Consider the following 57,671-nt stretch of genomic DNA (forward strand, 5'->3'; position numbering starts at 1 on the left):
GATGACATGGCTGGCCTGACAGCTCCGATACATCCGGCAATCCCAGACCTACTGCATGGAAAAACAACTCGTTACCCATACCGCCGCACTGATCCAGCGCTATATCGCCAGCCGCCCCGATGCTGCGGATACCATAGAGGGCATCCATCTATGGTGGATAGACTGGCCGCAATCGCCAGAGCAACCGGCGGTCACCCTTGCCGCGCTGGAACAGCTGGAAGCTGCCGACCTCATGGAACGCGTGCAGATCGGCGGCCGCGAGCTGTGGCGCGCCAAGCGGAGCCGCTAGCGGATTCTGCCTTTCTAGCCTTCCGCCTTTCTAGCCTTTCTGCCTTTCTGCCTTTCTGCCTTTCTGCCTTTCTGCCTTTCTGCCTTTCTGCCTTTCTGCCTTTCCGCCTGCCGCACATCCCCCAACCTCAGCGCCCTTTGTTCTGCTTGCGTGCCTTTTGCTCACCTGCCTTGAAATCCGCGTTGGCCCGCTCCCATTCCGGGTCAAATCCGACCCTGCCGGGAAAAAAACTCCACCCTTCATACGCAGCGATCACGTCCTTCCGTCCATACATAATTTAAAAATACCTATAAAAATCAATTAATTGAAATCAAATATCACGCTGGCATGAATATTGATTAGAGGTTATCCCGATGACTCCACCTTTTGGCCCAGGCCGCACTGCAACGTGGAGTCAGTGAGTGGCTAGCCCGATCCACAGCATCCCGTGCTGCCTGGAAAGTGGTTCCGCGTGAGATGTGTGGCGGTGACGTGCGCAAATCGCGCAGGCCCCCATTCTGGTCATGGAGCGATGAATAGATGAATTTGACGAACGACGACAAGGTTCAACAGAAGCTGACCCGGGTACGCCCACCCAGGGTCAAGATCACCTATGACGTGGAAACGGGGGGCGCAATCCAGCAAGTCGAAATCCCGTTCATCGTCGGTATTTTCGCCAACTTGTCGGGCGATACCCCCATCGGGACCGCTGTCCCGCCCAGCACCAGCAGCATCACTGCGGGCGTCAGCAGCCCGGGCGCAGCGCTGCGCCCGCTGGCCGCGTACAAGAACCGCGATATGGTGGAAATCGACCGCGACAGCTTCAATACGGTGCTGAGCAACTCGTCGGCCAGCGTTGCGCTCAGCAATGTCCCGAATACCATCGATGTGCTGCATACCGCCTTGAGCGTTTCACCGGCCGCCAGCGGTTTGCCTCCGGAAGAAACCCTTTCGGGCACGCTGCCGTTCACCAGTTTCGATGATTTCCTGCCCGGCAACGTGGTCGCCAACATCCCCAAGCTCAGCGAATACGCCAAGGCACGCGCCAGCATCCGCGAACTGCAGTCCAAGGCAGATGCGGATGAAGATCTGGCGCAACTGCTGGATGCCGTCGTGCTGTTCAACAACACGGCGACATTACGCAAATCCGTCACCGCCCAATTGCCGCAGGCCGGTCTGAAAGACACGTTGGGTACGCAGGCATCGGCCTGGGGCAGCACAGCCAGCAGCAAAAAGGGCAACGCCACCGTTTCCGCCGCGGTGCGGGCCTCGGGCCAGGTCAGCGTTCCGGTGACTGGCAGCTTTGCGGTTTCGGGTACTGGCGTGGTCAACGTCAACGGCACTGTCAGCTTTACCGTTTCCGGCACTGCCAATGGCAAGCTCACCGGTACCGTATCAGGTTCCGGCATCGTCAATGGCAGCGGCAACATCACACTGCACGGCACTGCCAACGGCACGCTGACGGCAGCCGGCTCCGGCGCGGTGAACGAGGTGCTTACCGGCCAAGCTGCGGTCACCGCCACGCTCATCACCCGCGTCACCCCCTCCACCGATACCGGCAGCCTGCCGACTTCCGGCACCATCTCTGCGCAGTTGCTCGGCCAGTTGACCGGCGCACCGCCCGCCAGCGGCACCGATCAGACGGCCTTTGTGCAGCAGGTAGCCGCAGCGAGCACCCTGCTGGGCTACTTCAGCCAGCAGGTGCTGGCGCAACCGGCCAATGGCGCTGTGTCGCTGCGGGCCACGCAACTGATCGACCAGCGCGTGGCGGCTATCGACGCCGCACTCAGCACCCAGGTTTCCGCCATCCTGCACAGCCCGAATTTCCAGGCGATCGAAGCCACCTGGCGTGGCCTGCAGGGGCTGGTATCCACGTCCGAAACCGGCCGGATGCTCAAGCTGCGCGTGTTCAACGCCACCAAGCAAGACCTGATCGACGATCTGGATCAAGCGGTGGAGTTCGACCAGAGCAAGCTGTTCAAGATGATTTACGAAGCGGAATACGGCACCTACGGTGGCTTCCCGTACAGCCTGCTGATGGGCGATTACGAATTCGGCAGCGGTGACGCCGATATCGATCTGCTGAGCAAGCTGACCCAGGTTGCAGCCGCCGCACACGCGCCGTTGATTTCCGCCGCATCGCCGCAGTTGTTCGGCCTGAGCGATTTCAGCAAGCTGGCCAACCCGCGTGATCTGTCGCAAATCTTCGAAGGCATCAGTTGGTCCAACTGGAACGCCTTCCGCGATACCGAAGATTCGCGCTACGTCACGCTGGTGTTGCCGCACATGCTGCTGCGCCAGCCCTACGACTACCGGCTGGCCGACGTGAAAGGCTTCAAGTTCGTTGAAGACATCACCGACAGCACCAGCACGCCACTGGACGCCACCATCAATAATCCGGGCGAGCCGCAGACGGCCATCCGGCCCACCAACAAGAAATTCCTGTGGGGCAATGCGGCTTATGCGCTTACCGGCCGCATCACCAATGCCTTTGCACTGTATCGCTGGACGGCAGCGATCCGCGGCGAGGAAGGCGGTGGCCTGGTCGATGGCTTGCCGCTGTACATCTATCCGTCCGAGCTGGGCGCACCGGTAGCACTATGCCCGACCGAGGTATCGATCACCGACCGGCGCGAGAAAGAGCTGAACGATCTGGGATTCGTTGCACTGTGCCATTGCAAGAACACCTCGCACGCGGTGTTTTTCGGCGGCCAGACCGTCAACCTGCCCAAGCGCTACGTGAGCGATTCGGCCAACGCCAATGCGCAGACCTCGGCCATGTTGCCGTACATGCTCGCCGCCTCGCGCTTCGCGCATTACATCAAGGTGATGATGCGCAAGAAGATCGGCAGCTTCCTCACGCGCGGCAACATCGAGTCGTACATCAACACCTGGATCGCCCAGTACGTTCTGCTCGACGACAACGCCAGCCAGGACGTGAAGGCGAACTACCCGTTGCGTGCCGCCGAAGTGATCGTGACCGAGGTACCGGGCGAGATCGGCTCCTATAACGCCACGCTGTTCATCAAGCCCCACTTCCAGCTCGAGGACCTGCGCGCCTCGATCCGTCTGGTGGCGGATTTGCCGAAGGTATAACGCGTATCGCTTGTGGACCCGCCAGCTTGCTGCGCCGCTGAAACGATCATGCGGCGCAGCCGGCAGGCTTGCTCCAGCATCCCTATCCAATACAAGGAAGCATCATGGATCTGATCCTGTTACAACCGGGTAACCCGGAAATCTTCGGCGGCGCAAACAGCTGGACCAATGGCGGCAGCCTGATCGACAACACCTGGCGCGATAGCGTTCTCAACCTCGGGCAATGTATCGAGCTGGTGTCCATCCACCACGGCATGAAGCAGCAGGTCACCACCGACGTCAGCAACTCCGCGCGTACATCCGGCCGGCCGGTGATCACCGAATTCACCTGCGTGAAGTACGTCGACAAGACCTCGGTGAAGTTTTACGAGTATTGCCTGCGTGCCGAGCCGCTGGGCAAGGACAAGGGCAACCCCACCAAGATCTACATCGCGCGCAACTCGGGCGACAAGACCGCCAACATCATGACCATCGCGTTGCGCGACGCCATCATCAGCGAGGTGCAGTTCCAGTCGCACCCCAACGACATGCCCACCGAGCAATTCAAGCTCAGCTTCACCGAGGTGGTGTGGACCTACACCGTCCAGCTGGCCGATACCGGCACTGCAGGCAACCTCTCTGCCGGCTGGAGCGTGGCACGCAACCGCCCGATCGGGCAGTTTACCGATTGATCATCGCCCGCCCTCTCCCGGGTACGGGAGGGGGCATTGCACAGGCCGCTCCCGGCATCGGGCAGGCCCGCACAGACCATACAGGGGAATCGTCATGCATTTTCTGCTGGAACGCCTGGCCAGCAGTCCGCAAGGGCTGCGCCCCCTTGCCATGCAGGGGGATGAAGAAGAAGCCTTGGGCAATATCGAGGCGCTGATCGTGGCGCAGATCGAGCGCATCGTCGCCAACCGGCCGCGCGCCAAGGATGACGCCACGCTGCTGTATGCGTTCGGCATGCCCAGTGTGGTGGAGCTGGCGAAGTACAACGGCGACGAGCTTGCCAGCTATGCACAGCGGCTGGAAAACATGATCCGCAATACCGAACCACGGCTGGAAAACCCGCGCGTGCGCGTGGTGCCCGGCGCCAGCGAATGGCTGGGCAAGGAGCTGTTGATCAGCGGTGACGTGCGCATCGCCCGCAACCTGCATCCGTTCACCTTTACCGTTCAGCAAGATGGCGCAGCAGCATGAATGTCACTGATGTCTCGCTCAAGGATTTCTTTGTCCGCGAGTTGCAATCATTGCGCGACGATGCCAGCGAATTCGGCCGGCTGAACCCGGCTGCCGGCCATGCACTGAGCCTGGGGCGCGGCGCATCCGGCGATCCGCAGGTGGAGCTGCTGTTGCAATCCTTTGCCTGGCTGGCCGGTCGGCTGCGCTACCAGGTAGAAACCGGCCTGGCAGCAGTACCCAATTTCCTGAATGCATTCATCTATCCTCACCTGTCGCTGCCCATTCCGTCGATGCTGATCGCGCAGTTGGAGATCAAGCCAGACGGCGCCAACTTCACCCGCGAGAACCTGCTCAAACGCGAACGCATGTTCGGCGCAATGGCGCGCAACGACCTGCATGAGCAATACAAATGCCGCTTCCGCACCTCGTGCGATACGCAGCTGCTGCCGCTGCATATCAGCCAGATCCAGTTGCTGGGCCGCGAAGACCTGCCGCTGGGCGTATGCGGTGACAACACCGCATCCATACTGCGCGTGCGCGTGCAGCGCAGCGCTGCCGAAAGCCTCAAGACACTCAACTGCAATCGCCTGCGCATCCATATCAAATCAGATCGCAACGACGCCTTCCGCCTGTATGAATGGTTTGCGCTGAACAGCTACGAAACCGGCGCCAATACCATCGCCATCTGCCCCGATGGCAACAGCGCTGCCACACAGCGCCTGCCGGTTGGCAGCTTCAGCTGGGCGGGGTTCGAGGATGACGAAGCGCTACTGGAGGTGAACCAGAACACGCACCCGGGCATGCGTTTGCTGCAGGAGTATTTTGCCTTTCCGGAGAAGTTTTTCTTTTTCGACCTGCACCAGTTGCCGCTGGATACCGCGCAGGACAGCTTCGACCTGCTGTTTTTCAGCACCATCCAGGTAGACAAGACGCTGGGTATCCGCGCCGACAGCCTGCTGCTCAACTGCGTGCCGCTGGTGAACCTGTTTCCGCAGCGCCTCGAGCCATTCCAGCTCGACCATACCCAGTACGAATACCGGCTGCAGGGCGATGCCCGCTTCCACCGCTATTGCGAGGTGTATTGCATTACCAGCCTTACCGCCACCCGCCCCGGCGGCGCGGCGCGCGACATTGCCCCGTACTTCTCGATGGATGGCGGCGGCGAAGCCGGCGATTTCTTCTATATCTCGCGTCTTGCCGAAGATCCAAGCGGGTCCGTCAACGGCACCGAAACCTATGTGTCCTTCCTCGACGAAGCGTTCAGCCTGGAGCAGACCGTCGACGAGGTGGTTGGCGGCACCGCAGTCTGCACCAATCGCTGGCTGGCAGAACAGCTACGCATGAACGACCCGCTGTGGATCGAAGGCGCCGCCCCGCTGGCAGGCACGCGCATCATCAGCAAGCCCACCGCCCACCAGTCGCCGCACATCATCGGTGAGCAGCCTTGGGCGCTGGCGGCGCAACTGGCGCTCAACCACCTGTCGCTCAGCGATGGCCCGCAGGCGCTGGCCGCGTTGCAGGACATCCTGCGCGTGCACGTGCCGGCGAAGAACACGCAGGCGCAGCGGCAGATCGATGGCCTGGTGGACCTGCAGTGCGAGCGCGTGCGCCATCATCGCAATGACGACGCATGGCGTGGTTTCCGCTCCGGTATCCGCATCACGCTCACCGTCGATCACAGCCAGTTCGTCGACAGCAGTGCCGTGCTGTTCGGCGAAGTGCTGCACCGTTTCTTCACGCTGTATTGCCCGGTGAACATGACGGTCGAGCTGGTACTGCGCACTACTGAAATCAAAGAGGATGTAAAAGCATGGCCTCCGCTGTCCGGCTCGCAACACCTGGTATGAGCGGCGGCGCAGCCGGCCAGCCCGGCGCACCGCAGCTCGACCTGCTGATGCGCAATCATTTCATGCGCTTCAATGCCTTTCAGCTGGTGCGCCTGCTGAACTGGCAGAACGCTGCGCCGGGCGCCGGCAAGGTGCGCTTCCATGCCGATTGGTCCCCCGCGTTTCCGGGCGTGGAAATCACCACGCTGCAGCCGGACCCCACGCAAGGGCACACACCCGAGCGCTGGCGCGTGAGTACACCCAACTATTGCGTGGGCGGCGAGCTGGGCCCGCTGCCCGATACGTTTACCGAATGGCTGCGCGAACAGCAACGCATGGGCAGGCCTGCTGGCGCGCGCTTCCTGGATCTGTTCAACCATCGCTTCAATGTCCTGCGCCACGAGATCAAGACCGCGCAGGACATTGCGCTGAACCGCCTGCCGCCCGCGCAGTCACCGCAAGCGGACTATCTGGCCGCGCTGGCCGGCCTGCACTCGCCGCATCTGCAAGCGCAGATTCCCATGCCGCGCCGCACCTGGCTGGCATTGGCTGGCATGCTCACCATCGCACGCTACAGCTCGGCAACGCTGACGCGCGCGCTGCAGCACTACCTGGGCGTGCCGGTGCGCATCGAGCAGTGGGTGGGTGGCTGGTTCCGGATCGAAAATAGCGAGAAACAGCGGTTGGGAAAGCGTAACCATGCACTGGGCCATAGCGCACTGCTGGGAAGCCGCGCCTGGGATGACCATGCAGGTATCCGCATCCACGTTGCAGAACTGGATTACCCGCGCTATTGCAGCCTGTTGCCCGATTCGGCGCAAACCGACCCGGACGCACGCACGCCATTCAATGGCCTGGCCGCCATGCTCAACCTGTTGCTCGACCGCCGGGTGGATATCCACGTGCGCCTGCAGGTACGCGGTGATACCTGCCCGCCCTCGCGGCTGAGCGCTACGGCAAAGCGCAGCGACGCCTATATCGGCTTGCGGCTGGGACAGACCGCGTGGCTGGCTGGTGCCAGGCCGGACGATCCGGGTAGCGAGCGCGAAACCAGTTACCTGCTGCCTGCCTTTGCCGGGGAGCTGCCAGCATGAACGCCACGGTGACAGGGGCTGACGTGCGTGCACCGTTGCACCGGAATGTTGCGGCAGCGCCCGCCAGCGCGGAGGTGCTGCAATGAACCTGCCCAGCACATTCCTCGGGCGCACCGCAGTCGAGCAGATCGGCCTGCCGGTGCTGTTTCTGCATGTCGCGCTGTTCTTGCCGGGCCGGCGCATCATCAGTGATGAAACCTTCCGCCTGATCAGTTTTTCAGGCCAGGAAAGCGTATCCAGCCCGTTCGAATACACGCTGGAGCTGCATGGCGCCAGTACCGCTGCACCCAACGGCATTGCGCTGCAATTTGCCGATGTCATCGGTAGCAGCGTCACGGTGGGCATCCAGTACCCGTGCGACCAGACGTCGGCTGCCATGGCAGATCGTTTCCGGAGTGCGGTTCGCGGCGGCAAGGCTGTGGATGGCCTGGCGCTGTTCAACGGCATCGTCACCTCGTTCTCCAGCGATATTCCGGGCGTTTACCGCATCAGCATGAAGCCCGCGCTGTACCGGTTGACGCTGACCAATGCCTATCAGGTCTATCCGCAGATCAACATCAGCGACCTGATCGGCAAGCTGATGAAAAAGCACCAGATCGATTATTCGGTCGAAGGTATCAGCAGCGGCGCGCAGGGTGGCAACCAGGCGATCAGCCGCGTGCAGGACTGGCTGCAAGCCGGCGAGAGCGATTTTTCGCTGTTGCAGCGCTTGCTGGGCAAGGCATCGATTTATTTCTACATCACCCACAGCGCTACCGGTCACAAGGTGGTCTTTGCCAACCAGCCTGACTACGTGCCGGTGTATGCCGATGGCCGGACACTGCGCTACACGCATACCGGCGAAGACGAACTGGGCCTGGTGGAAGCCGATACCGTCACCAAATACACCTATCAGCAATCGCTCACCAGCAGCAATGTACTGAGCACTTTCACCCGCCAGGAAGAAGCATGGGATGTGGACCCGATACCGGTATTCCACAGTTACGCCGCAGGTAGCGGCACGCCCGGCACCTTGCCGTTCAACCAGTACCGGATCTATCAATACGGCTGCAGCCATCAGGAAGTTGCGGATGCGGTGGCGTTGACCGGGCTGTCATTGCAGACGTCGGCCAGCAGCCTGTCTGGCAGCAGCCACTGTGCATTCTTCCGCGTGGGCGCGCAGTTTGCACTCAGCGGTGCCGATACCCTGCCCGCCCCGATGCAACCCATGCTGGATGGTCAGCCCTTCGTGCTGACCGAAGTAAAGCATGAAGCCAGTGCAGATGGCGGCTACAACAACGATTTCCAGGCGGCCGAAGCCGCCGGGCTGATTACGCCGTTTTCCATCGAAAATACCCAGCAAGGCACCGTACTGGCGCAGGTGGTGGCGCACGCCAGCGCCAACAATCCGAGCGACTGGCGCTACTACGCGCCGGACAACTTCGATCCGGAAAGCAGCGCACTGGTCGATACGCTGGCCCAGCCCGATACCCTGCAGGCCAAGGGCGTATACGTGCGGTTTTCCACCGCCGATCCGCAATCTGCTCCCGTGTGGATAAAGCTGTCTTCCAGCATGCAGACCGTGCCGGAACTGGGCGTGACCGTGATCGTGGCACGCGCACAGGATGAATCGGAACTGCCGGAAATACAGAACATCGTGCATGCCAACGGCAATATGGTGGTGACCCCGTCCGGCTGGACCGCGGATACCCGGGTTGGTAGCAGCTATTCCACCAATTATGGCGACAGCAAGAGCATCCGTTTCGGCCGCAGCTCCACGCCGCAATTGCAGACCGCCATCGACATCGTCAGCAATGCCTACACAACCGGGCAGTTCCGCGATGCCAGTTATTCCCAGGGCGCCAGCTACAGTTTTTCCACCTCGGACACCAGGCAGGAAGGCTTGCTGAACCAGGCGTATTCCTATGGTTCTTCACGCAATTTCAGCTGGGCGGCGTTCAATCGCAGCTTCAGCGCGGTCGGCGTCAGTTACAACGAATCGGTGATCGGCCGTTACGATCCCGCCAGCCAGCAACCCGGCAGCTACCCGCAGGCCGCCGCTGCCGTGCAAGCCAACATCACCACGCTGTACGGCGATAGCTACGGCAAGACCACCAATAATGGCGCGGTCAGCAACGACAGCTATACCAGCGGCGCCACCACCAACACCACCGTCAACGACGGCAAGGTGACCAACACCAACACCAATAATGCAGACGTGGTTTCCACCAATACGGTCAACGGCAATTCGACCAGCATCAACAAAACCAGCGGCAATACCAAATCGGACAACACCACCGGCACCGCGGAAAACACCAGCATGACGGGTGCCCAAGTCAGCAACACGCTGCTGGGTGCCTCTACCAGCCAGAGCATGACTGGCGCCACCAACGATATGTCGATCACCGGCGCCAGCAACCGGGTCTCCATTACCGGCGTGGGCGTGGATACCTCCATCAGCGGCTCATCCACCCGTATCAGCATCGTGGGCAACAACAACGTGATCGATATCGCCGGCCCCGGCTTCCGCCTTGCCGAAGAGGCGGAACGGCCGGTGGTGGAAATGGCGGATGTGAACATCACCATCGTGGCACTGGCGCAGATCTATCTATGAACAACGTCGCCGCCCTTTTCCCGGCCTTGCACCGCCACGCCAGTTGCCCGGCAGGTGAGCGGGCGCGCACCGTTGCCGGAGCATGGGCATGAAAGCGATCAAACCGCTCAGCCTGGGCTTGCTGCATCGCCCTTACCGCATCGGCGATGAATACCGCTTCGTCGTTTCCGCGCTGGGGTTTTTCCGGTTGGGTACGCAGAACGAAAGGTTCCTGATCGACAACCTGCAATGGCCGCTGGTCGCCAAGGCCTTGCCCGCTGGCCAGATGCTCGATGAAGTGATGCCCAAGCCAGCCGGGGAAGTGCTGCTGGCCGGCAGCGCCCATGCCCCAGGTGGCGAGCCTGTCAAAACCATGACGGTATCGATGCAGCTGGGCAAGTTGCAGAAAAGCCTGCGCATCGTCGGCAAGCGCACGTGGGCGTACGGGCTGCTGCCGTGGTACCGCATCAGTGCGCCAGCGCCTTTCAGCAGCATGCCGATCGATTATGCGCATGCTTTCGGCGGACCCGGCCTGAAGGCCAACCCGGCAGGCATGGGCTATAGCGGCAACCCCTTTGCGGCGTTCTGGGGCAGCAACACGGGTGTCTTGCCCAATATCGAACTGCCCGGCCGGCCGGCCATCCGCCACTGGCGGCGTTACGCACCGGCAGGCTTTGGCGCGATACCGCTCAGCTGGACGCCCCGCATGACGCTGCTGCGCGCCATGCCGCGCCCGGATGAAAAGCAGCTCACGGCCACTTCACCCTTGCCGGGGCTGGCTGCCCGTGTTGATCGCTCGCTGTTCCAGATGGCGCCAACCGACCAGCAGCTACCGGGCGATGTCGGCAGCGGCGAGCCCTACCGGCTGACCGGCATGCACCCGCAACAGCCGGTGATCGAAGGCCAACTGCCTGCACTGGCAGCACGCGCCTTCATTCAGCGCCGGGGCAGCGATGCGGCGGAGGAAGTACCGCTGCAATGCGATACCGTCTGGTTCTTTCCCGACCTGTTGCTGGGCGTGATGATCTGGCATGGTGAAGCCGCCATCAGCGACAGCCTGGCGCAGGATGTGCAAACCGTGATGGTGGCGTACGAGCGCGCCGGCAGCCCCAAGCCGCTTGCGCATTACCAGCAGGCGCTGGCGCGGCGTACCAACCCGGCCACCGCCGGTCATGATGCATTCAATGAATCCCAGCTGGCAGCCGAGTACTCGCCGGCCGAGCAGGCACGACGGGCTAGCGCGCAGGCCATGGTCCAGGCAACGGAAACGGCCCGCCAGCAAGCAGTGCTCGACGAACACACTGCCGATTTCTGGGCCAGCAGCGGGCTGCAGCCCCCGCCAGGATACGTGCCGCCGATCATCCCTGCACCGCCGCTGCCACTGCCCAACCCGCTGCAGATACGCGAACGCGATTTCGACGTCGGTGCGCTGATCGACGCTGCGCGGGCAGTAGGCAATACGCTGCAGCAACAGGCGGCCGTGCAACTGGCGGATGCCCGGCTGCAGTTGGGCAAGCTGGCACCACCCCCCGTCCCCACGGTACGCGAACAACAACAGCAGGCGCTGGCGCGGGCCAGCGTGGCTGCTGGTGATCTGCAGCCGGTACCGGCCGCGTTGCCGGCACAGTTGCAACAGGTGCTGGCGCAGGCCAGACAGTATCAACCCAGCCAGCCCGGCTTGCAGCCGCTGGCAGTCTCGCCCGCACGGCTTGATAGCGCAGCCGCCCAGTTGCCGGCATTGCAGCGGCAAGCCCGGCAAATGGCGCCGGAAGGCAACAAGGCAGCTGCGGCGCTCGATCAGGTGGTGGCCGCCTGGCTGGGCCAGCAACTGGCGCTGTGGCACGCTGGCGGGGCCCTGCTGGCGGGCCGCGATGTGGCTGGCGCCAGGCTGGCCGGCATGGACTTCCGTGGTGCGGATTTACGCGAGATCATGCTCGATTACGCCGATCTGAGCGGTACGTGTTTTGCTGGTGCCGACCTGCGCCGCGCGGTACTCACCGGCGCCAGACTGGATGGCGCCGACTTTAGCGGTGCCCGGCTGGACGGGGCCAACCTCAACCTGAGCCACGGGCAGGCCATCCGCTTCGATGGCGCCACGCTGAGCGGTGCGCAGGCAGACCAGGCCCGCTGGCCAGCCGCCCGCTTGGGCGGTTGCAAGCTGGACCGCTGGCGCGCCACCGGCATCGACCTCAGCGGCGCCATGCTGAACGGGAGCGATCTCACCGCCGCGCTGCTGCTGCAAGCCATTGCACCACATAGCAGCTGGCAGGAGGCCCGACTGGACAAGACCGTGCTGCTGCGCGCCAACCTGAGCGGCGCGGACTGCCGCGGCGCAGTGCTGAACCGCGCCATGCTGGTGGAGGCGCAACTGGCGGGCAGCGACTGGTCCGGCGCCAGCTTCATCGCCACGGTTGGCAACGGCGCGAAGACCGACTGGCGCGGTGCGCTATTGCGCGGCGCACGCGGCGAACGCAGCAACTGGCAGGGGGCAGCCATGGCCGGGGCCGATCTGCGTGGCGCCAACCTGCAGCGTTGCGATTTCAGCTACACCGACCTGACCGGCGCCACGCTCAGCAATGGCTGCTTTGCCGGCAGCCTGTTCCTGGCCACCGTACTGGCCGACTGCGTTGCCGATCATGCCGATTTCTTCCAGGCACTGCTGCACCAGGCCCGCTGCAACGGTGCCGACCTGCGCCATGCCAGCTTTGTGCAGGCAGACCTGAGCGAAGCGGATTTCACCCGTGCACAACTCGATGCCATCCTGCTTGAACCCGCGCGGAGCATTGCCCGATGACCACGAGTGCATCCTTCGACTGGGCCGGCATCGACAAGGCGTTGCGCTTGCAGCAGCCGATCGAGCGCATCTCGCTGGCGGGCGTCGACGCGCGTGGCCGCTCGTTCAGGGATGCGGTATTCAAGCAGGTGGACTTCCAGCACGCGCAACTGGCTGGCGCCAATTTTTCCGGCGCAAAGTTCATCCAATGCACTTTGCATGGCGTGGACCTGAGTGATGCAACGCTGGCAAAAAACAGCTTCATCCAGTGCGACTTGTCTGCCGCCACCTTGCCTGCCGGCCCGCTGCATCTGCTCAGCCTGGTGGCGTGCCAGTTGCAGGACAGCCGCTGGCGTGATGCCCAACTCACACTGTGTGCATTTGCCAATTGCCCGATGGGCGGCATGCACATGCAACAGATCACGCTGGAGCGCTGCACGCTGACAGGCTGCACGCTGGACGGCGCGCACTGGCAGGACCTCGCGCTCACGCACTCCGCCATCACCGCTGCCGATTTGCGCGGCGTCAGGCTCGACGGTTTCAGTGCCGAGCGCGCGGTGCTGATGCAGGCCAATTTCGCAGGCAAGGCCATGGCCGGTGTGCAGTTGTGGCAGTGCCTGCTGCAAAACGCTGTCTTTGATGATGCCGACCTGAGCGGCGCCGACCTGAGCGAATCCAACTGCCAGGGCGCGCAGTTTGCACGCACGCAGGTTGCCGGCCTGATCGCGCCGCGTGCGCTGTTCATCAACGCAGTGCTGAGCGAGCTGGATTTTCGCGGTGCACAGCTGGAAAGCGCGCTGTTCAAAGGCGCGCAATTGCATGCTTGCCGCTTCGATGGCGTGGCGCTGTCGCAAAGCGTCTGGCACGACAGCCAGCTCGACCAGGTGTCATTCGTTGCTGCCGACCTGCGCTATGCGCAGTTCGACCATGCGCGCGGGCAACAGGTGGATTTCGAGCGCGCTCAGCTCGATCACGCCAGCCTCAACGATGTGTGCATCAAACAGATGTCGCTGCGCAATGTGCGCCAGAGCACGGTGCGTGGCACCGATCCATTCCTGCTGGCCGCGCGGCAACCCAGCCGCGCAGCCAGCACCACCCCGGAGCCCCGTTGATGCATACCTATCGTCAGTCGATCCAGACCCAGTCGCCGGCAGTACCCGCCTGGCATGAATCCAGCGTGGCCGTGGCGCTGGGTGAAGGACGCTACCTGCTGGAAGACGGGCGCATGGCAGCGCAAGCGGTATCGTGCGTGATCGAGGCCGCCGTCGGCGATCGCGTGCTGGTGGCCGGCTGCGGCGATGGCAACGCCTACATCGTGCATATCCTGGCGCGCCCGCAACTGGCAGACGCCACCCTGTCCGTCCCCGGCGCCAGCCGCCTGCAGATCCAGCAGGCCACGCTCGATCTGGCCAGCACCGGCGATATTTCGCTGCAGACGCTCAAGGACGTGAAGATCAGCGCCGGTGCCGGTGCCATACGCCTGACCGCGCAAGACCTGTTCCAGAACGTCAACGGTTCGGTGGTGGAAAACGCCCACCACTTTATCGGCCAGGCCGAGCATTACCTGCTGGAAGTGAAGCAGCTGCTGCGCCAGCACGGCCAGCAGGTGATCGTTACCGCGGAAAGTGATGTGAAGGTGGATGCAGAACGGATCTCGATGGGATGAACCGTTGCCATGAACGAGATGCATTGCGTGCTTGCCCTGCAGATGCACCACACCCGAGACACCCACCCGCTGCGAGCCGCGGGCCGGCAAAGGAGTAGCTGACGATGTTCGCCAATACCAACCTCGGCGTGATGAATTTTGCCTTTCCCGATGTCTGCAAGGTGCCGACACCGGTCGGGCCGATTCCGCTGCCATTTCCGAACATCGCGCTGTCGTTCTTCCATATTCCATCGCAATTCCAGGTGATCATCGATGGCGGCCTGGCAGAGAACCTGCTGACCGAAGGCACCATCAGCCGGGGCGATTTCCCCGGCGTGCTGGGCGGCATCATTTCCAACGTGTTCATGGGGCCGGATCGTCAGGTGCTGGGCAGCTTCAAGGTGCTGATGGGCGGCATATTCGGTACGCGCCTCACCACGCTGACGCTGCAGAACGGCGAGGTGCCGAATGCCCCGGGCCTGTCGATCACGCCGGCGCAGTTCCGCGTGATCCTGCTGGGTTGAAGCCATGAAACACCTGCTGCCCCGCCTGCTGTGCACACCGATCATCATCCTGGCACTGAGCCTGCCCGGCTGTGGCCTGACCGCCGCGCTGTTCGGCCCGCCAACCACTTCGCTCAAGTCGGTACAGATCAACAGCCTGCCCGACGCCAACCAGAACACGCCCGCCACGGTGGACGTAGTGTTCATCTACGACAACAGCGCGCTGGCCTTGCTGCCCAATACCGCAACAGACTGGTTTGCCAACCGCCTGGCGCTGCAGAACACGCTGGGCGGCAACATCGATGTGGCATCGCAGGAAGTGCCTCCCGCCAGCCAGGTGAACGTGGTGATGCCGGCGCGGCATGGCAAGGCCCTGAAGGTACGCAGCTATGTGGCGTACGTATCGGGCAATCAGGCCGCTGCCGACCTGACGCTGTTCCGCAAGGTGCAGATCGAGTTGCAACCGGCCAGCGTGGCCTATTCGAACCAATAACATCCAGACATGGGCCGCCGCAGTAGCGGCTGTCAGGGAGAACGCGATGCCGAACGAATACCTGCCAAACAGCCTGCAATGGTCGGACGGGCTGTTGCTATCGCCGCAGCATCTGCAGCAGAACGACATCTACTGGCATCAACGGCTGCACTACACCGCGCAAAGCCTCGACCCTTCCGGCTGGGGCATCCGCAGCCTGAGCCTCGATACCGAGCGCCTGCAGCACGGGCTGGTATATATCGGCACGCTGGAAGCCATCCTGTCCGATGGCTCGGTCATCCAGTACCCGGGCAACTTCAGCCAGATCCAGCCCGCGCAGCCGCTGGCACTGGATATCGCCAGCGTGATCACCACCGGCACGCCGCTGCGCATCTGGCTGACCCTGCCCCAGCGCGGCAGCATGGCGGCGGCCCGCAGCAATCCGCAGCGGCGCTTCCTGTCTTACCGCGATGACAATGTCACCGACGAGAGTGCCGAAGCGGCGCAGGAAGCGGTCGCGGTCGATCGCCTGGTGCCCAGGTTGACACTGTATGCAGGCGTCACCCCGCCGGCGCTGCATGACTGGTGTCCACTGCTGGAGGTGATGCGCGATGCCGATAACCGCTATAGCCTCACGCCATACCACCCGCCGCTGCTGTGCATGGGCGCGGCTGCATTCCTGGGCGAGGCGAGCCTGCAAAAGCGTGTGGTGGCGCTGAAGAAAACCATGTGGGAAAAGCTGCGCGAGCTGGCACGGGAAAGCGGTGCCGACCAGGTATCCGCAAGCGAGCCCGCCACCGAACTGGCCACAGACCAGTTGATCGTCGTGCGCCATCTGGCAATGAGCTTGCCCTTGCTGAGCATCATGGCCGACTCCGCCTGGTCGCGCCCGCTGGACATGTATGCGCTGCTGGCGCAGGTGGCCGGCCAAGTTGCCCCGATCGGCGACAACCCGCTGCCGCCGATGCTCGATGCTTACGATCATCAGGAATGCTACGCGCAGTTCGATACGGTGATCCGCTACATCAGCCGCAAGATCGAATCGATCAATACGCAGTACATCACGCTGACTTTTGCCAGATTGCGCCAGCACGCCGGGTTTGGGCTGCGCCTGCCCGGCTTTGCTGGCGACGAACTGGTGATCGAACTCAAGCCGCGCGACGGGCAATCGCTGCAATCGCTGTCGCACTGGCTGGATGGCTGCGTGATCTGCGCGGTGGAGCTGAGCAAGGAATTGCTGGACCGGCGCGTATCCGGCGCGCATCGCCGCATGCTGGACCCGAAGGAAATAACCCGCCGCGGGCTGCGGCGCGGCGGGCTGTTTTTCGTACTGCGGAATGAACGCGTGCAACTGGGACAGCAGATGCGCCCGGTGTTCAGCGCCGGCGATACCCTGCTGATCCGCAACCACGATCACCAGCGCCACGCACCGGCAGACATCATCCTGCATTGCCTGCGCCAGCAGCAGGCCACGGCCCACACGAGCACGATGCAAGAAGATGACGACGAAGATGCCCCGGTGCTGTTCGAGGTGAGCGATGCACGCTGAGTGCCTTGCCCCAAGCCATCCTGCCACGGCGCAAGCGCCGCAGGATGCAGCAGTGGACGCCGATGCACGCTCGCTGTTCGGCACGTTCTGCGCATTTTACGAGCAGATCGCTGCCATGCGGCTGGCGCAAAGCCAGGGCCACCTGCCTGCGCTGCTGGTACAGGGCGACGAGGCCCCGCCGACCACCGCGGAGGATATGGCCACACGTGCATCGGCACAGCTTGCCGGTTGGCTGCGTGCCGATGCCGCGCTGACGCGCAAGACCGGTACCGATGCTTACATCCGCGTACACAAGATGGCGCAGTACGTGATGACCGCACTGGCCGATGAAATCCTGCTGCTGGAGCTTGACTGGGCAGGGCAGCGCGCATGGCCGGCCGTGCTGCTGGAAGCGCGCCTGTACCGCACCCGCATGGCCGGCGAGCGTTTTTTCGAACTGCAGCGCCGCTTGCTGGAAGTACAACGCCCGGCCGAACTGCATGTCGAGCTGGGCATGATCATGCTCGCAGCGTTGCAACTGGGATTTCGCGGCATGTTGCGTGGCGATCATCTGCAGCGGCAACTGGCGCAGGTGCAGCGGCGCCTGCTGCATTTCGTTGCACGGCAACGCCCGGCGCCCGATGGCGAACATGCGTTTGCACAAGCGTACACACAACGCAGCACCGGCAGCAAAGACCAGCGGCTGGCGCCGCTGAAGCCATGGTGGCGCTCGCTCACGCTGGCACTGCTTGGCGTGGGCCTGCTGTCGATGCTGATCTGGCTGGTGATGGTGCAAACCGGCCTGGCCGCCTTGAATGCCGCCAGTTAGCCAATAAGGAGCCGTGACGTTGTCATTCGGATTCATACTTGTGCTGCTTGTGGCCTTGTTGCTCGGTGTTGCTGCCGTATGGCTGATCTGGCGCGCGCGACTGCCTGCCGGCATCGCCGGCCGGCTGGACAAGCTGTTTGCGCCACTGAGCCAGCTATCCGGCGCTGCCGAAGCACGTTACCGCACGCCCTGGGTATTGCTGCTGGGCGAACATGGCGCGGGCAAGAGCAGCTTCACCGCATCGATTCCGTCCTGGCTCGGGCAGGCGGCGCCTGCGCACCGGCTGACGGCGAGCGGCACGCAATGGTGCTATTGCAATCGTGGCGTACTGATCGATCCGGATAGCGGCCTGCCGGATGCAGTGCCCGGCAGCACGGCAGCAGGCAAATGGCAAACCGCACTGAACGCCATCCGCCGGCTGCGCCCGGAACGCCCGCTCGATGGCGTGGTGCTGTTTGTGTCCGCCCGCACCTTGCAGGGCGACAGCGGCGCAATCCAGGCGCAAGCAGATGCCGCCTGGCAGCAGCTGTGCCAGTTGCAAGCTACCTTCGAGTTTTCACTGCCTGTTTACGTGGTGGTGTCGCAATGCGATGCACTGAGCGGCTTTGCGCCGTTCTGGCATACGCAGGATGCGGTATACCGCGAAGAAATGTTTGGCTGGTCTGCCCCGGCCGCCAGCGAGAGCGGTAGCCCGGCACAATGGAGTGCCGCAACCTTGCTCTCGGTAACGCGCAGCCTGGAAACACTGCAACTGCGTACCGAAGGCGACCCTGCCGGGCAAGCTGCAGATCAGGCCACCACCGGCCAGAATGCGGCGGATAACGACGGATTCTTCCTGTTTCCGCGCCAGTTGCTCAAGCTGCAGGATGCGCTGACGCAATGGCTGGAAACGGCCTTCCGCAGCAGCGCCTGGCAGGCCGGGTTTACCTGCCGGGGGATCTATTTCACCGGCAGCATCGAGGCTGCCGGGGTCATCACCCCCAAGCCACGCAAAGACCTGGCTTTTGTAGCCGACCTCGTCAACGACAAGATCCTGGCAGAGCGCTGGCTGGCCACGCCAAGCCGGCAAAGCATCTGGTCGCGTGACCGGCTGATCCGCAGCCTGCAGATCAGCGGCATCGCGCTGATCGCCGCGTTGAGCCTGGGCCTTGCTGCGGCCAGCCTGGGGCTGTATCGGCAAACGCATGCGCTCACGCACGGAGTGAGCGAGCTGCAACATGTTGCCAGCCAGGTTGCCGCCGATCGTTGTGCCGGCAAGGAAGCGGTGTTCCGCTTGCTGGCCGGTACCGCGCAACTGGACGGCACATTGCCGATGCCGCAGGCCTTGCTGGATCACCGTATACCGGACCGGGCGGCCGAGCTGGTGGGAGCGGATGTCTTCCAGCGCGCCGTGCTGCCCAGCCTTGCCTGCCATCTGGACCAGCGTGCGCAAAACTTGCGGCAAGCCGGTGATACCCTGCCCGGCTCGCCGCTGCCCGGTGTGTATCCGTACCAGCAATACCAGCGCGCGTTGTTCTCGCAGATCGCCGCGGTGCGGCAGCTGGAAGAAAACGTGGCGCGCTATCAGGCCCTGGCACAACCTGGCAGCGCCCGCTCGGCCAGCGCACGGGCGCACGACTTTGCGCTACTGCTCAGCTATGCCTACGGCGTGCCGGAAAAAGAGGTCGCCGCCTATCGCAAAGGGTTGTTCGACGACGTGCTGGCCAGCCTGGACCATGTGCCGGCGCTCAAGCAAATCGCACTGGCCCGCCCCGGCTATGCGCAACAGATCACGCAACTGGGTAATGGTTTGTCGAAACAGCTGTATGACGAAGTGGTGGTGGGCAGCAGCCTGATCGACAACCTGAACCATAACCGCGAGCCGATATTGCAGCAGGCGCGCCATCTGGCGTGGTGGCTCAACTGGACGCGTGATTCTTGGCTGTCGATGGATGCCAATCCTTGCCTGACCAATGCAACCGGGCTGCAAGAAGGCATTGCGCAATTGCAGCAGTTCAGTACCGCCTATACCAGCCTCGGCAAGTTGCCGCAGCAATTCGACGCCAGCCACTGCGCAACGCGTGCATTCCAGTCGCTCGATACGCTCAAGCTGGCGCCGTATGGCCAAGTATTCGTGCAAGCCAACGGCGTGCGCACGCTCAACCCTGCATTGGCACCGGAGCTTTCCGGGCTCAACAGCATGCTCAACCTCGGGTTCATGCAGCTTGACCCGGTCCGCCCGTTTGCCTGCATTTCGCCGATGGCAGGCTGGCGGGAGGATGCACTGGGGCAGGCATCCGGCTTCATTGGGCAGTACCAGCGCTTCATCAAGCAGCAGAACCTGCCCGCGCTGGGCGGCAATGCAATGTCACGGCCGCTGTACCAGCGCATTGCGCTGTCGCAACTGGAGCGGGCGCTCAACAGCACCATGAACGATGCACAGGTCTCGCAAGCCGGGCTGTCCACGCTACCCGCGGTCAGCAATATCCCGGTCAGCGACGACGATGCAGAGCTGGCTCAGGAAAGCAGCAGCTTCGCCCGCACTGTCACGCCCTTGCTGTCGATACGCGATACGTACACGCAGTTGGGGTTTGCCGCCAGCAACACCAGCCTGACCACCTGCATGCGCCAGATGGCCAGCGGCCGGCTGGCCGCCGTGGATGCGCTGGCAGACGACAGCCAGCTTTATGATCCCTCCACGCCGCTGGGGCAGACCGCGTTCTTCTCGCCGGCCGGCACGCCCGCCATCAACGATTACCTGAACCGGCAAGCGGAGCGCAGCCAAGTGCTGGTGGGGTACGCCAGCCCGTTCGTGACCTTGCTGCGCAATACCGGCGGCGTCAACGATGGCAACGCCGCCAACAACCAGATGGTTGATTACTGGGCCAATACCATAGGCACGCTGAACCGCTTCGTCCAGGCCAAGGATCGCAGCGGCAGCATGGGGCAACTCGACAGCCTGCTGGTCAATATCAATGGCATGACCGAACAGAATTGCCGCAGCCTGCTGCAAGCCAATCCGCTGGGTGCCAGCAGCAACGACCTGTTCTATACCCGGCGCGATTACCTGCTGGGCCAGGTCAGCAGCCGTTGCAGCGGTTATGCGCAGGCCAGCGCCCAGGATAGCTGGCAAGACTTCACGCGCCGTTTCCGCAAGGATCTGGCCGGACGCTACCCGTTCGGGCCGCTATCCAGCTCGGATGCCGATCCGCTGAAGGTCAGGCAATTCTTTGCCGACTACAACACCAGCAGTGCCATGCTGCGCAGCGCGGCGGCGGCGCTACCCGGCAGCAATGCCGGCAGTGCCAATGCCTTCCTGGACCAGCTGGATGACTGGAACGCATTCTTCAGGACCACGCTGGCCGCGCCGGGCGACATGCAGCCGGTACACGTGGTGCTGACTTTCCGCGCCCAGCCCGACTATTCGCATGGCACCGAGCAGATCGTATCCTGGGCACTGACCAGCGGCACGCGCATGGCCGGCTTTCCCAACCAGCCCACCACGCTGGATTGGCCATACGGACAGATGACAGTGCTGGACCTGAACTGGGCCGATCACTCGCTGTGGCAACCCGGCAGCGATGTGCAACAGCGCGATCTGCAGGTGCAGCAACGCTCGGCGTCGTTCGTGGCGCTGGGCAACTGGGCGCTGTTGCGCCTGATCGACCGCCATGCGCCTACCAGCGCGCTGCCAGCCGGTGCCGCCGGCAAGGGGGTATTGCTTGAATTCAATGTGCCGGTATCGACCGCCCCCGTCGGCAAGGGCAGCCAGCAACAGGATGTTGCCCGCGGCTACCTGGGCATGCTGCTGCAAGGCACCGACCCCGCCAGCAAGGCGCTGCAGACGCTGAGCAAGCCGGCCACCGCCCCCTACGCTGCCCCACCATACAAGCCGGTGGTGAGCACCGTACCCGCCAGCACGCCCACCAACAAGCCGGCAGCCAAACCGGCCTCCGGCGCGGCCGCCAAGACCAATGGAGCCTGACCCGATGCACCCACACCTTTTTGCGCTGACCGAAACCTACTGCCTCGATCATCTGGGCGTGTCCTTCGAGGCATTGCTGGCGCCGATCAGCGCCCAGAGCCCGGCAGGTGCGTCATTGCGGGGCAGCCCGCTCTACCGGGCCATCCAGCAGGCGCGTGAACACGATGACCCCAGCCTGCCACAAGGACAGTGGGAGCGTGATCTGAAGCGTGCCGACTGGGACAAGGTGAGTGCACTGGCGCTACAGGGGCTGACCCAGCAAAGCAAGGATCTGCAACTGGTGGCCTGGTTGATGGAAGCGCGCCTCAACATCACCGGCCTCGATAGCCTGGTGCCCAGCCTGGTGCTGCTGGACCGGATCTGCGTGCGCTACTGGGATGATCTTTTCCCCAACCTGAAAGACGGCAGCGCCACCCATCGGGCCAATCTGTTTGCCTGGATCAACGAAAAGCTGCTGCCCACGGTGCGCCAGCTGCCGCTCACCGCAAGCGGCCAGCAGGAATACAGCTGGGCGGACTGGGAACAGGCGTGCCGCAATGAAACGATACGCAGCGAGGGCAACCGCAACAACCCGCCACAGCTGGAAGGCGCCACGCTGGCGCAATTCAATGCCGCAGCCAGCGCCACCACGCGCGAAGCCTACCTGTGGCTGCACGAAACCATGACCTGCGCACTGTCCGCCATCACGCTGCTGGGCGATACCTTGCGCACCTGCTTTGGCGACGAGGCACCCGGCCTGCCCAAGCTGACCGCGTTGCTGGAGCAATTGCGCAGCCTGGCCGAGAGCGAACTGCAACGCCGCGGCTGGCGACCCGGTGCAACCGCCGAGGCGGACGTGCCTGAAGCCGTTGCTGCCGTACCCAGCGCCACACTGACCGGCGCGATTGCCGGGCGCGACGATGCGTATGCCCAGTTGGCTGCCGCCGCTGATTTCCTGCTGCGGCTGGAACCACACAGCCCCGTGCCCTACCTGATACGCCGTGCCATCGAATGGGGGCAGCTCAATACCGTCGAGCTTTACCAGGAGCTGTTTCTCAAGTTCAACGGCCAGATCAACATTTTCGAGTTGCTGGGGCTTGAAGCCCAGCAAAGCAAGTAGGCGCAGAAGCGCACGAACAACAGTTTGCCGGCTTCCCGGCAACAAGCAACAGGAGCAATGGCATGGCATGGCGTGCATTAACGAGACTGGGGGCACCGGCAACCTCACGGGCAACCGCGGAGGGTGTTGGCTCTGCCCTGCAACAGACACGGGCCTTTTCCCAGTTTGCATTGTCATCCATGCAGCATGCACCGTCATTTGCCGGCACCTCTGCCACAGCGCTGCATTCTTGGCTGTCCCCCCCGTTCGCGCATCTACCCAGCCGTACTTTCAGCACAACGAGTGGCTATCATGGCGGAGCCGATGACTGGCGACAGCTGAGCAGCAGCGGCCCATCCGGCATGGGAGGGCATGGCGGGTTCGGTGGGTTTGGCGGAACGGGGCACCCCGGCGGCGGCGATGGCGGCGGCCGGCGTGGTGGTGGTGACGATGATCCGGAAACCAGGCGGGGCGCTGCCAGCGGGCATTCGGTCAATGGCAAGGCCTTCACGCCGGTCCACGATACACCCGCCGTGGTGCGTGACTACGTGTCGCAAAACCACATGGGCCTGCACCATGATTCGGAAACGCAGTTGCACCGCCGCGCAGCAGCCACCCAGAAATACATGCCGGCCGAGAAAGCGATGCTGGACGACATCGGCCAGAAACTGGACGACGGTCATTCTGCGGAAATGCGCCAGAGCAGCTGGATGGCGCATGTGCAGCGCGGCGATCTGGGTAGCCTTGCGCTGTCTGACGACGCCCGCGCCCACCTGGCAGCGGAATTCCGCAGTGGTGCCTCGAAAGCAGTCCCCAAGACATCCGAAGCCGCACGCGAGGCCATGGCCATGGCCGTGCAGGGCCAGCATGGCCCGCTGACCTTGGAGCAATCCCGGCAAGGTGCGGAAATGGCCAGCGTATCGCAAATCCTGCAAAGCAAGTTCATCAAGGCGGAAATGGGCCCGGCAGATCTGGCCAGCCAGTTGCAGGCACGCAAGGCGCTCAGGAGCGAGCGGGTGGAAGCGACGCGCGAGCTGGATGAACATGGCAAGCCCAGCCATCAGACCCGCTCCGAACATGGCATGAACCTGGCAAACGACGTGGGTACGCGGATGCGCGACCGCGTCGGGCTACCTGTCATGTCCGGCACTTCCGGTACCTCGTCCGAGGTCGTATCTTCGCATCGCTTTGCGGCACAACGGCAAGGGGTATCCATGCATGCGCCAGGTTTTGGCGACGACAGCGGACATACACCCGAGCACAACCCGGGCCAGACGTTCGAAGCGACCACCAACCTGATGTTCCACCAGATGCGCAGCGGCGCGGTGCCTCAGGAAGTCGGCCGGCAAATCAATGCCCAGCGGGCCAGATTGGGGCTGCCTGTCAAGGATGTGCCCGATGCGCACGTGCAAACCCACAGCTATCCGGAAGTTCGCGCTGGCGTGGCATTGACCCTGGCCAAGGTCAACCCGGCCGACGAAGCCCATACTGCGCGCAAGCTTGCCAGCTCGACGATCGCGGCCAAAAGCGTGCTCGACCGGTACCTGCCCAAGAAAAGCTAGCAGACCAGGCATCACCCGGGCCCCGCAGTTTTGCCAGGCAAATCGATAGCGTACCAAGGAGGCGTCGTCATGAATGGACCGAGAGCGCATCGGCATGCTCACCGGTGGCCTGCGGCCACAGATCAACACGCGGCCGGATCAGGTTCAGCCGGATATCTACCGGGACATGCAGTGAATACGCGGCCTCCGGCACGCAAGCAAGGTTGACCATGGCATCCATCACAAGCCGCGCGCAGCGCACCCACACGCTGGCCGACCTGCTGGCGCAAAGCCCGGATCGCAGCGATATGCTGGCCAGCCCACGCATGGCAAACGCATGTGTGGAGGCCATGCTCACGGTCTGGCTTGCAGCGGAAGCCACCGGCACGCTCGACCTGCGGCAACCGCTGCAGATTCTGGATCTGGCGCCCGGACACGGGCGGCTGGCCGCCCAGGTGTTGCCGCGCCTGCACCGACGGCTCAATGACATCGGCCGAGCCCACTGGCAATTCCAGTACATTGCGCAGGCCGAAGCAACCATGCATGCCGCGCAATTGCTTGCGCACCCGCAGCTCGCGCCCTGGCAGCAGCACGGCGGCTTCAGCGCCCAAGCCGATGCAATCGGGCTGGTACAAGCCGGAAACCCGCTGGCGGTATTGGCCGCCGGTGCATTTGGCCGCCGCGAACCGGCCTGGTGGGGCATCCATCACGCCAATCGCCTGCGCGGTCAGTTGCAAGTGATGCCGGGTGATCAGGATGGCCAGTATCTGCTGCGTTGTGACTGGACTAGCTGCAATACGGCCTTGCCGAGGCTAGCCGGTGTGGCTGAACTACTCGATTTCTACCGGCATGCGCTCTACAGCGCTGCCTTTCCGCTCCCCGAGCATGCGCTCGGGCAACTGGCCGACCTGATCGCAGCCACAGAGGGGCGTTACCTGCTGGTGGCACTGGATCATGGCGTAGCAGACCTCAACGAAATCCGCGTTGGCGCGCTCAATCCGCCATCACACTGGCAGGTGGGCGTGAGTGGCTTGGGCGTCAATTTCCATGCGCTGTCGTATTGGCAAAGCCAGCTTGGCGCAGCGGTGCATACACTGCCGCGCCAAGGCAGCAGCCCGCTGCTGCAATTGGCCTGGCGTGATAACGCCAGCCCTGAGCAGATCAGCGTTGCCGCAGTGCTTGAGTATGCCGCTGCGGCGCAACCGGCCGAGCAGATCGCGCTGATCGAAGCCGCGCAGTCCATGCCTCCCAGCCTGGCCTTGCTACGCGCCAGCGTGCACGATCCCTTCGTGCTGGCGCCCATGCTGCCCGCCTTGCTGGAAAACACACCGGCAGACCAACTGGCGTGGCAACAGGCGCTGGCGGCAACGTGGCAAAACAATCTGGCACTGCCGCTGGAGGCCAGTTTCAGCCTCGATCTGGCCAATCTTGCCGCCAGGTTGGGGCAGTACGGATTGGCACGTGCGGTTTTGCGCCATATCGACGGGCTGGCCGGGGTGACCAAGCCACTGCAAGCAGCTGCGTTATGCGGGCTGGCAGAGGTGGAATGCCATACAGGGCGCAGCCACCTCGCCCTGCCGCTATTGCAACGGGCGATGGTGCTGACACCCGATTGCACCACAACGCATGCGCGTCATGCCGCGCTGGCCGCCCGGCTCGGGATCCGGCAGCAGCGGGGCTGGGCACCGCCCGCAGATGAAGGTGACGACATGCTGGTGCTGGAGCCACTCGATGACGCACATGCCAGTGCTTTTTTTCACCAATACCGTGATCCGCAAATCGCTGCACTGACATTGCTGGATGAGTTTGCACACATCGACGAGGTGGTGGCATGGATAAGCGGGCCAGCAACACAATCCGGCCAGCAGCACTTCGCCATCATGCACCGGGATGCGGCCTTTGTCGGCGTATTGGGGCTGACCTGCCAGAATGGCGCCGGCTATTTTCATTTCTGGATCGGGACGGATTTCCAAGGGCGGGGGCTGGGCCCGCGCGCAGCCCGGCTGCTGCTGGACAGCCCTCAGGTGCAGTGCCTGGATGTGCTGTATACCTCGGTGCTGGCAGGCAATTTGCGCTCGCGGCGGGTGCTGGAGCAACTGGGGTGGTTGCCCCTGCCGAGCAAGGCATTGCCACCGGATGACGACATGCTGTTCTTCCACTACCCGCTGGCTACCGTCATCGATACAACGCAGTTGCATGTGCGCTTGCTGGCCTTGTGTGCGCAGACGGACAGCGCCTTCCGGTTTGCACCGCAAGGGGTAGGTACATGAGCGCGAGCCCCCGGAAAAAGGATGCGCCTCTTGGCAAGCCAGCGTCCACCAACCTGAAAAAAAGGAGTGCTCCGCTCGACGGGAAAAATGATAGCGATGAAAATGCCCGGAAGAAGGTGAAGACGCCACAGGCATCCACCTCGTCACAGCACAGCGTCAACGAGCTGGTGCGGCCCACGTTGACCTTCCAGCACCCGATGCTCCAGCTGCGCCCGGATACCGGTCCGGGTTTGCAATACCATCACCTGAGCACCCAGCAATTCAGCGATGTGCATGCATTTCAGGAGTACGAGAAAAGCACCGGGCTGACGGTGCCGTCCGGCGTAACACGTGACTGGAGCGGCAACAATGCCCCCACCGCCGTCACCCTGTCGCGCCGGGGCTCGATCAGCGGCCATACCATGCGCAACGATGGCGGCATCGATGCCTTCCGCTTCCACTCGCTGCCTACCAGCGAAGCCATGGCCACGCACGACGGCGATCTGAGCCATTTCATGGGCAGCTACGAGCAATCAGCCAATACCATCATCAGCAAGGCCACCAACTCCGCCGGCAACAAGGAAACCGTGAACGCGGTACTGGCCGATCATGTCAGGATGGATTACGAACCGGACAAGGGCTTCGTGCCTTCAAGGGTCACGCACGGCAGCGGCTTTTCGGGCAAGGCAATCCACAGCTCGCACAACGACGACGCGTTGCCGCTGTATCAACCCAGCGTCGATCAGCTCAAACGCGATGGCAAATCGGTTACGCCTTCGCAGGCGTTCCATTCCGAACCGATGATGACATCGCTGGACAATCAGTATCGCAGCCAGCAAGGCTGGCCCGAATTGCACGATGACCGCAGCATGTTCTCGATGGTAACCAGTGCGCCTAACCAGGTGTGCTTCAACTGCGGCCGCATGTTGCATCACGAAACACCGCAGGACAGCGTGACTTCGGGCATGCCAGGCGTGCCCTTCGGCGGGCAGAAACCCGGTGCGATGCCAATCAGCGATAAACGCAACAGCACCGTGGTGCGTGCCACGCCTTTGAGCGAGCTGGTAAAGTCGCCGACGAACACGAGTGAGGTAGGCGCCCTGTTCAAAGCTTTCCCCAACTTCAAATGATGCCCCGGGGGGCCCGGATATCCTGTCGATGCAGCCGGTTCAAACAGGGCTTGCCCCGGCCTTGCCTGTAATACCAGCGCGCTTGATGATTACCCATGATGGAGCCGGCTTATTCCCGGCGCGATATCCGATTCGAAAATCGCGATGCCAAGCTCTGCATCGGGCCTGCCACCTTCTTTCATGCACCAGCTATCAATTCCCCGCTATCTGCATAAGGGGAAGACTGTAGTCGTTTCACCTTGGCGTGCTGACGACATGCCTGTCATGTACGCTATGCACGCTATCTGGCGATACGTGTTTGCATGCGAGCCGAATCGCCGGCTTTGCCACGAGCGGCAAACGGCAAATCAAATGGCGTTTATCCATGCCGGTGCGTATGGTCAGAGGCGGCATCGCGAGAAGCCATCACCATCACGATGCATCAAATACCCGCAAGCATAGCCATCAGTCGCGGAAGCTGCCCAAATGACAAAACCCTCCGAAGAGGGTTCCATTATTCGCTGATACCAGCCAATCAGATCTTGATCTGATCCAGCGTGCCACCCTTTGCCAAGTGATCAACAACCCACAATGGTTTGCGGCCGCGGCCGGTCCAGGTTGCCGACGCGTCAGCCGGGTTGCGGTACAGCGCAACGCCTGCTGTCTTGACAGGCTTGCTGCCTGCGGCGCCCAGCAGTTCGTTGATGTCGAAGCCACGCTCAGCAGCCAATGCCTTCAGCGCCTGCAGCGTATCGCGACGATCAGAAACCTGGCGTTCCGCGATGACCCGGACAATATCTTTTTGCAGTTGAAACAGCTCTGGAAGCGAATAGGCGGAAAGATCGGCCATGGTTTAGTCCTTGAATGGGTGGATAGGATAAGGGGCCGGGCTACACAATGGCGTCAGATGTGATATCGCGCGCGCTGTGAAACCACCGGGCATGATTGGAAACTATACAAGATGAAGCGCATATTTGCCTAACAGCAATCTTGAATACTCAATACAACTACCGTGCATGATCATGATTGCCCCTAACCAATGATAGTGGGTCATGCATCGATATTGCAGTGTTTCAAATGGCAGTTGAACCGGTATTTTTTCCTGCCGGCTTGTTTCAGTGCCCAGAACAGCGCCACCGGTTGGCCCTCCAAGCTGCTGCATTGCCGCAATATTCATGCTTACATCGGGTTCAGTCATCAACCGGGATACCGCATGCATGGGTGAGCAATAGCCACGCGACGCATTTTCATGTCGCAACGATGCCAGTGCCTTGCCTGTGTGCATCGCCACCGTGTTGCAGACGCTTGCAGATGCAGGGAACGCTGCCTATATGGCACTCTGTGCTGCCCGGTGCCGGACAGCAAGCGCAGGCATGAAAAATATACTTGCAAGAAAAGAACGATCGTTCTAGGATTGCCAGAACGATTGTTCTACATGGAGTACGCCATGACCACCGCACCCCGTTTTCGCTTTTCCGAATCTGCTGCAATCCGCAAACACGTGCTGCGCGTGCCGACCGAGCTGGTGGAACATCTGGTGAACCGCGCAGCGGATTCTGCCGCCGCCGGTGTTCGCTGGCTGCAGGCCGCAGATCTGGTCACCATGAGCGATACGCTGAAAGTAGAAGGCCAACGGCTGATGGGCATGTATGTGTATATGGATGAAGCCGGCACTGTGACCGAAATCGGCTTGGCCCGCGCTGGCGCGCTGCACTGAGTTGAAGTAATCGGCTGGCGTACGCCAGCCCGCAGCAATTGGGCAAGACCATGCTGCGGCACACCCGTAGCGGGAAATTGCTGACAAAACCTTGCCGGCTGCGTTGTAGGGGCGGCGAACCGGGAACACCTGGCCGGAGAGAGACACGGAGCCTTGCGTGCCCCGCTCCTTGTGCTGCCTGCGTCTTCCGGGTCGGCCACGCGTTACGCGTTGCCGACCTCAACTCGCCAGCCGCGTTTCATCTCGTCTCGTTTGTTTGTAGCGCCAAACGCCAGGCATGAAAAAGGCGAGGCTTGCGCCCCGCCCGTTCCATCACTGCTGGCCCAGTCTGGCGGCCGGCAGCTTCATGCCATCAGCGCCGTGCCAAGCGGCGCACCACTGCCACCATGCGATCGATTTCCTCGCAGGTGTTGTAGAACGCCAGCGATGGCCGCACGGTGGCTTCAACCCCGAAGCGGCGCAGGATAGGCTGCGCGCAATGGTGGCCGGAGCGCACCGCGATGCCCTCGTTGTTGAGTGCGTGGCCGACTTCTTCCGTCTTGTAGCCCTGCAGCACGAACGACGCCACGCTGGCCTTGTGGTGTGCAGTACCGATCAGGCGCAAGCCCGGAATGGCACGCAAGCCATGAGTGGCGTATTCCAGCAGTGCATGCTCGTATGCGGCGATGTTTTCCATGCCCAGTTGCTCGACGTAATCGATGGCAGCACCCAGGCCTACCGCATCTGCGATATTGCCCGTGCCGGCCTCGAAACGCGCCGGTGCACCGTGGTACACGGTCCGCTCGAAAGTGACATCCGCGATCATGTTGCCGCCGCCCTGCCATGGCGGCATCTGATCCAGTATCGCTTTCTTGCCGTACACCACGCCGATGCCGGTCGGCCCGAATACCTTATGGCCGGAGAATACATAGAAATCCGCATCCATCGCCTGCACGTTCACCCGCAGGTGCGATACCGCCTGCGCGCCATCCACCAGTACCTTGGCACCCACGCTATGCGCCAGCGCCACGATCTCGTTCACTGGCGTGATGGTGCCCAGTGCATTCGATACCTGCGTGATGGCCACCAGCCTGGTACGGCTGCCCAGCAGCTTGCGGTATTCATCAAGCTGGATCTGCCCGGTGTCGTCCACCGGAATCACGCGGATCTTTGCGCCCTTTTCTGCCGCCAGTTGCTGCCATGGCACGATGTTGGCGTGGTGCTCCAGGTTGGAAACGATGATCTCGTCGCCAGCGCCGATATTGGCCGCCCCCCAGCTCTTGGCCACCAGGTTGATGGCCTCGGTAGCGCCGCGAACGAAAATGATCTCGTCCGGCGATGCCGCACCCAGAAAACGCGTGACCTTCTGCCGTGCCGCCTCGTAGGCATCCGTAGCCCGCGCTGCCAGCTCGTGCGCGGCACGGTGGATGTTGGAGTTCTCATGCGCGTAGAAGTACGCCAGCCGGTCGATCACCGATTGCGGCTTGTGCGTGGTGGCAGCGTTGTCGAACCACACCAGTTGCTTACCGTTTACCCGCTCTTGCAGAATGGGGAAATCACGGCGCACCAGGTTCACATCGATGCTGGGGCTGCTGGCGGCATGCGGTGCTGCTGCAGGTTGCTGGCGTGTGGCGGCGGTATCCAGAAAATAGAAATGCCCGCTGTTGCCTGCCGGCGCCGATGCTGGCGAGCGATGATCGATTTCCGCCAGCAACGCACGCAACGCTGCATCTCCGGGGAAACCGAATGGCTGCGCAACCACCTGATTAGGCACTGCTACATCGGCATGGGCCGGATAACCGTTGCCTTGATCAAGGAAGTAAAACGGCGACGATGCCGCAGGGGCCGACGGCGCACCCACACCCGGCAATGCGGCTGCATAACCCTCCGGCACGCCGGGGTTGGCTGCGCTGCTGCGTGGCACGCCAGCGCCTGCCGGTGCCTCGGCAGGTGGCGCCACCGGCGCCAGCGTGGGCGAACCGCTGCCCAGCACAATGGCCGGTTCGGCCGCACGGGGCGGCGTCAAGCGGTTGCGCAGGCTATCCAGCGGATCACCCGGCAAGGCCGCGAAAAATTCGCCAGCCATTTGCGCCAAGCTCAGCTCATCCGGCAAGCCTGCCGGAACCGCCTCACTTGTAAGTGTCTGGATAGTCATGATACTTGCCGATCTCCACGTCTTCCAGAACAGCCAGTGCGTCATCCGACAGCACGGCCAGCGAGCAATACAGCGAGATCAGGTACGACGCGATGGCGTTGCGGTTGATCCCCATGAAACGCACCGACAGGCCCGGGCTCTGTTCGCCGGCAAGGCCGGGCTGGAACAGGCCGATCACGCCCTGGCGCTTTTCGCCACTGCGGATCAGCAGGATCTTGGTCTTGCCATCTTCAACCGGTACCTTGTCCGACGGCACCAGCGGAATACCGCGCCAGGTGAGGAACTGCGAACCGAACAGGCTGACTGTCGGCGGCGGCACGCCACGGCGGGTGCATTCACGGCCGAAGGCGGCAATGGCCAGCGGGTGGGTCAGGAAGAAGCCCGGCTCTTTCCACACCTTGGTGATCAGGTCGTCCATGTCATCCGGTGTGGGTGCGCCTGTCAGGGTGGACAAACGCTGCTCGTCGGCCACATTGGCCAGCAGGCCGTAATCCGGGTTGTTGATCAGTTCGCTTTCCTGGCGTTCCTTGATCGTTTCGATCGTCAGGCGCAGTTGCTCCTTGATCTGGTCATGCGGGCTGGAATACAGGTCGGAAATGCGCGTGTGCACGTCCAGCACGGTGGTCACCGCGTTGAGGAAGTATTCGCGCGGCTGCTCTTCGTAATCGACAAACGTGGACGGCAGCTCGGATTCGTCACGCTGCGAGCAGGCAACGCGCACGTCACGCGGGTTCTTGACCTTGTTCAGGCGGTAGATACCTGCTTCAACCGGTTGCCATTGCAACAGGTGGGTAAGCCAGCGCGGGGTGATGATGGAAAGTTGCGGTGCCGTTTTGGTGGCATTCGCCAGCTGGCGGGCGGCGTTATCGCCAAGGGCCAGTTGTGCGTCGTTCTGGGCGGACATTAAAACCACTCCTCAAGTTGAACAAAAAAGTAATAAGCAAATATCTTCTGAGTCTTAAGGGCGATCAACATGCTATCGCCACCAATGCACTGCGCCAGCGGTGAAATGAAAGAAAAACAGCGCTTTCAGCGCAATTTGGCTGCGCGCGAGCCCGCCTATCCTCGTAAGGAAGGCAAGCGGCAACGGTGTGAAGATCAGAACGACAGCGGGATCAGGCGGGGCTGCCCACTTCGCAGCGGGCAATCAGTTCGGAGAGATTGAGTCCAAGTGCAACGGACACCTTGGCCATGGTATGCAGCGAGGGGACGACATCCCCACGCTCGATTTCGCCCAGGTAAGAGCGGTTGAGATCCGCCTTTTCAGCCAGTACTTCCTGCGACCAGGCCTGCGCTTCACGCGCGCTGCGCACCACTTGGCCAAAGCTGCGGTAACGGGCGGTCATACCGCCACGCCCCCTGCCTCGTGGGTTTCCTGGCGGATGCTGGCCTGCGTGACCACGCTGCCGGCGGGCACGCTGCGCGTCAGCCACACATTGCCGCCGATGGCGGAACCCGCACCGATGGTGATGCGGCCCAGGATGGTGGCGCCAGCATAGATCACCACGTTGTCTTCCACGATGGGATGGCGCGGCTGCCCCTTGTGCAGCGCGCCGCTCTCGTCGGTATCAAAGCGCTTGGCGCCCAGCGTGACGGCCTGGTACAGCCGTACGCGCTCGCCGATGATGGCGGTTTCGCCGATCACCACGCCGGTACCGTGGTCGATGAAGAAGCCGCTGCCGATACGCGCACCGGGGTGGATATCGATACCGGTCTCGGCATGCGCCAGTTCAGCCACGATGCGGGCCAGCAACGGCACACCCAGTTGATACAGCTCGTGCGCCAGCCGGTGATGGATGATGGCAATGATGCCGGGGTAGCACAGCAGGATTTCATCCACGCTGCGCGCAGCCGGGTCGCCCAGATAGGCGGCTTCGACATCGCTATCGAGCAAGCGGCGGATACGCGGCAGGCGGATGGCAAACTCGCGCACGATGCCGCGCGCCTTGTGTTCAATCGCCTCGCTCAGATCCTCGGCCTTGTTGCGTTGGGCAAAGTGCAACTCCAGCTTCACCTGCGCCAACAGCGCATTGAGGGCGGTATCGAGCGTATGGCCAACATAGAAATCCTCGCTGGCCGGGCGCAGATCAGGTGGCCCCAGGCGTAGCGGGAACAAGGCACCGCGCAGCGCATGGGTGATCTCGGTAAGTACATCGCGCGATGGCAGCTCGCGGCTGCCCGGCTCCGGCAAGCGTTGTTGTGCGGTACGCCAGTCGGCACGGATTGCATGCAATTCGTTCACGATCTGGTTCAGCGGCCACAGGCTGCCCACCGGTGCAGCAGCCTGGTGCGGCAGCAATGCCTGGGTGGCAAGCGCTTCGAGATCAGGTTTCATTCACTCAATCCTGTTGCCACGGCAGGCCGCGATGGCGCCAGCCACCTTGCGCGCCACGACGGTGTTGTTCGTCCAGTTCGCCTTCAAAGCCTTCCAGCACATTGAATACACTGGAAAAACCCGCTTTTGCAGCTGCTGCGGCAGCCTCGGCAGAGCGTTTGCCGCTGCGGCACAGCAGCAGGAGCACGGCATCCTTGCCACCCGCTTTGGTTTCCAGCTCTTTGACAAAGCGCGGGTTGCGGTTGAGCGACGTGCCCGATGCCCATGGCACGTTCAGCGTTTCCGGTACGGCGCCGACAAACTTCACTTCTTCCGGCGAACGCACATCCACCAGCCGCGCGGCACCGGTATTGACGAGCTGCCACGCCTGAAGCGGCGTAACGCTGCCAGCGAACGACAGTTGCTCTGCCTGTGCGCGGCTGCGCGCGGTAGCCAGCACGGCGTCTTCATCTGCAGGGGCTTGCGCGGCGGTATCGGGGTAGTGAGCGAGTGCTGCGTTGGACATCTGATCTTCTCCATTCGGTACTGCGCACCACGCATCGGTAGTGCGAACTGATACCCGCAGGATATGAAGCAGCAGATTGAATGTAAAAGACTAAAGAATAGATTGTTTAGTGCAATTTGTTATTTGTATGCACAACAAGGCTTTGGCGGCTATCGCCGCCAGATTTTCACTGCATCAACGTACAGCTGCACCGGCCAGCCCGGCTAGCAACGCTGGCCACCAAGCAGCAAAAAGCGCTGCCACCCGGAATGGGTGGCAGCGCCCGAGCCCGGCATTGCCGGCTGTCCTTTCAGCGGTTTACAACCACGGATGACGCGGCGGATTCACACCATTCAGGTAGTAGTTGCCCACATGATGATACTTCCAGCGTACCGGGTCATGCAGCGTGTGGGTACGCGCATTGCGCCAGTGCCGGTCCAGGTTGAACTGGTTGAGCGTGGAGCGCGTACCGGCCAGCTCGAACAGCTTGCTGGCAGCCAGTACGGCGGTTTCGGTGCTCAGCACCTTGGCCTCTGCCACAGCGATTTGCGATGCAGCCACGTTGGCCTCGGTCGGGTCCGCCTGGGCCAGATCGATGGTTTCACCGGCGCGGCGCAGCAGCGCATCGGTGGCGTGCACGCGGATGGTCAGGTCACCGATCTCGCGGATGATCAGCGGATCTTCATAACCGTGCTCGACATCGCTGTCGATCCACGGCCGCGTGTGGTTGCGCACGAACTGGATGGTGTCGTTGAGCGCTGCATGCGCGATGCCGGCATCGACGGCCGCCTGGATGATCTGCGCAATCGGCCCCATCACGGTCGGGCGATCAAACGCCAGGTGATGCGGCAACACGTATTCGGTCGGTACAAAAATGCTTTCCAGCAGCGTGGTGCCGCTGGCAGTGGTGCGCTGGCCGAAGCTGGACCAGTCATCGATCACCGTCAGGCCCTTGCTGCCTTTCTCGACAAACGCCACCACGGTTTCATCGTGTTCGTTCTTGGCCACCACCGGCACCCAGTCGGCCAGCAGCGCGCCGCTGGAATAGAACTTCTTGCCCGATAGCAGATAACCGCCCTCGGTCGGCGTCAGGCGTGTCTGCACGTCACCCACGCTCTTGGTACCAATTTCCGAGAACGCATTGCCAAAGCGCACCCCCTTGAGTACCAGATCGAAAAACACCTGCTTTTGCCAGTCACTGCCATCAAGGCGCAGGCCTTCCACCATATACAGATGGTTCTGCGGAATCTGCCCGATGCTGGGGTCTGCCTCGGCAATGATCTTGATCACTTCCGCCAGCGTGACATTGGAAACGAATGCGCCGCCGTATTCCTTCGGCACGGTAATGCCCCACAGGCCACTTTGCGAGAACGCATCCAGCTCGGCACGCGGCAGCCGGCGCTCGGCATCACGCACGGCCGCATCCTCACGGAATTGAACGGCCAGTTGCTTGGCAATCTCGATCGCCTCGGCATCGCTCCTGATGATGTGGGCAGCCGGGCGCTGTATCTGGGTGGAAGCCGGGATGGCGGTACTGGTATCAGTCATGCAATGCACTCCGTCGGTTGAAGCAGCGGGCCGCACGCCATGCGCGGCCGATGCTTCAACAGATGCACGGAGCATGCCAGCGCATCAAGCCATTGATTTCAATCGTTTTCCATATGCAACCGGTGCATACCGGCATGCAGAAAACACAGCATGCTGCTGGCCTTGTGCTGCCTGGGCAGCACCCAAACACAAAACACCACACCCATTGCAGCAACTGCTGCTACAGCAGCACATGCGCAGCAGCGTGGTTGCCGCTCAACATGCGGGCCCAGAGCGGTTTTATACCAAACCACTGTTTTTAAACATATTTATCGACTGGCACGATAGCTGCTACCTGTAAGGCTAGCCGCTGCACGGTTGCAGCAACGTATCTGGAGACACGCATGAGCAAGAAACTGAAAGTCGTTGCCGTATCGGGCAGTGTGCAACGGCCATCCCGCACGCTGACGCTGGTGCAGGAAATCCTGGTGGCGCTGGGTGCGCACCTGCCGATCGAAGTGCGCCTGATCGAGCTGGGTGATATCGGCCCCGGTTTTGCCGGCACGCTGCGCCGTGATCAGTTGCCTGCGCATATCGAGGCGGATATCAGCGCCATCGAAAGCGCCGATCTGCTGGTGGTGGCCAGCCCGGTATACCGCGCTTCGTTCACCGGCCTGTTCAAGCACCTGTTCGACTTTGTGCATCACGAAGCATTGATCGATGTGCCGGTGCTCTTGGCTGCCACCGGCGGCAGTGATCGCCATGCGCTGGTGATCGAGCACCAGTTGCGCCCGCTGTTCTCGTTCTTCCAGGCGCTGACGCTGCCGCTGGGCGTGTACGGCGCCGAGGCCGATTTCCTCGATTACCAGATCCATAGCGCTACGCTGAAAGCCCGCATCCACCTGGCGGTAGAACGTGCATTGCCCTTGCTGTCGCACCGCGATGTACCGGTGGCCGATACCGTGCAGACCGCCTGATCCAGCCCTTCTTCCATTCGTTTTTCAATTCATATCACGGAGCCCCGTCATGAGCCTTGCCCCCGTCAAATTTGCCTATTGGGTACCCAACGTCAGCGGCGGCCTTGTCGTCAGCAAGATCGAGCAGCGCACCAGCTGGGATATCGATTACAACCGCAAGCTGGCACAGCTGGCCGAAGCCAACGGCTTTGACTACGCGCTGAGCCAGATCCGCTTTACCGCCGGCTACGGCGCCGAATTCCAGCACGAACCCGTTGCGTTCACCCATGCGCTGCTGGCAGCCACCACCACGCTCAAGGTCATTGCCGCCATCCTGCCCGGCCCGTGGAACCCGGCCGTGGCCGCCAAGCAACTGGCCACCATCGATCAGCTCACCAATGGCCGCGTGGCGGTCAATATCGTCTCGGGCTGGTTCAAGGGCGAGTTCACCGCGATTGGCGAACCATGGCTGGAGCACGACGAGCGCTATCGCCGCTCGGAAGAGTTCATCCGCGCGCTCAAGGGTATCTGGACCACCGACAACTTCACCTTCCGTGGTGATTTCTACCGCTTCAACAGCTATACGCTCAAGCCCAAGCCGCTGCAGCAACCGCACCCGGAAATCTTCCAGGGTGGCAGCTCGCGCGCCGCACGCGATATGGCAGCGCGTGTTTCCGACTGGTATTTCACCAATGGCAACACCGTGGAAGGCATCAAGGCGCAGGTGGATGACATCCGCGCCAAGGCTGCCGCCAACAATCATGCGGTGAAGGTGGGCGTGAATGCCTTCGTGATTGCCCGTGAAACCGAAGCCGAAGCGCGCGCCGTGCTGGCCGAGATCATCGACAAGGCCGATCCGGAAGCCGTCAATGCGTTTGGCGACGCCGCCAAGCAGGCCGGCAAGGCCAGCCCGGAAGGCGAAGGCAACTGGGCCAAATCGAGCTTTGAAGACCTGGTGCAGTACAACGATGGCTTCAAGACCAACCTGATCGGCACGCCGCAGCAAATTGCCGAACGCATCGTGGCGCTGAAGGCAGTGGGCGTTGATCTGGTGCTGGCCGGCTTCCTCCATTATCACGAGGAAGTGGTGTATTTCGGCGAGAAAGTGCTGCCGCTGGTGCGCGAGCTGGAAAAGCGCGCACTGGAAGCGCTTGAAGAAGTGGCGGCCTGAGGCAAGCCATGACACAGCCCGTTTCCACCCTGCCCGATCAGCTGCTGGCGCAAGCGCGCCAGCGCGGGCAACAGACTGCGCTGCGGCACAAGCAGTTGGGTATCTGGCAGGAACGCAGCTGGCGCAGCATTGCCGATGAAACCGGCCGGCTGGCCGGCGCGCTGGCTGCGCGTGGCTTCGTGGCCGGCGATGCGCTGACGCTGCTGAGCCACCCGCGTGCAGAAGCGCTGCTGTTGTCACTGGCAGCGCAATGGCTGGGCGGCATTGCTGTGCCGCTCGACCCCGCCCTGCCCGATAAGCAACTGATCACCTTGCTGCAGCAGATCGCGCCGCGTTTCCTGTTCCTGGAAGATGAGGTACAGGTGGCACGCAGCCATGCGGCCGGGCTGGCAGCGGCAACCACCATCTATGCAGCGGCCCGCGGGCTGGCCGATCACCGGCAGCTCACCAGCTACGCCACGCTGGCGGATGAGGCCGCGCAAAGCGTGCCCTCACCCAAGGGCAGGGCAGAGCAGACGGCGTTTGCGTTCTACCGCCTGCTGGCCGATGGCAGCGCCGAGCGCGAGCAGCTCAGCCATGCGGAGCTGCTGCAGGAAGGCCAGCGTCTTGTAAGCGCGGAGCAGCTGTCGCACCGCGAAGAAGCGCTGGCAGCGCGGGCTTTCGCTGCTGGCGGCCAGGCGCGCTACCTGCTGGCGCCATGGCTGCTGGCAGGCTTCCGCCTCAACTTCCCGGAGAACCTGGCCACGCGCGACAACGACCGGCGCGAGCTGGGGCCGACGCTGGTGGCCGGCACACGCGAAACCTGGGGGCGCCTGGCGCTGCAAGTGCAGCAACGGCTGCCGGAGGCTGGCAGTTGGCGCCGCGCCTGGATCGATGCGGTGGTGAAAACCGGCCACGACCATGCGGCAACGCCTTCGTGGTTCAGCCGCTTGCTGGCCCGCAGCGTGGGCCACTGGCTGATCCGCAAACCGCTACGCGACGTACTGGGGCTGACGCGCACCCGCGTGCCGCTGCTGGTGGGTGAACCGCTGCCGGAGCATGTGGCGGCGTTCTTTGCCAGCCTGGGGCTGACGGTACGTACCTGGCCGGACCCGGCGCAGTGGCAGGGCCTAATCACCGGCGCGCGCGATGCGCAGCGCATCAGTGGCTGGGCCGAACACGATGGCACGGCAGTACAGCCGGGCTGAGCATGCAAACGAGGCAACCATGAGTGCATCCCCACACATCAGCAACAGCAACAGCAAAGGTAGTGCTCCGCTGCTGCGGCTTGAACATATCTCGCTGTCCTTCAAGGGTGTCAAGGCAGTAACCGATATCAGCTTCGACGTGGCCGAAGGCGCCATCACCGCATTGATCGGCCCCAATGGCGCGGGGAAAAGCTCGCTGTTGAACGTGATCAACGGCGTTTACCAGGCGCAACACGGCAGCATCACCTTTGACGGCGAGGTGCGCCGTCACATGCACCCGCACCATGCGGCGGTACGTGGCATTGCACGCACCTTCCAGAACATTGCGCTGTTCAAGGGCATGAGTGTGCTGGACAACGTGCTGACCGGGCGCAACCTCAAGCGACGCAGCAGCTGGCTGGAGCAGGCATTGCGCATCGGCCGCGCGCCGGGCGAGGACGATGCACAGCGCCGCCATGCGGAAAAAGTCATCGAGTTCCTGCATATCCAGCCATGGCGCAACAGCGTGGTGGGCAAGCTGCCCTACGGCCTGCAAAAACGCGTGGAGCTGGCGCGTGCGCTGGCGGCAGAACCGCGCCTGTTGCTGCTGGATGAACCGATGGCAGGCATGAACGCCGAAGAAAAACAGGAAATGAGCAGTTTCATTGCCGATGTGAACCGCGAATTCGGTACCACCGTGGTGCTGATCGAACACGACATCGGCGTGGTAATGCAACTGGCCGATCACGTGATCGTGCTCGATTACGGCAAGAAGATCGGCGATGGCACGCCGGATGACGTACGCAACAACCCGGATGTGATTGCCGCCTACCTGGGCACACGCCACTAGCCCCCTCACCCCACCCCCACACACACCACATCAGGTGGTTTTGCTGCACCCGCAAACGGGTGCACGGGGGCGGCTTGCGTTTTACGGAGCAACAAAGATGGGATTTTTCCTTGAAGTACTGGCCGGCGGCCTGCTGGCAGGCGTGATGTATTCGCTGGTGGCAATCGGCTTCGTGCTGATCTACAAGGCATCCGGCGTATTCAACTTTGCGCAGGGCGCCATGGTGCTGTTTGCCGCGCTGACCTTTGTCAGCCTGCTGGAACGCGGCGTGCCGTTCTGGCTCAGCTTCGTGATCACCTTGCTGGCGATGGTGGCACTGGCCTTGCTGATCGAACGCGCCGTGCTGCGCCCGCTGGTGAACCGCCCGCCCATCACCCTGTTCATGGCCACGCTGGGGCTCTCCTACGTGATCGAGGGTGCCGCGCAGGCACTGTGGGGCGCACAGGTACACGGGCTGGATCTGGGTATCAAGGACGAGCCGTTCGAGTTTGCCGGCCTGCTGCTGTCGCAGTTCGACCTCTTTGCTGCCGCAACCGCCGCAGTGCTGGTGACCACGCTCTCGCTGCTGTTCAGCAAAACCCGTATCGGGCTATCGCTACGCGCGGTGGCGGACGACCCGCTGGCAGCCCTGGCCATCGGCATCCGACTGCAGCGCATCTGGGCGGTGGTGTGGGCGGTAGCCGGCTTTGTCGGGCTGGTGGCCGGCCTGCTGTGGGGCGCGCGGCTGGGGGTGCAGTTCTCGCTGTCGCTGATCGTACTCAAGGCCTTGCCGGTGCTGATCATTGGCGGCTTTACCTCGATCGGCGGCGCCATCGTTGGCGGGCTGATCATCGGCGCCAGCGAGAAACTGGCCGAGGTGTATATCGGCCCGCTGATCGGCGGTGGCATCGAAAACTGGTTTCCCTACGTGCTGGCCTTGCTGTTCCTGCTGGTACGCCCAGCCGGCCTGTTTGGCGAACGCGCCATAGAACGAGTTTAAGGATATACCCATGATTTATACCGAAGCCGGCCAGTTCAGCATCCGCTACAGCCACGACCGGCGCATTTTCCGCCTGCGGCAAGACCGCATCGGCATCACCGCGCTGTTGCTGTTTGCATTTGCCGCCGTACCACTCTTGGGCAACGACTACTGGTTCAGCGCCATCCTGATTCCCTTGCTGGTGCTGTCGCTGGCCGGGTTGGGCCTCAACCTGCTCACCGGCTACGCGGGCCAGCTATCACTGGGTTCTGCCGCATTCATGGCGGTGGGTGCATTTGCCACCTACAACTTCCAGCTGCGTGTGCCGGGCTTGCCGTTGCTGGCCAGCATGGCGCTGGGCGGCGTGATGGCGGCCGGCGTTGCACTGCTGTTCGGCTTGCCCAGCCTGCGCATCAAGGGCTTTTACTTGCTGGTCTCCACCTTGGCCGCGCAGTTCTTCGTGGAATGGTTCTTTACCAAGTTCGGCTGGTTTTCCAACAACAGCGCATCCGGCGTGATCAGCGCGCCGCCGCTGCTGATCCTGGGCCACGACTTCAGCAACCCGGTGGGCCGCTACCTGCTGACGCTGGCCGTGGTGGTGGTGGTGACCGCGCTGGCGCGCAACCTCGTCAAAAGCGAGCTGGGCCGCAACTGGATGGCCGTGCGCGACATGGATACCGCCGCCGCGGTAATCGGCATACCGCTACTGCGGACCAAGCTGCTGGCGTTTGCCATCAGCGGCTTCATCCTCGGCGTGGCCGGTGCGCTATGGGCGTTCACCTATCTGGGCACCGTCGAGCCGCACGGCTTTGACCTGGCGCGTTCATTCCAGATTCTTTTCATCATCATCATCGGCGGCATGGGCAGCATTCTGGGCAATTTCCTCGGGGCCGCCTTCATCGTGCTGTTTCCGGTGTTGCTGTCCCAGCTATCGGGCTCCTTGCTGTCTGGCGTGATCGATGCCGGCCAGCTGGAAAACCTGCAGAAAATCATTTTCGGTGTGCTGATCATCGCCTTCCTGATCAAGGAACCCGATGGGCTGGCACGCCTGTGGCAAATCGCGCGGGAACGTGCCCGCGTATGGCCATTGCGCTACTGAGAGTCCCTGACAAAACCCTGCTGGCTGCGTTGCACTCACTTGCCGTACGCCTTGTACTGTCTGCGTTTCGCGCGCCTCGCCAGCACCGTTGCACTGGGTTTTGTTAGTGACTCTGAATGCGCCCCCGATCACGCCGTTCCACTTTGTCTGCACTGCCTTACCAACCAGGGAAATCACAATGAAAACCATCAAACAGCAGTTTCACCGCATTGCCACCACGCTGGTGGGCGCAGCCTTGCTCTCCGGCGCTGCGCACGCCGCCAACGAGCAATACTTTCCGCTGCAAAGCTACCGTGTTGGCCCGTATGCCGCAGGCGGCACCGGCTTTTTCGGCGGCTTCATCGATTACATGCAGTACATCAATGCCAAGGGCGGCGTCAACGGCGTGAAGCTCACCTGGAGTGAGTGCGAAACCGAATACGTGGTCGAAAAAGGCGTGGAATGCTACGAGCGCCTGAAAAAAGGCCTGAACGGTGCGCCGGCCGCCGCCACCAATCCGCTGTCGGTAGGCATTGCCTATGCCACGCTGGACCGCTCCACCGCCGACAAGCTGCCGCTGATCACCATCAACCATGGTCGTACCGATTCCACCGATGGCTCGGTGTTCCCGTATGCGTTCCCGCTGCAGCTGAACCCGTATTCGGAAGTGTCGGCCATCGTCAATTACATCGCCCAGAAATCGGGCGGGCTCGACAAGCTCAAGGGCAAGAAGATCGTCACGCTGTTCCATGGCTCGCCGTACGGCAAGGAAACCAACCCGATCCTGGAGCTGCTGGCCAAGAAATACGGCTTCGAGCTCACGCTGATCGAAGTACCGCATCCGGGTAACGAGCAGCAATCGCAATGGCTGAACATCCGCCGCCTCAAGCCGGACTGGGTGATCCTGCGCGGCTGGGGCGTGATGAATCCGGTGGCACTGAAAACCGCCCAGAAAACCGGTTTCCCGGCTGACCACATCATCGGCAATATCTGGAGCAACTCGGAAGACGACGCCGCACCGGCTGGCGATGCCGCCAAGGGTTATATCTCCATCACCACGCATCCGTCCGGCACCAGCTTTGCCGTGCTGCAGGACATCAAGAAAAACGTGATCGATGCCGGCAAGGGCAACCTCGCGGATCCGAAACGCTTCGGCAACGTGTACTACAACCTGGGCGTGGTGAACGGCATCCTCAACGTGGAAGCGGTGCGCCTGGCACAAGAAAAATTCGGCAAGAAGCCGCTGACCGGCGAGCAGGTACGCTGGGGCTTCGAGCACCTGAACCTGGACGACAAACGCCTGAAGGAACTGGGCGCTCTGGGCTTGGTGCAACCGCTGAAGCTCTCTTGCGCTGACCACGAAGGCGGCGGCGCGGTGCGCTTCCAGCAATGGGATGGCCAGAAGTGGAACGTGATCTCGGATTGGGTACAGGCAGACCGCAAGCTGCTGCGCCCCATCATCGAGGAATCGTCGCACAAGTACGCGAAGGAAAAGAACATCACGCCGCGTGATTGCAGCAAGGAATCCTGATCCCGCAGACCGTGATCCAACAAGGCCGCTGCGCCGCCACCCGGCGGTGCAGCTGGTTTGGGGCCGGCCGCGTGCGGTAGCGCATCCGGCCCGCTCTGCCCTTGCAATTGAACTGATCCACCCTTCTACCCTGTTACGGAAACACCCCCATGCCCGGCACGCCCATCCTGCAACTGGAACGCATCGAAGTCATTTACGACCAGGTCATCCTGGCGGTGCGCGGCATTTCACTGGCGGTACCGCAAGGCGGCATCGTTGCGCTGCTGGGCGCCAATGGCGCGGGCAAGAGCACCACGCTGAAAGCCATTTCCAGCCTGGTACGTGCGGAACGCGGCGAGGTGGTGCAAGGCCGCATCCTGTTCGATGGTACGGACATTACCCACGCTAATCCCGCCAAACTGGCGGAATCAGGCTTGGTGCAGGTACTGGAAGGCCGGCATTGCTTTGGCCATCTGAGCGTGGAAGAAAACCTGAAAACCGGCGGCTTCGTACGCCGCCCCAGCCGTGCCGATCTCTCTGCCAGCCTGGAAAAGATTTATCACTACTTTCCGCGGCTGAAAACGCGCCGGCACAGCCTGGCGGGCTACACCAGCGGCGGCGAGCAGCAGATGGTGGCCATTGGCCGCGCGCTGATGGCGAAACCAAGGCTGATCCTGCTGGATGAACCCTCGATGGGGCTGGCACCACAGATCGTCGAAGAGATTTTCGAGATCGTGCGCGACCTGAACCAGCGCGAAGGGGTGAGCTTCCTGCTGGCCGAGCAAAACGCCACCGTGGCGCTGCGCCATGCCAGCTACGGCTACGTGATCGAAAACGGCGTGGTGGCCACCGAAGGCACCGCCAGCGAACTGGCCGGCAGCGATGCACTGCAGGCGTCCTACCTGGGCGGAAAAACCGTTGCCAGCCTGGTGGCTGCATGATCGGGCGCGGCTGTCCTGCCCGATAGAACGCGGTCAACGCACAAGAAGGCGAGGTGCCGCACGCACCTCACCATCCGTTCCTTCCACCTTCAGCAGTCAGCAAGCAGCGTGCTCAGGCACTCAGATAAAGCGCATGCCGGTCCATCAGCCCGGTCAGCCGTTGCCGGTATTGCGCCAGCGCAGCGATGGTGATGATCGCCAGCCCATGCTGCTGCGCGAAGCGGAACAGATCAGGCCGGCGCGCCATGCTGCCATCGTCGTTGACGATTTCGCACAGCACACCCGCTGCCTGCAAGCCGGCCAGCCGGGCCAGATCCAGCGCGGCCTCGGTGTGCCCGCGGCGGCGCAGCACGCCGCCATCGCGGTAGCGTAGCGGGAAGATGTGGCCGGGCCGCACGAAATCCGCTGCCCCCACCGCAGGATTGGCCAGTGCCCGTAGCGTAGCAGCGCGGTCTGCGGCGGAAATGCCGGTGCTGGTGCCATGCCGGTAATCCACGCTGACGGTGAATGCGGTCTGGTGTGATTCGGTATTGTCCGCCACCATCAGTGGCAGCCGCAGCGCATCGAGCCGCTCGCCAGTCAGCGCCACGCACACCACCCCACTGCTGTGGCGTACCAGGAAGGCCATCTGCTCGCTGCTGATGCACTCTGCAGCAATGATCAGGTCGCCTTCGTTTTCGCGGTCGGTATCGTCCACCACCACCACGAAACGGCCAGCGGCAATATCGGCAATGGCCGCTTCCACCCGGTCAAAACCGGCTTCATGCAGGGCATTCATGGCAGCACCTCAGGAATAGAACGACGGTGTGGGGTAGCGGGCATTCAATGCCCAGTCGCCCAGCTCGCGCAGTTTGTAATCGACCGGATCGTGCAGCGTGTGCACGCGCAGATTGCGCCAGTAGCGGTCAAAGCGCAGCGCAGCGGTGGTGGAGCGCGCTCCGCTCACCTCGAACATGCGGCTGGTGAGATCAAGGCCGGTTTTACTGGCCACTACCTTGGCCGTCGCCACGGCCACAGCCACCTCGCCACGCTGCGCATCGCCCAGCGCCAGATCCTGCTGCCACGCGGCGTCGAACAGTGCGGCAGCATGATCGGTCAACAGGCGCGCACCGGCCAGGCCCACATGGAATTCGCCGTAATGCGCCAGCACATACAGGTCTTCGCTGGCGCTGGCAGCGGGCGATGCATGCCAGCGGCGGCTTTGCGTGCGGGTGTACTGGCCGGCCTCTGCCAGTGCGCCCTCGGCAATGCCCAGATAGATGTTGGCGAGAATCAACTGCGCCAGCAGCGGGCGCAGGCAGGCAAACGGCGAGGAGAGCGGGCCGGGATCAGCCAGCACCTCACCCTCTTCCACCCGTAGCGCATCAAACCGCGCGCTGCCGCTATCGGTCTGGCGCTGGCCCATATTGTCCCAGTCCTGGAACACGGCGATGCCGGCACGGCCGGTGGGTACCGCGGCGATCACCAGCTTGCCAATATCTGCCTGCAGCGCCGATACGATCAGCATGTCCGAATCGGTGGCACCTGAGCAAAAGCTTTTCTGGCCGCTGAATTCACGCCAGCCAGCGTGCGCGATGCTGGTGGTGCGCTCATCCAGCGGGTTGAGTGCATTGCCCCAGAACCAGCGCTGTTGCACCGTCTGTTCAAACCACGGCTGCCATTGCTGGCGCTGGCCAAACAACCGTGCCGTGGCCAGCAGCAAGTGATGGAAGGCAAATACGTGCGCCACGGAGCTATCCACGCGCGCGATCTCGCGCACCGCGGCCAGCGTCTGCTGCCAGCTGGCGCCCTGCCCGCCATGTTCGACCGGGATACTCATGGTCAGCAAGCCGCTGGCACGCAGCAGATCACGCTCGGCCTTGGGCGTGCCGCCATCCTTGTCGCGCTGTGCGGCGGTGCTGGCAAATACCGTGCACAGCTCTTGCACGGTCAGCGTACGCTGCGTGGCGAGATCGGGTGCCCGCAAGCTGCCGGCTGAGTGGCCTGTTTCGATCACCGCCATCACACTGCCGCCTGTTCGGGCTGGCGTGTATCAACAGCTGGCACGATATCATTGGCAATCACCTCGCCAAACGGCCCGGTCAGGTTGGCCTTGCCCGCCGGCCTGACGATATCCAGCGGTAGCAGCGGGAACAACAGTTCCGCGGTGCGGTAGGCTTCTTCCAGGTGCGGGTAGCCGGAGAAGATGAAGGTTTCGATGCCCAGTGCTGCGTATTCCTTGATGCGGTCGGCCACTTCCTGCGCGCTGCCCACCAGCGCAGTGCCAGCCCCACCCCGTACCAGGCCAACGCCAGCCCACAGGTTGGGGGAGATTTCCAGGTTGTCGCGCCGGCCACCATGCAGCTCGGCCATGCGGCGCTGGCCCACCGAATCGAAACGGGCAAAGGCTTTCTGGGCGGCGGCGATGGTGTCGTCAGTGACGTAGCTGATCAGTTCATCCGCAGCTTTCCAGGCTTGTTCGCTGGTTTCGCGCACGATCACGTGCAGGCGGATGCCGAACTTGACGGTACGGCCCAGTGCATCGGCCTTGTCCTTGACCGCCTTGATCTTCTCCGCCACCGCTGCCGGGGGTTCACCCCAGGTGAGGTAGACGTCGACCTGCTCTGCAGCAAGGTCCACTGCCGGTTCGGATGAACCACCGAAGAACAGTGGTGGGTAGGGGGTTTGCACTGGCGGATACAGCGTCTTGGCGTTTTCCACCTTGAGGTGCTTGCCGCTGAAATTGACAGTTTCACCCGCCGCCACGCCACGCCAGATTTTCAGGAATTCATCGGTGACTTCGTAGCGTTCGCTATGGGTGAGGAAGCTGCCATCGCCATGCTGTTCATCCGGGTCACCGCCGGTGACCACATTGATCAGCAGCCGACCATTGGAAATGCGGTCCAAGGTGCTGGCCATGCGGGCCGATACGGTGGGCGAAATGATGCCGGGGCGGATGGCGACCAGGAACTTGAGTTTCTCGGTGAACGGCACCAAGGAAGACGCCACCACCCAGGAATCCTCGCAAGAGCGGCCGGTGGGGATCAGGACGCCTTCGAAGCCGAGCTGATCTGCCGCCTGGGCGATCTGCTTGAGGTAGCCGTGATCGACGGTGCGGGCACCGACGGAAGTACCCAGGTAGCGGCTGTCGCCGTGGGTGGGCAGGAACCAGAAAAGCTGCATGGATTGCTCCGGAATGCAAAAGTCAGAAGCCCCATCACAGCACTTTGCATGCCAATGCAAATACCTTTGCAAATCAACGCCCCCGCCATCGCCCCTCGGTGCGGTTGCTGCTGCAGCAGCAGATCAACGCGGTTTTTGCTGCACCAACAGCAAACAGCGCGTTGTGCTGCCTATGCAGATGCCGCTTTTGCATCATCACGTGGAACAACTGTCTGTTTTTGAGCAATTCGTTGTTTTGATTGTTCAAAAATCAACTTTAAAACGCCTTTTCAGCTGATTTACCCACCTGATAGCGCTGGCATGGTCCCTGCTACCTGATTCATCGCTGCTGCCCTTGCAGCAACTCTGGAGCCATCGCTTGAATAGTCCGTTGTTCATTCCCGCCTACGCGTTTGACCCTGTCAGCAATGAAACGCCAGCACAAACCGCAGCGCGGCTGGCGCAGGCTTTTGCCGCCACCGCTGCCGAGCGTGACCACCAGGGCGGCACGCCCAAGGCCGAGCGCGATGCATTGCGCGCCAGCGGCCTGCTGGCACTGAGCATCCCGCGCGAGCACGGCGGGCTGGGTGCAAGCTGGCGCGAAACACTGGATGTGGTGCGTATCCTCGCCGCAGCCGATAGCTCGGTCGCGCATGTGTTTGCGTTCCACCACCTGATGCTGGCCACGGTGCGGCTGTTTTCACAGCCGGCGCAATGGCAGCCCTGGTTTGAGCACACGGCGCGGCTGAACTGGTTCTGGGGCAATGCGCTGAACCCGCTGGACGACCGTACCGTCAGCCGCCGCTTTGATGGCTGGCGCGAGTTTTCCGGGCGCAAGAGCTTTTGCTCGGGTGCGCTCGATTCAGAGATGCTGATTGCCTCCGCGCTGCAGGATGGTCAGTTGCTGATTGCCGCGCTGCCCACATTGCGCAGCGGCATCGCGGTGATGGAAGATTGGGACAATATCGGCCAGCGCCAAACCGACAGCGGCAGCGTGACTTTCGAGAAAGTCCGCGTGGAAGAAGGCGAGATCCTGGCCGACCCCGGCCCGCTCTCCACGCCGTTTGCCTGCCTGCGTCCGCTGATCGCGCAGCTGATTCTCACCAATATCTATCTGGGCATCGCCGAAGGCGCGTTCGACGATGCGCGCCATTACACGCAGCACGAGGCGCGCCCATGGCACCGCTCGGGCGTGGAGCAGATCGGCCAAGACCCGTATGTGCTGTCGCACTATGGTGATTTCTGGCTGGGGCTGGAATCGGTGCGTGCGCTGACCGAGCGCGCAGCCGACCGGCTCGATGCCGCGTGGGCGCAAGGCAGCGAGCTGACGGAGGACGAACGCGGCGAAGTGGCCATTGCCATTGCGGCCGCCAAGATTGCCGCCACGCGCACCGGCCTGGATATCTGCAACCGCATGTTTGATGTAACCGGAGCCCGTGCCACGCATGCCGGCTTGCGGCTGGACCGCCACTGGCGGAATTTGCGTACCCATACCCTGCACGACCCGGTGGATTACAAGATCCGCGAGCTGGGCGTATGGGCGCTCACCCGGCAATACCCGAGCCCGAGTTTCTACTCATGAACGCACGCTACCACCCTTCCGCAAACCACTACCGCGCACAGCATGACGACGACGAAGCGCCGGTGATCACGCTGCCCAATTCGCAAGCGCTGGCTACGTCGATACGCGCTACCGCGCAAGTGTTCGAAGACCCGAAATCGGTGGCATTGCTTGGCCGCATCCGCCAGGTGGCACCGAGCGAAGCCAATGTGCTGATCATCGGCGAAACCGGTACCGGCAAGGAGCTGATTGCCCGCCATGTGCATGCGCTCAGCCACCGTGGCAATGCGCCTTTCGTGGCGGTGAACTGCGGCGCGTTCTCGGAATCGCTGGTGGAAAGCGAATTGTTCGGCCATGAAAAAGGTGCTTTTACCGGTGCGTTTTCAGCCAAGCCCGGCTGGTTTGAAGCCGCCAATGGCGGCACATTGTTTCTGGACGAGATTGGCGATCTGCCCATGTCCATCCAGGTGAAGCTGCTGCGCGTGCTGCAGGAGCGCGAGGTGGTGCGCCTGGGCTCGCGCAAGCCGATACCGATCGATGTACGCGTGATTGCCGCCACCAATGTGCGGCTGGAAGAGGCGGTGGCCGCCGGGCACTTCCGTGAGGATCTGTTTTACCGGCTGCGCGTGGTGAACCTGGAGCTGCCGGCGCTGCGTGACCGCCCGGGCGATATCCTGCCGCTGGCGCATTACTTCGTGGATGAATACCGCCGCCGGCTGGGCTATGGCAATGTGAGCATCGCCGCGGATGCCGAGCACAAGCTGCATGCACACGCGTGGCCAGGCAATATCCGCGAGTTGGAGAACGTGATCCACCACGCACTGCTGATCTGCCGCAACCAGACATTGCGCGGCGATGACCTGCACCTGTCCTCATTGCAACTGAGCCGGCGCGCCGGCAGTGCCTCCCCCGCCGTACCGCTGGATGCCGCAGCGCAGCTGGAACAGGCACTGACCGCGCTGTTCGAGGAAAACCACGATGCGCTGTTCGAACATATCGAGGAAGTGGTGATGCGCGCCGCGTATGCGTATTGCCACCGCAACCAGGTGCAGGCGGCCAAGCTGCTGGGTATCAGCCGCAATATCATCCGCGCGCGGCTGATCAAGATCGGTGAGGTATCCGCACTGCGCTAGCAGCAATGGATACAAAAATGCCCCGCCTTTGGCGGGGCATTTTGCTGGCTGGCGCGCAGCGGCAACCGCTCAATACGGCGCATCACCCAGAATGGTGGCGCGATGCATGATGCGTCGTGCCGGCAGGTAATCGGCCACTGCGTAGTGCTGGGTAATGCGGTTATCCCAGAACGCCACGTCGTTTTCCTGCCAGCGCCAGCGCACGGTGAATTCCGGCCGCGCCACGTGCGCAAACAGGAAATCGAGCAAGGCGCGGCTTTCGCGTTGTGGCAATTCGTTGATGCGCAGCGAGAAGCCTTCGTTGACGAAAATGGCCTTGTGCCCGGTGACCGGGTGGATGCGGATCACCGGGTGCGATCGTGGCGGGTGTTTGACACGCGTGGCTTCCCATTGCGCGCGGCCGGCATCCGATATTGCATGCCGGCTGGCCGGAAACGACAGCGCAAAATCATGCGTGGCGGTCAGGCCATCGAGCAACGCCTGCAACTGCGGCGACAGCGCGTTGTACGCTGCCGTGCCACTGGACCACAACGTATCGCCACCGGTGGGCGGCAACTGCTTCGCAGCCAGCACCGCGCCCAGCGGGGGCGTAGCAATGAAGGTGACATCGGTATGCCAGTTATCGTTGTCCGGCAGGTTGTCTGCATGCGTGTCGAGCACGAGGATTTCCGGCGTTTCCGGCACGTTGGGGTAAATCGGGTGAATATGCAGATCGCCGAAGTGGCGCGCAAAGTTGCGTTGCTGCACCGGGGTCAGCGGCTGGTTGCGGAAGAACAGCACCTGGTGGCGCAGCAGTGCTTCGGTCAGCGTGGCATGAATGGCATCGTCCAGCGGGGCGGCCAGCGCTACGCCTTCGACGATAGCGCCCAGCGCCGGGCTGAGCGGGGTGATGTGTATCTGGGTCATGGTTGAATCCGGTAACGACAACAATCAATCAACAACAATCAGCGGCATCCCTGCGGGATGGCGCCGACACGACCAACTACCGCCACTGCAATGCAGTCTGCGGTGGCGGCGCGTCAATGAGTGTGGCCTTGCCACGGCACCAGCTTGCGCTGCAGCGTGCGCAGGCCCAGCTCCAGCGCAAACGCGATCACCGCGATGACGATGATGCCCAGCACCACGATATCGGTCACCAGGAACTGCGCGGCCGACTGCACCATGAAGCCCAGCCCGCGCTGCGCGGCAATCAATTCGGCCGCAACCAGCGTGGACCAGCCGGTGCCGAGGCCGATGCGCACACCGGTGAGGATGTCCGGCAGTGCCGAGGGCAGGATCACGTGGCGGATCAGCTGCCAGCGGCTGGCGCCAAGCGATAGCGCCGCGCGTACCCTGGCGTTGTCGACGCCGCGTACGCCGGTTGCGGTGGCAATGGCAATCGGTGCGAAAATCGCCAGGTAGATCAGCAGCACTTTCGATAGCTCGCCGATGCCGAACCAGATCACGATCAGCGGCAGGTAGGCGAGCGGCGGAATCGGCCGGTAGAACTCGATCAGCGGATCGAGCACGCCGCGCGCACGGCGCGACAGGCCGATGGCGATGCCTACCGGCACCGCGAACAGCACTGCAGCTGCCAGCGCCAGCACGATACGCAAGGCGCTGGCCCCCAGGTGCTGCCACAGCGTGGCATCCATATAGCCCTTGGTGGAGGTCAGCCACAGCTTGGCCAGCACCGCCTGCGGTGGCGGCAGGAACAATGGTGCAATCAGCCCGCTGGTGGTGACCGCCCACCAGATGAACAGCACGGCGGCCAGCGTGAGCACGCTGATGGATAAAGTACCTTTCCGCGCCGCACGCGGTGCCGGCGCATCGTGTTCTGCGGCCGGGAATTCGTGCTCGTCCAGCGTGAGTTCAGCGCTGTTCATCATGCAGCTCCTGCAATGGTGGCATTGCGATGCGCAAACACCTTGGCCAGCACATGCTCGCGCATGGCAATGAATTCGGGATCGGACTTCACGCTGCGCGCCGGCTCACCAGCGGCGTGGCGGCGGCCGAAATCAAGCGACAGCCGCTCGACGATACGACCCGGCCGCGGCGACATCAGCACCAGATCGGTGGCGAGGAACACCGCCTCTTCGATATCGTGCGTGATCAGGAACACGCGCTTGCCGCTCTGACGCCAGATGCGCAGCAGCAATTCCTGCATCTGTTCACGGATGAACGCATCGAGCGCGCCGAATGGTTCGTCCATCAGCAGCACCTGCGGGTCTGCCGCCAGCGCACGCGCCAGGCCGACGCGCTGGCGCATGCCGCCGGACAGCTCCCATACTTTCTGCTGCTCGTAGCCGTGCAGGTCTACCTGCTGCAGCACCTGGCGCGCGCGTGCTTCACGCTCGCGCTTGCCCACGCCCTGCAGTTGCAAGCCGAACGCCACGTTGTCGATCACATTCAGCCACGGCAGCAACGCATCATCCTGGAACACCACGCCACGCTCCGCACCTGGCCCGGTCACCGGCTTGCCATCCAGCGTGATCTGGCCGCTGGTGGGTGTAATGAAACCCGCAACCAGGTTGAGCAAGGTGGTCTTGCCGCAGCCGGACGGGCCGAGTGCAACCACCAGGCTTTCCGGTGCAATGGCGAGCGATACATCGTGCAGCGCAGTGGCGCTGCTGCCCGCGTATTGCACTGAAACGTGATCGACGATAAGCCGGGAACCGGGCTGGGACATGGGAGGCCTCCAAACGAAAGCAGCCGGGGCACGGCCCCGGCTGTGGGTACAACAGGATTACTTGCTGGCAGCCTTGGCGAAGTTGCCGTTCACGTATTCGGCGTAGCTGGTCTGCACGCTATCGACTTTGCCCTGCTCCTTGAGGAAAGCCGATGTATCGGTCAGCGCCTTGATGGTGGGTACGCCAAGGATCCTCGTCTGCTCGCTGGCTACCGGGTAACGGTTGCCTTCCAGCAACGCACCTACTTCTTCCGGCTTGGAACCGGTGATGCGGGCAATCTTTTCTACCCGTGCTGCGTCAGACAGGAAAGCCTTGGGGTTGGCCTGGTAATCGGCATAAGCCTTGAGGGTGACCTTGGCGAATTGCTCGACGAACTTGGGGTTCTTCTCGGCAAAATCCTTGCGCACGATCCATGCATCGAACGTCGGCGCGCCCCACTTGGCGACGTCGGTCGAGCTCACCAATACCTTGCCGTTTTCCTTGGCCTTGCCCAGCGCCGGATCCCACACATAGGCGGCATCGATATCACCACGCTGCCATGCAGCAGTGATTTCGGACGGACGCAGGTTGATGATCTGCACCTTGGAAGGATCGATCTTCCAGTGCTTGAGCGCAGCCAGCAGGCTGTAATGCGTGGTGGATACAAACGGCACGGCAATCTTCTTGCCGGCAAGATCGGCCGGCTTGTTGATGCCTGCGCCATTGCGCACCACCAGTGCTTCGGCCGAGCCGATCTGCGCGGCGATCAGGAACGTCTGCACCGGCAGCGAGCGGCTGGCAGCGGCGGCCAGCGGGCTGGAACCCACGTAGCCGATCTGTACGTCACCGGATGCCACTGCGGTGATCACCTCGGCGCCGCTTTCGAACTTGCGCCAGTTGATCTTGCTGCCGGAGGCTTTTTCGTAAGCGCCATCGGCCTGTGCCACCTTGGCCGGTTCTACCGTGGTCTGGTAAGCGATGGTGATGTCATCGCTGGCGTGTGCGGCAATGCTGGCACCCAGCGCCAGTACCGGCAGCCAGCGTGCAATTGCGTTGAGCTTGCGCATGGTGATTCCCCTTGTTCGATTTGCTTGTGATGCCCGGTCAATGCCAGAGCCTGCTGCAAATCTACCAAGGGGCCATACATTAAAGAAGGAATAACAAATAATTTCTTAATACTTTTATTGCATAACATGCTAGCAGCTTGCTGGCGCGCACCCTGGCAAACTGCTGGCGTATCAGGTGCGCATCCGCTTCATGGCGGTGCAGGCAGCGAGAAATGGAACGTTGCCCCCACGCCCACTTCGCCCTCCGCCCAGATGCGCCCGCCATGGCGCACGATGATGCGCTGCACGTTGGCAAGGCCGATGCCGGTACCGGGAAACTCTTCCACCCCGTGCAGCCGGTGGAACACACCGAACAGCTGTTCGTAATAGCGCATGTCGAAACCCGCGCCATTGTCCGCCACCGTGTAGATACATTCCTTGTCGGCACGCTCGCCGGTGACGGTGATGCTGGCCTGCGGGTTCTTGCCCGAATACTTGATGGCATTGGACAGCAGGTTGGCCCATACCTGCCGGATCAGCGCCACATCCCCCCATGCCTCTGGCAAGGGCGCCAGCGACCACTGCAGCTCACGCCCGGCAGTCTCTTCACCCAGCGCGTTGAAACAGTCTTGTGCCAGCGTGGTCATGTCCACCGCCATCGGCACGATGGCGGCACTGCCCAGCCGCGAAAAAGCCAACAGGCTGTCGATCAATGTGCCCATTTTCTTGCTGCTGTCGCGGATCACCTGGATCAAGCGCCGGCCTTCTTCATCCAGATGGCCTTGCTGGGTGTTTTCCAGCATGCGGGCAAACCCGTCGACTGCACGCAGTGGCGAGCGCAGATCGTGCGATACCGAATAGCTGAAGCTTTCCAGCTCCCGGTTGGCCGCTTCCAGCTGTGCGGCGCGCTGCGCTAGGCTGGCCATCAGCGAGACGCGCTCCAGCGCCACCGTCATCTGGCTGCCGACCGCGCCGAGGATTTCCAGGTCTTCCTGCTCCGGCTGGTATGCCGGTGCCGGCAAGACATGCAAGCGACCCAGCCGGCGCGCGCCCACCAACAGCGGCATGGAAACGAGCGGATAGCTGGCCCCGTCTTGCGGCAGCGGCGCTTCGTGAAACCTGGCGCCCGGTGCCCACGGCAAATCGTCATCGCCGCTTTGCTGTGCTGCCAGCCACGCAACGAGTTCCGGCGGCACCTTGCCCACCAGCACGTTGCGCGTGGTGCCCGCGTTGCTGCCAAGACAGATCCAGCCCGCACGGTAACGCGACAGCGCCATCAGCCCGCGCAGAGCACTCTGGCATACGGCATCGGTCGAATCGGCATTGATCAGTCCTTCTGCCACGCCATACAGCCCACGCAGCAGCTGGTTGGAATGCACGATCTCCTGCTGCTGGCTTTTCAGCTCGTCGTTCATGTGCATGGCTTCCTCGTACGTGGAAAGCAGCATGTCGACGATCTGTTGCCGGTCTGAATTGATGTAATGGGTTTTGCCATCGAGCATCACTTCCATGCCCATCTGCACCTTGCTGGTCTTGCGCATGTGCAGGTTGAGCAGGATGTAATTGAGGCGGGACAGCAGCATCCGGGGTTCATACGGTTTGCGCACCAGATTGTCCGCACCGCACTCCAGGCTTTTGGCCACTTCCTGCATGCCGGCCAGCGAAGTGACGATCACCACCGGGATGTCTTTCAGCCCGGCATCGGCTTTTACCGCAGCGCACAGCTGGTAGCCGTCCATTTCCGGCATCACGATATCGGTAATGATCAGCGTGGGCCGGTGCTGTTGCAGGCGCTCCAGCGCCACACGGCCATTTTCGGCCACCTCGACCGTATATCCCTCTTCTTCCAGCAGGAAGCGCAACTGTTCTGCCTGCGTGGGGCTGTCTTCCGCGATCAGTATGCTAACGCCAGCGCCGGTACTTTCCATACACGCTCCTGTTCAGTCATTGCAGATTGCAAGCTGCCTGCCGTTGCCAGCCTCTGCCCTAAGGCTGGGTACCCAGGCGGCGCAACGTGGCGGCGATATCATCAGGTGCCAGCACGAAATGCGCGGCTTCCAGCTTGACGGCCTCGCCCGGCATGCCGAACACCACGCAGCTTTCCTCGTCCTGCGCGATGGTGACCGCGCCGGCGTTGCGCATCAGCTTGAGTTCCTGCGCGCCATCCTTGCCCATGCCGGTCAGCAATACCCCCACCGCATTGCCGCCATAGGCCTGCGCCACCGAGCGGAACAGGCAGGCTACCGACGGCCGCAAGCCATGCTCTGCCGGCCCGGACGTCAGCCTGACCTGCCCGCCGGCAGTCACTTCCATATGCACGCCATCGGGCGCGAGGTAAGCGCAGCGGCCCAGTATCGGCGCGCCATGCTCGGCCAGACGCACCGGAAAACCGCTGCTTTGCCCCAGCCATTCCGCAAACCCGGCGGCAAACCCCGCAGCAATATGCTGGACGATGACGATGGGCAGCGTGAAGGTGGCAGGCAATTGCGACAGCACATCGCGCAGCACCAGCGGCCCACCGGTGGAAGCGCCGATGGCCACCAGCCGTATCTGCCGGCCGCTGGCCAGCGCGGATTCCAGCGGCGGGTGATTGCGCGCATGGCTCCAGCGCCGTACCACGCTGACCTCGGACAGCAGCTTGATGGTCTGCAGCAGCTCACGCATCGATGTATCGAAATCCGGGTGACCCAGCCCCAGCGGTCGGCCGATCACCGTAAGCGCACCCGCCTCCAGTGCCTTGAAGGTAGCGCTGACTTCACGCGGCACCACGCTGGCAGTCACCATCACGATGCGTGTGGGGCACTCTTCCATGATGCTGCGGGTGGCGGCAAAGCCATCCACCAGCGGCATGTGGATATCCATGGTGATCACATCGGGCTTGAGGCGCCGCGCAGCTTTGACCGCTTCTTCGCCATTGCTGGCAGTACCGATCACCTGAAGTTCCGGATCGCCATTGAGCAGGTACACCAGCAGCTCCAGCGCGGACGGCGAATCGTCGACCACCAGTATCCTGATCGGTGATCGTGACGGGGTATTGGTCTGGTGCGCGTTGTCCGCAAGCATTGGTGGCCCATGCCACGGGCCATGGCCCGGGCGATATCAAGGTTTTAGAGCAGGCGTCGAACCACTTCCAGCAGGTTGCCCTGATCGAAGCTGCCTTTCACAATATAGGCATCCGCGCCGACGTTGATGCCGTGTTCGCGGTCCTCGCGCGAATCGAGCGCGGTCACCAGCACCACCGGCAACGCCTTGAGCTTGCTGTCGCGACGGATCTGCGTCGCCAGCTCGAAGCCGTCCATGCGCGGCATTTCCACGTCGGACACCACCAGGTCGAACTGGCCCACGCGCAAGGTGGTCAGCGCATCCAGGCCATCTACCGCCGTGGTCACCCGGTAGCCGGCGGTTTCCAGGATGTTCTTGAACAGCGAGCGTGAGGTAACCGAATCATCCGCCACCAGCAGCGAGCGCTGCTGATGCTCGGGGGCGCTGGCCTGCACCGCGCCACCGGCCGGGGCAACCCTGATCGCGCTGAGCAGCAGATCCGGCACATTGAGGATGGGCACCAGCTTGCCGGCGCCCAGCACCGTGGCTGCCGCAATATTGC

Annotated in this window: 50 protein-coding genes (1 of these 50 only partly in view); 32 read left to right on the forward strand and 18 right to left on the reverse strand. The window is 62.6% G+C overall.

All coding sequences use genetic code 11. The features are described 5' to 3' along the window. Positions 1 to 55: 55 nt before the first annotated feature. The 19 genes from IGB42_RS01825 to IGB42_RS01915 all read left to right on the forward strand — a co-directional run bounded on the left by IGB42_RS01825 (position 56) and on the right by IGB42_RS01915 (position 27,732). A complete protein-coding gene (locus IGB42_RS01825; RefSeq protein WP_159665745.1) occupies positions 56 to 289 on the forward strand; it encodes a hypothetical protein in 234 nt (77 codons plus the stop codon). A 519-nt stretch (positions 290 to 808) separates the two neighbouring features. Continuing rightward, on the forward strand, positions 809 to 3,364 hold the full coding sequence (gene tssC, locus IGB42_RS01830) for a type VI secretion system contractile sheath large subunit (RefSeq protein ID WP_159665748.1): 2,556 nt from the start codon (positions 809 to 811) through the stop codon (positions 3,362 to 3,364). A 104-nt stretch (positions 3,365 to 3,468) separates the two neighbouring features. Continuing rightward, positions 3,469 to 4,035 (forward strand): type VI secretion system tube protein Hcp, encoded by a 567-nt coding sequence (locus tag IGB42_RS01835; protein WP_159665751.1) that lies wholly within the window; start codon positions 3,469 to 3,471, stop codon positions 4,033 to 4,035. Positions 4,036 to 4,129: 94 nt separating this feature from the next. Continuing rightward, on the forward strand, positions 4,130 to 4,546 hold the full coding sequence (locus IGB42_RS01840; RefSeq protein WP_159665754.1) for a hypothetical protein: 417 nt from the start codon (positions 4,130 to 4,132) through the stop codon (positions 4,544 to 4,546). Further along, entirely contained in the window at positions 4,543 to 6,375 is a 1,833-nt protein-coding gene (gene tssF, locus IGB42_RS01845; protein WP_159665757.1) for a type VI secretion system baseplate subunit TssF, read from the forward strand. Before IGB42_RS01840 ends, tssF begins: the two co-directional genes overlap by 4 nt. Continuing rightward, positions 6,372 to 7,448 (forward strand): type VI secretion system baseplate subunit TssG, encoded by a 1,077-nt coding sequence (tssG, locus tag IGB42_RS01850; protein WP_159665760.1) that lies wholly within the window; start codon positions 6,372 to 6,374, stop codon positions 7,446 to 7,448. The genes tssF and tssG overlap by 4 nt, the downstream gene beginning before the upstream one ends. An 82-nt stretch (positions 7,449 to 7,530) precedes the next feature. Then, a complete protein-coding gene (locus IGB42_RS01855) occupies positions 7,531 to 10,041 on the forward strand; it encodes a phage late control D family protein (protein WP_159665763.1) in 2,511 nt (836 codons plus the stop codon). Positions 10,042 to 10,129: 88 nt separating this feature from the next. Next, positions 10,130 to 12,814, forward strand: a complete 2,685-nt coding sequence (locus tag IGB42_RS01860; protein WP_159665766.1) for a DUF2169 domain-containing protein — start codon at positions 10,130 to 10,132, stop codon at positions 12,812 to 12,814. Continuing rightward, a complete protein-coding gene (locus IGB42_RS01865; protein WP_159665769.1) occupies positions 12,811 to 13,905 on the forward strand; it encodes a pentapeptide repeat-containing protein in 1,095 nt (364 codons plus the stop codon). Before IGB42_RS01860 ends, IGB42_RS01865 begins: the two co-directional genes overlap by 4 nt. Beyond that, positions 13,905 to 14,459 carry a DUF3540 domain-containing protein gene (locus tag IGB42_RS01870; RefSeq protein ID WP_159665772.1) on the forward strand — a complete coding sequence of 185 codons (555 nt, stop codon included), beginning with the start codon at positions 13,905 to 13,907 and terminating at the stop codon, positions 14,457 to 14,459. The genes IGB42_RS01865 and IGB42_RS01870 overlap by 1 nt, the downstream gene beginning before the upstream one ends. A 104-nt stretch (positions 14,460 to 14,563) precedes the next feature. After that, on the forward strand, positions 14,564 to 14,962 hold the full coding sequence (locus tag IGB42_RS01875) for a DUF4150 domain-containing protein (RefSeq protein WP_159665775.1): 399 nt from the start codon (positions 14,564 to 14,566) through the stop codon (positions 14,960 to 14,962). Between the two features lie 4 nt (positions 14,963 to 14,966). After that, positions 14,967 to 15,434 (forward strand): hypothetical protein, encoded by a 468-nt coding sequence (locus tag IGB42_RS01880; protein ID WP_159665798.1) that lies wholly within the window; start codon positions 14,967 to 14,969, stop codon positions 15,432 to 15,434. A 46-nt stretch (positions 15,435 to 15,480) separates the two neighbouring features. Beyond that, entirely contained in the window at positions 15,481 to 16,962 is a 1,482-nt protein-coding gene (tssK, locus tag IGB42_RS01885; RefSeq protein ID WP_159665814.1) for a type VI secretion system baseplate subunit TssK, read from the forward strand. Positions 16,963 to 17,014: 52 nt separating this feature from the next. After that, positions 17,015 to 17,770 (forward strand): DotU family type IV/VI secretion system protein, encoded by a 756-nt coding sequence (locus IGB42_RS01890; RefSeq protein ID WP_159665817.1) that lies wholly within the window; start codon positions 17,015 to 17,017, stop codon positions 17,768 to 17,770. Between the two features lie 19 nt (positions 17,771 to 17,789). After that, a complete protein-coding gene (locus IGB42_RS01895) occupies positions 17,790 to 21,734 on the forward strand; it encodes a type VI secretion system protein (RefSeq protein ID WP_159665820.1) in 3,945 nt (1,314 codons plus the stop codon). Positions 21,735 to 21,738: 4 nt separating this feature from the next. Continuing rightward, on the forward strand, positions 21,739 to 22,833 hold the full coding sequence (gene tssA, locus IGB42_RS01900; protein WP_159665823.1) for a type VI secretion system protein TssA: 1,095 nt from the start codon (positions 21,739 to 21,741) through the stop codon (positions 22,831 to 22,833). Positions 22,834 to 23,174: 341 nt separating this feature from the next. Then, positions 23,175 to 24,374: a hypothetical protein gene (locus tag IGB42_RS01905; RefSeq protein WP_159665826.1), complete on the forward strand. Its 1,200-nt coding sequence runs from the start codon at positions 23,175 to 23,177 to the stop codon at positions 24,372 to 24,374. Between the two features lie 209 nt (positions 24,375 to 24,583). Continuing rightward, on the forward strand, positions 24,584 to 26,623 hold the full coding sequence (locus IGB42_RS01910) for a GNAT family N-acetyltransferase (RefSeq protein WP_159665829.1): 2,040 nt from the start codon (positions 24,584 to 24,586) through the stop codon (positions 26,621 to 26,623). A gap of 116 nt (positions 26,624 to 26,739) precedes the next feature. Continuing rightward, the gene (locus IGB42_RS01915) at positions 26,740 to 27,732 is read left to right on the forward strand and encodes a hypothetical protein (RefSeq protein ID WP_159665832.1); all 993 of its coding nucleotides are present in this window, start codon (positions 26,740 to 26,742) and stop codon (positions 27,730 to 27,732) included. A 514-nt stretch (positions 27,733 to 28,246) separates the two neighbouring features. Here the strand turns inward: IGB42_RS01915 and IGB42_RS01920 are convergent. Both IGB42_RS01920 and IGB42_RS01925 read right to left on the reverse strand, forming a co-directional pair. Beyond that, positions 28,247 to 28,561: an H-NS family nucleoid-associated regulatory protein gene (locus IGB42_RS01920; protein WP_159665835.1), complete on the reverse strand. Its 315-nt coding sequence runs from the start codon at positions 28,559 to 28,561 to the stop codon at positions 28,247 to 28,249. A gap of 102 nt (positions 28,562 to 28,663) precedes the next feature. Next, a complete protein-coding gene (locus IGB42_RS01925; protein WP_159665838.1) occupies positions 28,664 to 28,909 on the reverse strand; it encodes a hypothetical protein in 246 nt (81 codons plus the stop codon). A 249-nt stretch (positions 28,910 to 29,158) separates the two neighbouring features. On the opposite strand from IGB42_RS01925, the gene IGB42_RS01930 reads away from it, so the two are divergent. Continuing rightward, complete coding sequence (locus IGB42_RS01930) at positions 29,159 to 29,428, forward strand: hypothetical protein (RefSeq protein ID WP_159665841.1); 270 nt, start codon at positions 29,159 to 29,161, stop codon at positions 29,426 to 29,428. A 352-nt stretch (positions 29,429 to 29,780) separates the two neighbouring features. Here the strand turns inward: IGB42_RS01930 and IGB42_RS01935 are convergent, their stop codons facing one another. The 6 genes from IGB42_RS01935 to IGB42_RS01960 form a co-directional block, all read right to left on the reverse strand. Next, positions 29,781 to 31,562: a family 2A encapsulin nanocompartment cargo protein cysteine desulfurase gene (locus IGB42_RS01935; RefSeq protein WP_159665844.1), complete on the reverse strand. Its 1,782-nt coding sequence runs from the start codon at positions 31,560 to 31,562 to the stop codon at positions 29,781 to 29,783. Next, positions 31,537 to 32,466 carry a family 2A encapsulin nanocompartment shell protein gene (locus IGB42_RS01940; RefSeq protein WP_159665847.1) on the reverse strand — a complete coding sequence of 310 codons (930 nt, stop codon included), beginning with the start codon at positions 32,464 to 32,466 and terminating at the stop codon, positions 31,537 to 31,539. The genes IGB42_RS01935 and IGB42_RS01940 overlap by 26 nt, the downstream gene beginning before the upstream one ends. A gap of 211 nt (positions 32,467 to 32,677) precedes the next feature. Further along, positions 32,678 to 32,908, reverse strand: coding sequence for a helix-turn-helix domain-containing protein (locus IGB42_RS01945; RefSeq protein ID WP_159665853.1), 231 nt, complete (start codon positions 32,906 to 32,908; stop codon positions 32,678 to 32,680). After that, positions 32,905 to 33,897, reverse strand: coding sequence for a serine O-acetyltransferase EpsC (epsC, locus tag IGB42_RS01950; protein WP_159665858.1), 993 nt, complete (start codon positions 33,895 to 33,897; stop codon positions 32,905 to 32,907). Before epsC ends, IGB42_RS01945 begins: the two co-directional genes overlap by 4 nt. Before the next feature lie 4 nt (positions 33,898 to 33,901). After that, a complete protein-coding gene (locus IGB42_RS01955; protein ID WP_159665864.1) occupies positions 33,902 to 34,402 on the reverse strand; it encodes a rhodanese-like domain-containing protein in 501 nt (166 codons plus the stop codon). 297 nt (positions 34,403 to 34,699) lie between these two features. Further along, entirely contained in the window at positions 34,700 to 35,929 is a 1,230-nt protein-coding gene (locus IGB42_RS01960; RefSeq protein WP_159665869.1) for an SfnB family sulfur acquisition oxidoreductase, read from the reverse strand. Here IGB42_RS01960 and IGB42_RS01965 point away from each other — a divergent pair. The 9 genes from IGB42_RS01965 (at position 35,907) to IGB42_RS02005 (ending at position 44,538) form a co-directional block, all read left to right on the forward strand. Beyond that, positions 35,907 to 36,269 carry a hypothetical protein gene (locus tag IGB42_RS01965; protein ID WP_159665874.1) on the forward strand — a complete coding sequence of 121 codons (363 nt, stop codon included), beginning with the start codon at positions 35,907 to 35,909 and terminating at the stop codon, positions 36,267 to 36,269. The genes IGB42_RS01960 and IGB42_RS01965 overlap by 23 nt on opposite strands. A gap of 43 nt (positions 36,270 to 36,312) precedes the next feature. Then, on the forward strand, positions 36,313 to 36,885 hold the full coding sequence (msuE, locus tag IGB42_RS01970) for an FMN reductase (RefSeq protein ID WP_159665878.1): 573 nt from the start codon (positions 36,313 to 36,315) through the stop codon (positions 36,883 to 36,885). 49 nt (positions 36,886 to 36,934) lie between these two features. Continuing rightward, a complete protein-coding gene (gene sfnG, locus IGB42_RS01975) occupies positions 36,935 to 38,035 on the forward strand; it encodes a dimethylsulfone monooxygenase SfnG (protein WP_159665882.1) in 1,101 nt (366 codons plus the stop codon). Positions 38,036 to 38,043: 8 nt separating this feature from the next. After that, on the forward strand, positions 38,044 to 39,222 hold the full coding sequence (locus IGB42_RS01980) for an AMP-binding protein (RefSeq protein ID WP_159665887.1): 1,179 nt from the start codon (positions 38,044 to 38,046) through the stop codon (positions 39,220 to 39,222). Positions 39,223 to 39,241: 19 nt separating this feature from the next. Beyond that, the gene (locus IGB42_RS01985) at positions 39,242 to 40,051 is read left to right on the forward strand and encodes an ABC transporter ATP-binding protein (protein ID WP_159665892.1); all 810 of its coding nucleotides are present in this window, start codon (positions 39,242 to 39,244) and stop codon (positions 40,049 to 40,051) included. Positions 40,052 to 40,148: 97 nt separating this feature from the next. Next, positions 40,149 to 41,030 carry a branched-chain amino acid ABC transporter permease gene (locus tag IGB42_RS01990; RefSeq protein WP_159665896.1) on the forward strand — a complete coding sequence of 294 codons (882 nt, stop codon included), beginning with the start codon at positions 40,149 to 40,151 and terminating at the stop codon, positions 41,028 to 41,030. A 10-nt stretch (positions 41,031 to 41,040) separates the two neighbouring features. Continuing rightward, a complete protein-coding gene (locus IGB42_RS01995) occupies positions 41,041 to 42,108 on the forward strand; it encodes a branched-chain amino acid ABC transporter permease (protein WP_159665900.1) in 1,068 nt (355 codons plus the stop codon). A 178-nt stretch (positions 42,109 to 42,286) separates the two neighbouring features. Continuing rightward, the gene (locus IGB42_RS02000) at positions 42,287 to 43,618 is read left to right on the forward strand and encodes an ABC transporter substrate-binding protein (protein WP_159665904.1); all 1,332 of its coding nucleotides are present in this window, start codon (positions 42,287 to 42,289) and stop codon (positions 43,616 to 43,618) included. A 149-nt stretch (positions 43,619 to 43,767) separates the two neighbouring features. Beyond that, positions 43,768 to 44,538: an ABC transporter ATP-binding protein gene (locus IGB42_RS02005; protein WP_159665909.1), complete on the forward strand. Its 771-nt coding sequence runs from the start codon at positions 43,768 to 43,770 to the stop codon at positions 44,536 to 44,538. A gap of 112 nt (positions 44,539 to 44,650) precedes the next feature. On the opposite strand, the gene ribB is transcribed toward IGB42_RS02005, so the two are convergent. The 3 genes from ribB to ssuD are packed head-to-tail and all read right to left on the reverse strand — an operon-like array spanning position 44,651 to position 47,700. Then, positions 44,651 to 45,316: a 3,4-dihydroxy-2-butanone-4-phosphate synthase gene (ribB, locus tag IGB42_RS02010; protein ID WP_159665912.1), complete on the reverse strand. Its 666-nt coding sequence runs from the start codon at positions 45,314 to 45,316 to the stop codon at positions 44,651 to 44,653. Between the two features lie 9 nt (positions 45,317 to 45,325). Continuing rightward, positions 45,326 to 46,540 carry an acyl-CoA dehydrogenase family protein gene (locus tag IGB42_RS02015; RefSeq protein ID WP_159665915.1) on the reverse strand — a complete coding sequence of 405 codons (1,215 nt, stop codon included), beginning with the start codon at positions 46,538 to 46,540 and terminating at the stop codon, positions 45,326 to 45,328. Continuing rightward, on the reverse strand, positions 46,540 to 47,700 hold the full coding sequence (gene ssuD, locus IGB42_RS02020; RefSeq protein ID WP_159665918.1) for an FMNH2-dependent alkanesulfonate monooxygenase: 1,161 nt from the start codon (positions 47,698 to 47,700) through the stop codon (positions 46,540 to 46,542). The genes IGB42_RS02015 and ssuD overlap by 1 nt, the downstream gene beginning before the upstream one ends. A gap of 13 nt (positions 47,701 to 47,713) precedes the next feature. Here ssuD and IGB42_RS02025 point away from each other — a divergent pair, with 13 nt between their 5' ends. From IGB42_RS02025 to IGB42_RS02035, 3 genes are all read left to right on the forward strand, one after another. Further along, positions 47,714 to 47,977 (forward strand): hypothetical protein, encoded by a 264-nt coding sequence (locus IGB42_RS02025; RefSeq protein WP_159665921.1) that lies wholly within the window; start codon positions 47,714 to 47,716, stop codon positions 47,975 to 47,977. An 81-nt stretch (positions 47,978 to 48,058) separates the two neighbouring features. Then, complete coding sequence (locus tag IGB42_RS02030; RefSeq protein WP_159665924.1) at positions 48,059 to 49,261, forward strand: acyl-CoA dehydrogenase family protein; 1,203 nt, start codon at positions 48,059 to 48,061, stop codon at positions 49,259 to 49,261. After that, positions 49,258 to 50,373 (forward strand): sigma-54-dependent Fis family transcriptional regulator, encoded by a 1,116-nt coding sequence (locus IGB42_RS02035; RefSeq protein ID WP_159665927.1) that lies wholly within the window; start codon positions 49,258 to 49,260, stop codon positions 50,371 to 50,373. Before IGB42_RS02030 ends, IGB42_RS02035 begins: the two co-directional genes overlap by 4 nt. A 69-nt stretch (positions 50,374 to 50,442) precedes the next feature. Here the strand turns inward: IGB42_RS02035 and tauD are convergent, their stop codons facing one another. The 7 genes from tauD to IGB42_RS02070 all read right to left on the reverse strand — a co-directional run. Continuing rightward, complete coding sequence (tauD, locus tag IGB42_RS02040; protein WP_159665930.1) at positions 50,443 to 51,279, reverse strand: taurine dioxygenase; 837 nt, start codon at positions 51,277 to 51,279, stop codon at positions 50,443 to 50,445. Positions 51,280 to 51,392: 113 nt separating this feature from the next. Further along, on the reverse strand, positions 51,393 to 52,241 hold the full coding sequence (gene tauC / locus IGB42_RS02045; protein ID WP_236822462.1) for a taurine ABC transporter permease TauC: 849 nt from the start codon (positions 52,239 to 52,241) through the stop codon (positions 51,393 to 51,395). Beyond that, positions 52,238 to 53,041: a taurine ABC transporter ATP-binding subunit gene (gene tauB, locus IGB42_RS02050; RefSeq protein WP_159665933.1), complete on the reverse strand. Its 804-nt coding sequence runs from the start codon at positions 53,039 to 53,041 to the stop codon at positions 52,238 to 52,240. Before tauB ends, tauC begins: the two co-directional genes overlap by 4 nt. A 57-nt stretch (positions 53,042 to 53,098) precedes the next feature. After that, a complete protein-coding gene (gene tauA / locus IGB42_RS02055; RefSeq protein ID WP_159665935.1) occupies positions 53,099 to 54,088 on the reverse strand; it encodes a taurine ABC transporter substrate-binding protein in 990 nt (329 codons plus the stop codon). 188 nt (positions 54,089 to 54,276) lie between these two features. Beyond that, on the reverse strand, positions 54,277 to 55,995 hold the full coding sequence (locus tag IGB42_RS02060; protein WP_159665937.1) for a response regulator: 1,719 nt from the start codon (positions 55,993 to 55,995) through the stop codon (positions 54,277 to 54,279). Between the two features lie 58 nt (positions 55,996 to 56,053). After that, complete coding sequence (gene cheB / locus IGB42_RS02065) at positions 56,054 to 57,130, reverse strand: chemotaxis-specific protein-glutamate methyltransferase CheB (protein ID WP_159665939.1); 1,077 nt, start codon at positions 57,128 to 57,130, stop codon at positions 56,054 to 56,056. 44 nt (positions 57,131 to 57,174) lie between these two features. Further along, positions 57,175 to 57,671, reverse strand: the end of a protein-coding gene (locus IGB42_RS02070) for a response regulator (RefSeq protein WP_159665941.1). The gene runs 1,735 nt beyond the window's last position; the window shows 497 of its 2,232 coding nt (coding positions 1,736-2,232); its start codon lies beyond the right edge, outside the window; it ends in the stop codon at positions 57,175 to 57,177.

Source organism: Andreprevotia sp. IGB-42 (assembly GCF_009848685.1).
In the GTDB taxonomy this organism is placed as follows: domain Bacteria; phylum Pseudomonadota; class Gammaproteobacteria; order Burkholderiales; family Chitinibacteraceae; genus Andreprevotia.

What these genes read in the sequence shown, in the direction of transcription:
- IGB42_RS01825 (WP_159665745.1), top strand. Translation starts at nt 56, where the DNA reads ATGGAAAAACAACTCGTTACCCATACCGCCGCACTGATCCAGCGCTAT.
- tssC (WP_159665748.1), top strand. Translation starts at nt 809, where the DNA reads ATGAATTTGACGAACGACGACAAGGTTCAACAGAAGCTGACCCGGGTA.
- IGB42_RS01835 (WP_159665751.1), top strand. Translation starts at nt 3,469, where the DNA reads ATGGATCTGATCCTGTTACAACCGGGTAACCCGGAAATCTTCGGCGGC.
- IGB42_RS01840 (WP_159665754.1), top strand. Translation starts at nt 4,130, where the DNA reads ATGCATTTTCTGCTGGAACGCCTGGCCAGCAGTCCGCAAGGGCTGCGC.
- tssF (WP_159665757.1), top strand. Translation starts at nt 4,543, where the DNA reads ATGAATGTCACTGATGTCTCGCTCAAGGATTTCTTTGTCCGCGAGTTG.
- tssG (WP_159665760.1), top strand. Translation starts at nt 6,372, where the DNA reads ATGAGCGGCGGCGCAGCCGGCCAGCCCGGCGCACCGCAGCTCGACCTG.
- IGB42_RS01855 (WP_159665763.1), top strand. Translation starts at nt 7,531, where the DNA reads ATGAACCTGCCCAGCACATTCCTCGGGCGCACCGCAGTCGAGCAGATC.
- IGB42_RS01860 (WP_159665766.1), top strand. Translation starts at nt 10,130, where the DNA reads ATGAAAGCGATCAAACCGCTCAGCCTGGGCTTGCTGCATCGCCCTTAC.
- IGB42_RS01865 (WP_159665769.1), top strand. Translation starts at nt 12,811, where the DNA reads ATGACCACGAGTGCATCCTTCGACTGGGCCGGCATCGACAAGGCGTTG.
- IGB42_RS01870 (WP_159665772.1), top strand. Translation starts at nt 13,905, where the DNA reads ATGCATACCTATCGTCAGTCGATCCAGACCCAGTCGCCGGCAGTACCC.
- IGB42_RS01875 (WP_159665775.1), top strand. Translation starts at nt 14,564, where the DNA reads ATGTTCGCCAATACCAACCTCGGCGTGATGAATTTTGCCTTTCCCGAT.
- IGB42_RS01880 (WP_159665798.1), top strand. Translation starts at nt 14,967, where the DNA reads ATGAAACACCTGCTGCCCCGCCTGCTGTGCACACCGATCATCATCCTG.
- tssK (WP_159665814.1), top strand. Translation starts at nt 15,481, where the DNA reads ATGCCGAACGAATACCTGCCAAACAGCCTGCAATGGTCGGACGGGCTG.
- tssA (WP_159665823.1), top strand. Translation starts at nt 21,739, where the DNA reads ATGCACCCACACCTTTTTGCGCTGACCGAAACCTACTGCCTCGATCAT.
- IGB42_RS01905 (WP_159665826.1), top strand. Translation starts at nt 23,175, where the DNA reads ATGGGAGGGCATGGCGGGTTCGGTGGGTTTGGCGGAACGGGGCACCCC.
- IGB42_RS01910 (WP_159665829.1), top strand. Translation starts at nt 24,584, where the DNA reads ATGGCATCCATCACAAGCCGCGCGCAGCGCACCCACACGCTGGCCGAC.
- IGB42_RS01920 (WP_159665835.1), bottom strand. Translation starts at nt 28,561, where the DNA reads ATGGCCGATCTTTCCGCCTATTCGCTTCCAGAGCTGTTTCAACTGCAA.
- IGB42_RS01925 (WP_159665838.1), bottom strand. Translation starts at nt 28,909, where the DNA reads ATGACTGAACCCGATGTAAGCATGAATATTGCGGCAATGCAGCAGCTT.
- IGB42_RS01930 (WP_159665841.1), top strand. Translation starts at nt 29,159, where the DNA reads ATGACCACCGCACCCCGTTTTCGCTTTTCCGAATCTGCTGCAATCCGC.
- IGB42_RS01935 (WP_159665844.1), bottom strand. Translation starts at nt 31,562, where the DNA reads ATGACTATCCAGACACTTACAAGTGAGGCGGTTCCGGCAGGCTTGCCG.
- IGB42_RS01940 (WP_159665847.1), bottom strand. Translation starts at nt 32,466, where the DNA reads ATGTCCGCCCAGAACGACGCACAACTGGCCCTTGGCGATAACGCCGCC.
- IGB42_RS01945 (WP_159665853.1), bottom strand. Translation starts at nt 32,908, where the DNA reads ATGACCGCCCGTTACCGCAGCTTTGGCCAAGTGGTGCGCAGCGCGCGT.
- epsC (WP_159665858.1), bottom strand. Translation starts at nt 33,897, where the DNA reads ATGAAACCTGATCTCGAAGCGCTTGCCACCCAGGCATTGCTGCCGCAC.
- IGB42_RS01955 (WP_159665864.1), bottom strand. Translation starts at nt 34,402, where the DNA reads ATGTCCAACGCAGCACTCGCTCACTACCCCGATACCGCCGCGCAAGCC.
- IGB42_RS01965 (WP_159665874.1), top strand. Translation starts at nt 35,907, where the DNA reads ATGGCGGTACTGGTATCAGTCATGCAATGCACTCCGTCGGTTGAAGCA.
- IGB42_RS01960 (WP_159665869.1), bottom strand. Translation starts at nt 35,929, where the DNA reads ATGACTGATACCAGTACCGCCATCCCGGCTTCCACCCAGATACAGCGC.
- msuE (WP_159665878.1), top strand. Translation starts at nt 36,313, where the DNA reads ATGAGCAAGAAACTGAAAGTCGTTGCCGTATCGGGCAGTGTGCAACGG.
- sfnG (WP_159665882.1), top strand. Translation starts at nt 36,935, where the DNA reads ATGAGCCTTGCCCCCGTCAAATTTGCCTATTGGGTACCCAACGTCAGC.
- IGB42_RS01980 (WP_159665887.1), top strand. Translation starts at nt 38,044, where the DNA reads ATGACACAGCCCGTTTCCACCCTGCCCGATCAGCTGCTGGCGCAAGCG.
- IGB42_RS01985 (WP_159665892.1), top strand. Translation starts at nt 39,242, where the DNA reads ATGAGTGCATCCCCACACATCAGCAACAGCAACAGCAAAGGTAGTGCT.
- IGB42_RS01990 (WP_159665896.1), top strand. Translation starts at nt 40,149, where the DNA reads ATGGGATTTTTCCTTGAAGTACTGGCCGGCGGCCTGCTGGCAGGCGTG.
- IGB42_RS01995 (WP_159665900.1), top strand. Translation starts at nt 41,041, where the DNA reads ATGATTTATACCGAAGCCGGCCAGTTCAGCATCCGCTACAGCCACGAC.
- IGB42_RS02000 (WP_159665904.1), top strand. Translation starts at nt 42,287, where the DNA reads ATGAAAACCATCAAACAGCAGTTTCACCGCATTGCCACCACGCTGGTG.
- IGB42_RS02005 (WP_159665909.1), top strand. Translation starts at nt 43,768, where the DNA reads ATGCCCGGCACGCCCATCCTGCAACTGGAACGCATCGAAGTCATTTAC.
- ribB (WP_159665912.1), bottom strand. Translation starts at nt 45,316, where the DNA reads ATGAATGCCCTGCATGAAGCCGGTTTTGACCGGGTGGAAGCGGCCATT.
- IGB42_RS02015 (WP_159665915.1), bottom strand. Translation starts at nt 46,540, where the DNA reads ATGGCGGTGATCGAAACAGGCCACTCAGCCGGCAGCTTGCGGGCACCC.
- ssuD (WP_159665918.1), bottom strand. Translation starts at nt 47,700, where the DNA reads ATGCAGCTTTTCTGGTTCCTGCCCACCCACGGCGACAGCCGCTACCTG.
- IGB42_RS02025 (WP_159665921.1), top strand. Translation starts at nt 47,714, where the DNA reads ATGCAAAAGTCAGAAGCCCCATCACAGCACTTTGCATGCCAATGCAAA.
- IGB42_RS02035 (WP_159665927.1), top strand. Translation starts at nt 49,258, where the DNA reads ATGAACGCACGCTACCACCCTTCCGCAAACCACTACCGCGCACAGCAT.
- tauD (WP_159665930.1), bottom strand. Translation starts at nt 51,279, where the DNA reads ATGACCCAGATACACATCACCCCGCTCAGCCCGGCGCTGGGCGCTATC.
- tauC (WP_236822462.1), bottom strand. Translation starts at nt 52,241, where the DNA reads ATGATGAACAGCGCTGAACTCACGCTGGACGAGCACGAATTCCCGGCC.
- tauB (WP_159665933.1), bottom strand. Translation starts at nt 53,041, where the DNA reads ATGTCCCAGCCCGGTTCCCGGCTTATCGTCGATCACGTTTCAGTGCAA.
- tauA (WP_159665935.1), bottom strand. Translation starts at nt 54,088, where the DNA reads ATGCGCAAGCTCAACGCAATTGCACGCTGGCTGCCGGTACTGGCGCTG.
- IGB42_RS02060 (WP_159665937.1), bottom strand. Translation starts at nt 55,995, where the DNA reads ATGGAAAGTACCGGCGCTGGCGTTAGCATACTGATCGCGGAAGACAGC.
- cheB (WP_159665939.1), bottom strand. Translation starts at nt 57,130, where the DNA reads ATGCTTGCGGACAACGCGCACCAGACCAATACCCCGTCACGATCACCG.